This window comes from Pseudomonas sp. BNK-30 (assembly GCF_047456185.1).
In the GTDB taxonomy this organism is placed as follows: Bacteria; Pseudomonadota; Gammaproteobacteria; order Pseudomonadales; family Pseudomonadaceae; genus Aquipseudomonas; species Aquipseudomonas putida_E.
Genome location: NZ_CP179904.1, coordinates 4255471 through 4313141, shown reverse-complemented (window position 1 = coordinate 4313141; position 57671 = coordinate 4255471). Strand labels below are relative to the sequence as shown.

The 57671-nt window shown below is 62.4% G+C and carries 47 protein-coding genes, 2 pseudogenes and 1 riboswitch (2 of these 50 only partly in view); of the genes and pseudogenes, 27 read left to right on the top strand and 22 right to left on the bottom strand.

Annotated features, from left to right (window positions below; translation table 11 throughout):
* The 5 genes from ACMGGN_RS20000 to ahcY form a co-directional block, all read right to left on the bottom strand.
* Positions 1-600 carry the beginning of a DEAD/DEAH box helicase gene (locus ACMGGN_RS20000; protein ID WP_204919451.1) on the bottom strand. Its footprint begins 1311 nt before the window's first position, so only the first 600 of its 1911 coding nucleotides appear in the window; it begins with the start codon at positions 598-600; its stop codon lies off the left edge, out of view.
* Positions 601-816: 216 nt separating this feature from the next.
* Positions 817-1605: a substrate-binding periplasmic protein gene (locus tag ACMGGN_RS19995; protein ID WP_414156242.1), complete on the bottom strand. Its 789-nt coding sequence runs from the start codon at positions 1603-1605 to the stop codon at positions 817-819.
* 76 nt (positions 1606-1681) lie between these two features.
* Positions 1682-2758, bottom strand: a complete 1077-nt coding sequence (locus ACMGGN_RS19990; RefSeq protein ID WP_414156241.1) for a hypothetical protein — start codon at positions 2756-2758, stop codon at positions 1682-1684.
* A gap of 94 nt (positions 2759-2852) precedes the next feature.
* Positions 2853-3698: a methylenetetrahydrofolate reductase [NAD(P)H] gene (gene metF, locus ACMGGN_RS19985; protein ID WP_115273425.1), complete on the bottom strand. Its 846-nt coding sequence runs from the start codon at positions 3696-3698 to the stop codon at positions 2853-2855.
* A 165-nt stretch (positions 3699-3863) separates the two neighbouring features.
* A complete protein-coding gene (gene ahcY, locus ACMGGN_RS19980; protein ID WP_046785039.1) occupies positions 3864-5273 on the bottom strand; it encodes an adenosylhomocysteinase in 1410 nt (469 codons plus the stop codon).
* Between the two features lie 20 nt (positions 5274-5293).
* A riboswitch (S-adenosyl-L-homocysteine riboswitch) is annotated at positions 5294-5390 on the bottom strand.
* 179 nt (positions 5391-5569) lie between these two features.
* Here ahcY and ACMGGN_RS19975 point away from each other — a divergent pair.
* Complete coding sequence (locus ACMGGN_RS19975; RefSeq protein ID WP_012312432.1) at positions 5570-5971, top strand: acyl-CoA thioesterase; 402 nt, start codon at positions 5570-5572, stop codon at positions 5969-5971.
* Between the two features lie 51 nt (positions 5972-6022).
* On the opposite strand, the gene ACMGGN_RS19970 is transcribed toward ACMGGN_RS19975, so the two are convergent.
* The gene (locus tag ACMGGN_RS19970; RefSeq protein ID WP_119688162.1) at positions 6023-7258 is read right to left on the bottom strand and encodes a cation:proton antiporter; all 1236 of its coding nucleotides are present in this window, start codon (positions 7256-7258) and stop codon (positions 6023-6025) included.
* 202 nt (positions 7259-7460) lie between these two features.
* Between ACMGGN_RS19970 and ACMGGN_RS19965 the strand changes: the two genes are divergently transcribed.
* On the top strand, positions 7461-8294 hold the full coding sequence (locus tag ACMGGN_RS19965) for an EamA family transporter (RefSeq protein ID WP_414156240.1): 834 nt from the start codon (positions 7461-7463) through the stop codon (positions 8292-8294).
* Between the two features lie 25 nt (positions 8295-8319).
* Entirely contained in the window at positions 8320-8706 is a 387-nt protein-coding gene (locus tag ACMGGN_RS19960) for an MAPEG family protein (protein ID WP_012312435.1), read from the top strand.
* Positions 8707-8755: 49 nt separating this feature from the next.
* Here ACMGGN_RS19960 and ACMGGN_RS19955 read toward each other — a convergent pair whose 3' ends face one another.
* Positions 8756-9907: a murein transglycosylase A gene (locus tag ACMGGN_RS19955; protein WP_414156239.1), complete on the bottom strand. Its 1152-nt coding sequence runs from the start codon at positions 9905-9907 to the stop codon at positions 8756-8758.
* 115 nt (positions 9908-10022) lie between these two features.
* Between ACMGGN_RS19955 and ACMGGN_RS19950 the strand changes: the two genes are divergently transcribed.
* Positions 10023-10469: a c-type cytochrome gene (locus ACMGGN_RS19950; RefSeq protein WP_115273428.1), complete on the top strand. Its 447-nt coding sequence runs from the start codon at positions 10023-10025 to the stop codon at positions 10467-10469.
* A gap of 56 nt (positions 10470-10525) precedes the next feature.
* Here ACMGGN_RS19950 and ACMGGN_RS19945 read toward each other — a convergent pair whose 3' ends face one another.
* The 5 genes from ACMGGN_RS19945 to ACMGGN_RS19925 all read right to left on the bottom strand — a co-directional run bounded on the left by ACMGGN_RS19945 (position 10526) and on the right by ACMGGN_RS19925 (position 15649).
* A complete protein-coding gene (locus ACMGGN_RS19945; RefSeq protein ID WP_039601823.1) occupies positions 10526-10921 on the bottom strand; it encodes a DUF1090 domain-containing protein in 396 nt (131 codons plus the stop codon).
* A gap of 126 nt (positions 10922-11047) precedes the next feature.
* On the bottom strand, positions 11048-11443 hold the full coding sequence (locus ACMGGN_RS19940) for a DUF1090 domain-containing protein (RefSeq protein ID WP_115273429.1): 396 nt from the start codon (positions 11441-11443) through the stop codon (positions 11048-11050).
* Between the two features lie 132 nt (positions 11444-11575).
* Entirely contained in the window at positions 11576-13279 is a 1704-nt protein-coding gene (gene ligB / locus ACMGGN_RS19935) for an NAD-dependent DNA ligase LigB (RefSeq protein WP_414156238.1), read from the bottom strand.
* Between the two features lie 167 nt (positions 13280-13446).
* Positions 13447-14637, bottom strand: a complete 1191-nt coding sequence (gene metK / locus ACMGGN_RS19930) for a methionine adenosyltransferase (protein WP_046785045.1) — start codon at positions 14635-14637, stop codon at positions 13447-13449.
* A gap of 19 nt (positions 14638-14656) precedes the next feature.
* Complete coding sequence (locus tag ACMGGN_RS19925) at positions 14657-15649, bottom strand: ArsR/SmtB family transcription factor (protein WP_125923472.1); 993 nt, start codon at positions 15647-15649, stop codon at positions 14657-14659.
* A gap of 226 nt (positions 15650-15875) precedes the next feature.
* On the opposite strand from ACMGGN_RS19925, the gene tkt reads away from it, so the two are divergent.
* From tkt to ACMGGN_RS19875, 10 genes are all read left to right on the top strand, one after another.
* Entirely contained in the window at positions 15876-17873 is a 1998-nt protein-coding gene (tkt, locus tag ACMGGN_RS19920; protein ID WP_115273431.1) for a transketolase, read from the top strand.
* Positions 17874-18030: 157 nt separating this feature from the next.
* Positions 18031-19092: an erythrose-4-phosphate dehydrogenase gene (gene epd / locus ACMGGN_RS19915; protein ID WP_046785048.1), complete on the top strand. Its 1062-nt coding sequence runs from the start codon at positions 18031-18033 to the stop codon at positions 19090-19092.
* Positions 19093-19104: 12 nt separating this feature from the next.
* Positions 19105-20268 (top strand): phosphoglycerate kinase, encoded by a 1164-nt coding sequence (locus ACMGGN_RS19910; protein ID WP_046785049.1) that lies wholly within the window; start codon positions 19105-19107, stop codon positions 20266-20268.
* Between the two features lie 32 nt (positions 20269-20300).
* Positions 20301-20519, top strand: a complete 219-nt coding sequence (locus ACMGGN_RS19905) for a hypothetical protein (RefSeq protein WP_012312446.1) — start codon at positions 20301-20303, stop codon at positions 20517-20519.
* Positions 20520-20583: 64 nt separating this feature from the next.
* A complete protein-coding gene (locus ACMGGN_RS19900; protein WP_046785050.1) occupies positions 20584-20913 on the top strand; it encodes an MliC family protein in 330 nt (109 codons plus the stop codon).
* A 101-nt stretch (positions 20914-21014) separates the two neighbouring features.
* The gene (fba, locus tag ACMGGN_RS19895) at positions 21015-22079 is read left to right on the top strand and encodes a class II fructose-bisphosphate aldolase (RefSeq protein ID WP_008093958.1); all 1065 of its coding nucleotides are present in this window, start codon (positions 21015-21017) and stop codon (positions 22077-22079) included.
* Positions 22080-22276: 197 nt separating this feature from the next.
* Entirely contained in the window at positions 22277-24397 is a 2121-nt protein-coding gene (locus ACMGGN_RS19890) for a putative bifunctional diguanylate cyclase/phosphodiesterase (protein ID WP_046785051.1), read from the top strand.
* A gap of 39 nt (positions 24398-24436) precedes the next feature.
* Complete coding sequence (locus ACMGGN_RS19885) at positions 24437-24937, top strand: M48 family metallopeptidase (protein WP_125923473.1); 501 nt, start codon at positions 24437-24439, stop codon at positions 24935-24937.
* Between the two features lie 12 nt (positions 24938-24949).
* Positions 24950-25246, top strand: coding sequence for a winged helix-turn-helix domain-containing protein (locus ACMGGN_RS19880; protein WP_012312450.1), 297 nt, complete (start codon positions 24950-24952; stop codon positions 25244-25246).
* Between the two features lie 149 nt (positions 25247-25395).
* On the top strand, positions 25396-26133 hold the full coding sequence (locus ACMGGN_RS19875; protein WP_046785053.1) for a substrate-binding periplasmic protein: 738 nt from the start codon (positions 25396-25398) through the stop codon (positions 26131-26133).
* Positions 26134-26156: 23 nt separating this feature from the next.
* Here ACMGGN_RS19875 and yccS read toward each other — a convergent pair whose 3' ends face one another.
* The 7 genes from yccS to ACMGGN_RS19840 all read right to left on the bottom strand — a co-directional run bounded on the left by yccS (position 26157) and on the right by ACMGGN_RS19840 (position 37294).
* Positions 26157-28340: a YccS family putative transporter gene (yccS, locus tag ACMGGN_RS19870; RefSeq protein WP_046785174.1), complete on the bottom strand. Its 2184-nt coding sequence runs from the start codon at positions 28338-28340 to the stop codon at positions 26157-26159.
* An 83-nt stretch (positions 28341-28423) separates the two neighbouring features.
* Positions 28424-29605: an NAD(P)/FAD-dependent oxidoreductase gene (locus ACMGGN_RS19865; RefSeq protein ID WP_115273436.1), complete on the bottom strand. Its 1182-nt coding sequence runs from the start codon at positions 29603-29605 to the stop codon at positions 28424-28426.
* Between the two features lie 130 nt (positions 29606-29735).
* Entirely contained in the window at positions 29736-31073 is a 1338-nt protein-coding gene (gene dbpA, locus ACMGGN_RS19860; protein WP_237859352.1) for an ATP-dependent RNA helicase DbpA, read from the bottom strand.
* Between the two features lie 112 nt (positions 31074-31185).
* Entirely contained in the window at positions 31186-32613 is a 1428-nt protein-coding gene (mdtD, locus tag ACMGGN_RS19855) for a multidrug transporter subunit MdtD (RefSeq protein ID WP_039604767.1), read from the bottom strand.
* Positions 32614-32687: 74 nt separating this feature from the next.
* Positions 32688-34019, bottom strand: a complete 1332-nt coding sequence (locus tag ACMGGN_RS19850) for a TldD/PmbA family protein (RefSeq protein WP_414156237.1) — start codon at positions 34017-34019, stop codon at positions 32688-32690.
* Positions 34019-35461, bottom strand: a complete 1443-nt coding sequence (locus ACMGGN_RS19845; RefSeq protein WP_414156236.1) for a TldD/PmbA family protein — start codon at positions 35459-35461, stop codon at positions 34019-34021. Before ACMGGN_RS19845 ends, ACMGGN_RS19850 begins: the two co-directional genes overlap by 1 nt.
* A 30-nt stretch (positions 35462-35491) precedes the next feature.
* Entirely contained in the window at positions 35492-37294 is a 1803-nt protein-coding gene (locus ACMGGN_RS19840; RefSeq protein ID WP_414156235.1) for an acyl-CoA dehydrogenase, read from the bottom strand.
* A gap of 344 nt (positions 37295-37638) precedes the next feature.
* Here ACMGGN_RS19840 and ACMGGN_RS19835 point away from each other — a divergent pair, with 344 nt between their 5' ends.
* Positions 37639-38367 carry a hypothetical protein gene (locus ACMGGN_RS19835; protein ID WP_144415439.1) on the top strand — a complete coding sequence of 243 codons (729 nt, stop codon included), beginning with the start codon at positions 37639-37641 and terminating at the stop codon, positions 38365-38367.
* 61 nt (positions 38368-38428) lie between these two features.
* Here the strand turns inward: ACMGGN_RS19835 and ACMGGN_RS19830 are convergent, their stop codons facing one another.
* Positions 38429-38836, bottom strand: a complete 408-nt coding sequence (locus ACMGGN_RS19830; protein ID WP_158621129.1) for a hypothetical protein — start codon at positions 38834-38836, stop codon at positions 38429-38431.
* Between the two features lie 539 nt (positions 38837-39375).
* Here ACMGGN_RS19830 and ACMGGN_RS19825 point away from each other — a divergent pair.
* Positions 39376-39634: pseudogene (locus tag ACMGGN_RS19825) on the top strand (hypothetical protein).
* A gap of 75 nt (positions 39635-39709) precedes the next feature.
* A pseudogene (locus ACMGGN_RS19820) lies at positions 39710-39901 on the top strand (DUF3077 domain-containing protein).
* 170 nt (positions 39902-40071) lie between these two features.
* Here the strand turns inward: ACMGGN_RS19820 and putA are convergent.
* Positions 40072-44025, bottom strand: a complete 3954-nt coding sequence (gene putA, locus ACMGGN_RS19815) for a trifunctional transcriptional regulator/proline dehydrogenase/L-glutamate gamma-semialdehyde dehydrogenase (protein WP_414156234.1) — start codon at positions 44023-44025, stop codon at positions 40072-40074.
* Positions 44026-44381: 356 nt separating this feature from the next.
* Here putA and putP point away from each other — a divergent pair, with 356 nt between their 5' ends.
* The 8 genes from putP to ACMGGN_RS19775 all read left to right on the top strand — a co-directional run bounded on the left by putP (position 44382) and on the right by ACMGGN_RS19775 (position 54024).
* Positions 44382-45860 (top strand): sodium/proline symporter PutP, encoded by a 1479-nt coding sequence (gene putP, locus ACMGGN_RS19810; protein ID WP_119688171.1) that lies wholly within the window; start codon positions 44382-44384, stop codon positions 45858-45860.
* Positions 45861-45989: 129 nt separating this feature from the next.
* On the top strand, positions 45990-46826 hold the full coding sequence (locus ACMGGN_RS19805) for a 23S rRNA (adenine(2030)-N(6))-methyltransferase RlmJ (protein WP_346640252.1): 837 nt from the start codon (positions 45990-45992) through the stop codon (positions 46824-46826).
* A 184-nt stretch (positions 46827-47010) separates the two neighbouring features.
* Entirely contained in the window at positions 47011-48768 is a 1758-nt protein-coding gene (locus ACMGGN_RS19800; protein WP_414156233.1) for a carbamoyltransferase, read from the top strand.
* The gene (locus ACMGGN_RS19795) at positions 48752-49882 is read left to right on the top strand and encodes a glycosyltransferase (protein WP_125923478.1); all 1131 of its coding nucleotides are present in this window, start codon (positions 48752-48754) and stop codon (positions 49880-49882) included. Before ACMGGN_RS19800 ends, ACMGGN_RS19795 begins: the two co-directional genes overlap by 17 nt.
* A complete protein-coding gene (locus ACMGGN_RS19790; protein ID WP_115273448.1) occupies positions 49882-50778 on the top strand; it encodes an antimicrobial resistance protein Mig-14 in 897 nt (298 codons plus the stop codon). The genes ACMGGN_RS19795 and ACMGGN_RS19790 overlap by 1 nt, the downstream gene beginning before the upstream one ends.
* Positions 50775-52178, top strand: coding sequence for a PIG-L family deacetylase (locus tag ACMGGN_RS19785; RefSeq protein WP_115273449.1), 1404 nt, complete (start codon positions 50775-50777; stop codon positions 52176-52178). Before ACMGGN_RS19790 ends, ACMGGN_RS19785 begins: the two co-directional genes overlap by 4 nt.
* 48 nt (positions 52179-52226) lie before the next feature.
* Positions 52227-53183: a glycosyltransferase gene (locus ACMGGN_RS19780; RefSeq protein WP_115273450.1), complete on the top strand. Its 957-nt coding sequence runs from the start codon at positions 52227-52229 to the stop codon at positions 53181-53183.
* 67 nt (positions 53184-53250) lie between these two features.
* A complete protein-coding gene (locus ACMGGN_RS19775) occupies positions 53251-54024 on the top strand; it encodes a glycosyltransferase family 2 protein (protein ID WP_046785067.1) in 774 nt (257 codons plus the stop codon).
* A gap of 54 nt (positions 54025-54078) precedes the next feature.
* On the opposite strand, the gene ACMGGN_RS19770 is transcribed toward ACMGGN_RS19775, so the two are convergent.
* Positions 54079-54684: a hypothetical protein gene (locus ACMGGN_RS19770; RefSeq protein ID WP_039603331.1), complete on the bottom strand. Its 606-nt coding sequence runs from the start codon at positions 54682-54684 to the stop codon at positions 54079-54081.
* 229 nt (positions 54685-54913) lie between these two features.
* On the opposite strand from ACMGGN_RS19770, the gene msbA reads away from it, so the two are divergent.
* On the top strand, positions 54914-56722 hold the full coding sequence (gene msbA, locus ACMGGN_RS19765; RefSeq protein WP_046785175.1) for a lipid A export permease/ATP-binding protein MsbA: 1809 nt from the start codon (positions 54914-54916) through the stop codon (positions 56720-56722).
* Between the two features lie 130 nt (positions 56723-56852).
* Positions 56853-57671 carry the 5' portion of a bifunctional D-glycero-beta-D-manno-heptose-7-phosphate kinase/D-glycero-beta-D-manno-heptose 1-phosphate adenylyltransferase HldE gene (gene hldE, locus ACMGGN_RS19760; RefSeq protein ID WP_039602848.1) on the top strand. It continues 603 nt past the right edge of the window, so 819 of the gene's 1422 nt are visible here — the first part of the coding sequence; it begins with the start codon at positions 56853-56855; its stop codon lies beyond the right edge, outside the window.

The following is a 57671-nucleotide window of genomic DNA, read 5'->3' as shown; positions in this document are numbered from 1 at the left end:
GTCGGTGATGTCTTTGGAGAACGTCGCCGAGAACAGCAGGTTCTGCCGTTTGGCCGGCAGGCGGGCGAGGACCTTCTTGACGTCGTGGATGAAGCCCATGTCGAGCATGCGGTCGGCTTCGTCCAGGACCAGGATTTCCACGTGGGCCAGGTCGACGCGGCCTTGCCCTGCCAGGTCGAGCAGACGGCCCGGGCAGGCCACCAGGACGTCGACACCCTTGGCAATGGCCTGGATTTGCGGGTTCATGCCAACGCCGCCGAAAATGCAGGCACTGACCAGCGGCAGGTCGCGAGCGTAAACCTTGAAGCTGTCGTGTACCTGAGCCGCCAGTTCGCGGGTCGGGGTCAGGACCAGCACGCGCGGTTGGCGCGGGCCGTGGCGCTGGGATTTGTCCGGGTGGCCTGCCGGGAACAGGCGCTCAAGGATCGGTAGGGCGAAACCGCCGGTTTTACCAGTACCTGTCTGTGCGGCGACCATCAGGTCGCGGCCTTGCAACACGGCGGGAATCGCCCGCTGTTGCACCGGAGTCGGCTGGGTATAGCCCGCAGCCTCGATAGCGCGGACAAGTGCCTCGGAGAGACCGAGGGAAGCAAAGGACATGGGCAATCCTGTTCTGTGGGGGCTGGGCCCGTAGGGATATTCTGCCTGGCGCGACGGGCATCGGTGAGATGCGATCGCGTCCGGTCCAGCTGGGCTTTCACTGCACATCCGGAAAACGGAGTTAGGACGCAAGGTGCGTCGGTGCCGATCGGGATGCCTGTTGCGAGGCCGAGCGTCCGGGCGTGAGCCGGGCGGGAAGGCCCGAGTATAACAGAGCTATCGCTGTGTGCTGCTTTCATGCTGCTCAACGGTGTGAGGAAGGTGGTCAGTGCTGCCGATATAGCGTTCGATTATCGCTAGGTAAGCGGGCTCCTGCTTGAAGCGCCGCAGCCCTTCGGTAAACGCCAGCGCCAAGGCATCGCGGCCAGGTTTGCGTGCCAGCCCCAGGTATTGCGCTTGACGGCTGATGACCAGTGGCAGTTCCTCTACCTGTTGCTCCAGGCCGAGTTGGCGGCGCAGGTAGCGCCCGACCAGGCGGTCGGTAACCAGCAAATCGATGCGCCCGAGCACCAGCTTGCCAAAATTGGCTTCGTGGCTTGGCGCCGCTTCACGCCGAAAGCCTGATGCATCGTTGAACTGTGCTCCATAGGCATAGCCCGGTGAGGTGCCGACAGTCAGGTCGGTGAGGTCGCTCAGTCGGGTTATGGCATGGCGACGGCGGCTGGATTGATACAGCACGAATTCGACATCCGACATGGGCTCCAGCGGGTAGACCATGTATGCCTGGCGCGAGTCCACTTTGAAGATGTCCATGACCCCGTCGGCCTGGCCCTGTTCGATCATTGCCAGGCATCGCTTCCAAGGCATGAACTCCCACTCCAGCTCGACACCCAGGCGCCTGAACACCTCAGTGGTGACTTCGTAATCTATGCCCTTGGGCTGGCCGTTGTGCTGGTACACATAAGGCGCCCAGTCATCGGTAACCAGGCGCAGGCGTTCGGCCTGCGCCATGGGGCTCAGGCAGGCGAGCAGCAGGATGCAGAAGAAGCGGACGATGAACGGCATGAGGCGAGATTACGCGCTCGGCTTGGGTAAGGCCAGTTGCAGGCGCTGAGGCAGCACCTTCGCGGGAGTAGTACGCTCAACGCTGTGCGGGCTGCAGCAGATGCGCTTCGATTTCCTTGCGTTGGGCGCCGAGCGAGAGGCGCAGGCATGGGTGGCGCAGGCACTGGCGTAATTGCTCCGGCTCCATCGGGCCATAACGCTCATTGAGATTCTGCAGTGCCTTGTCCCACCAGGCGGGTGCGCAGGCACGGTCAAATTCGTTGGGGTAGGGGTAGCTGCCATACAACAGTTCGCGGGCAAACTGGCGCTCGCGGCTGGGCAGGGTCAGGCTCATGGCCTTGTAACCCAGGCGTTGCAAGGTCGGCGGGCGCGGCAACTGGTCATTCACCAACAGCACGTCGGCCAAGGCGGCGGCGCTAAGTGGCTGGTCTGCCTGCTTGCGCAGCCAGGCCTGTATCTTGGCCCGGAACTGAGCCTTGCGGCTCCAGTAGTGATGGATGACATCGGTGCATTCAGCCAGCGCCAGCTTGCGGTAGGCGGCGACCGCCAGGCAGAACTCTTCCAGCGTATAGGCCGTGCGAACCAGTGGATGGAATTCGTCCATCATCGCGATCGAGTGGTCCAGTATCCCCGCATCTTCGGCGGTCAGGCCAATCACCCCGGAGTTGACCATAGGCATCTGGCCGTCTGCCAAGCCCCGCGCCTGGAGAATGTTCTGCAGGTTCTGGTAGAGCAGGCACTGCTGATTTGCGCCGTAGCGCCCGCCGATAGCGTTGCACAGCAGGCTGCCGGCTTTGACCCGCTGGAACAGGTTCAGCGGCGACTTGCGGAAGAATGTGTCGGTGTCGATCAGCACGGCCTGCGAATGCTGCTGGAGGACTTGGCGCAACACGACATGCTTGCTGCGGAAATGGTAGCCGTGAGGTTCGTTCCAGGCCTTGCGCGTTGCCTCATCGAGCAGATGAACGGTAACCGGCAGCTTGCCGTAGGGCTCGGGGTTGTCGGTGTAGACCTGTATATCCATGGCCTCGCCCGCAGCCGTGCCCAGGTGGGCCAGGGCGCTGACGATGCTGAAGCAGGCTTCCTGATGATAGGTGGCAGGGCCGAAGGCCAGGTAAACCAGTTGAGGGCGCTGGGGTGTGAAATGTTGCATGGCTGGCAAGACCCGTCTGAACCGGAAATGAAATAAGGCCTTAGTCTATGACTAAAGCCTTAAGCATTTCTGAATAGGATTTTACCAAATGATTTCAGCGAGGCAGCTTCAGGTTGTTCCAGATCGCCAGGCTCGCCTCTGCCTGGTTCAAGGTGTAGAAATGCAGGCCCGGTGCGCCGCCTTGCAGCAGTTGTTCGCACATGCGGGTGATGACTTCTTCACCGAAGGCCTGGATGCTGGCGGTATCGTCGGCATAAGCTTCCAGCTGCTTGCGGATCCAGCGCGGGATTTCGGCGCCGCAAGCGTCGGAGAAGCGCGCCAGCTTGCTGTAGTTGGTGATCGGCATGATGCCGGGCACTACAGGAATGTCCACGCCCAGCTTCTGTGCGCGCTCGACAAAGTAGAAATAGCTGTCGGCGTTGAAGAAGTACTGGGTGATGGCGCTGTCGGCACCGGCCTTGACCTTGTGCACGAAGTTGGCCAAGTCGGTTTCGAAGTTGCGTGCCTGCGGGTGCATTTCCGGATAGGCGGCCACTTCCAGGTGGAAGTGATCAGCGGTTTCCTGGCGGATGAACTCGACCAGGTCGCTGGCATAACGCAGTTCACCACTTGCCATGCCCATGCCCGACGGCAGGTCGCCGCGCAGGGCGACGATGCGCTTGATGCCGGCAGCCTTGTATTGGGCGAGCAGCGCGCGCAACTCGTCCTTGGTGTCGCCGACGCACGACAGGTGCGGGGCGGCAGGCACCTTCACTTCGCTTTCCAGCTGCAGCACGGTGTTCAGCGTGCGGTCGCGGGTGGAGCCACCGGCACCGTAGGTGCAGGAAAAGAAGTCCGGGTTGCAGCCAGCCAGCTGGCGGGCAACACCCATCAGCTTTTCATGACCGGCGTCGGTCTTGGTCGGGAAGAATTCGAAACTGTAGCGGCGTTCTTGTGACATCACTCGTTCCTCAAGCAGCAAGCTTCAAGCGGCAAGCTGCAAGTAAAAGCCAGATCGGTGATGGCCGATCTGGCTTGGCATCGTTCAAGATCGTGGGTGCTGAAGCTGCAAGCGGCAAGGGCACGGTCTGCCTTTTCTTGCCGCTTGCAGCTTCAAGCTTGCCGCTTAGTAGCGGTAGGCGTGCGGCTTGAACGGGCCTTCGACAGTCACGCCGATGTAGTCGGCCTGTTGCTGGGTCAGCTTGGTGACCACGCCGCCGAAGCCGCGGACCATTTCCAGGGCCACTTCTTCGTCGAGCTTCTTGGGCAGTACTTCAACGGTCAGGCGTTCGGCTTTCTTCTCGGCCGAAAGGTCAGCGAACTTCTGCTCGAACAGGAAGATCTGTGCCAGTACCTGGTTGGCGAACGAACCGTCCATGATGCGGCTTGGGTGGCCGGTGGCGTTGCCCAGGTTCACCAGGCGGCCTTCGGCCAGCAGGATCAGGTAGTCGTCGTTCTGCGGGTCGAAGTCGCCAGCGCCGGTACGGTGGATCTTGTGGACCTGCGGCTTGACCTCTTCCCATGCCCAGTGCTTGCGCATGAAGGCGGTGTCGATCTCGTTGTCGAAGTGGCCGATGTTGCAGACCACGGCGCGCTTCTTCAGGGCCTTGAGCATGTTGGCGTCGCAGACGTTGACGTTACCGGTGGTGGTGACGATCAGGTCGATCTTGCCCAGCAGAGCCTTGTCGATGCTGGCTTCGGTGCCGTCGTTGATACCGTCGATGAACGGCGAGACCAGCTCGAAGCCGTCCATGCACGCCTGCATGGCGCAGATCGGGTCAACTTCGGTGACCTTGACGATCATGCCTTCCTGGCGCAGCGACTGCGCAGAACCCTTGCCCACGTCACCGTAGCCGATCACCAGGGCCTGCTTGCCCGACAGCAGGTGGTCGGTACCACGCTTGATGGCGTCGTTCAGGCTGTGACGGCAGCCGTATTTGTTGTCGTTCTTGCTCTTGGTGACCGAGTCGTTGACGTTGATCGCCGGGACCTTCAGCTCGCCTTTGGCCAGCATGTCCAGCAGGCGGTGCACGCCGGTGGTGGTTTCTTCGGTGACACCGTGGACGCGGTCCAGCACGGCCGGGTACTTCTTGTGCAGCAGCTCGGTCAGGTCACCGCCGTCGTCGAGGATCATGTTGGCGTCCCATGGCTGGCCATCCTTGAGGATGGTCTGCTCCAGGCACCACTCGTACTCTTCCTCGGTTTCACCTTTCCAGGCGAACACCGGGATACCGGCGGCAGCGATGGAGGCTGCGGCCTGGTCCTGAGTGGAGAAGATGTTGCAGGACGACCAGCGCACTTCGGCACCCAGGGCAACCAGGGTTTCGATCAGCACGGCAGTCTGGATGGTCATGTGGATGCAGCCCAGAATCTTCGCACCCTTGAGCGGCTGCTCGGCGAGGTACTTGCGACGCAGGCCCATCAGGGCAGGCATTTCCGATTCGGCGATGATGGTTTCGCGACGACCCCAGGCGGCCAGGGAGATGTCTGCGACTTTGAAATCGGTAAAACCTGCAGGCGTGTTTACAGCGCTCATGAGAGCCTCCATTCGTAGTGTGCGAATGGGCGCCGTTGTGCGTTGAGCGTCCGCGGGAGCGGACAACGCCCCATCCGAGCCTGACAGGATGACCCTGCTGCAGCGCCCCTCGGACAGGTGGCGGGCATGGCACCGCGGCGGGTGGCCATGTGAATCGGCGCAGATTATAGCCTTGGCGGGAGTCATCGCCCAAGGTTTTCTGTCGATTAATAGCGACGATAGTCGATGATCAATGGAGCGGCGCCGGCCGCTCTGCCATCATTACCGCACGTTAGCCAAGCAGGTCAGGAGTACAGATGAACTTTCACACCCGCAAATGGGTAAAACCCGAAGACCTCAACCCCAACGGCACACTGTTCGGCGGCAGCCTGTTGCGCTGGATCGACGAAGAGGCGGCGATCTACGCCATCGTCCAGCTGGGCAACCAGCGTGTGGTGACCAAGTACATGTCGGAGATCAACTTCGTCAGTGCCTCGCGCCAGGGCGACATCATCGAGCTGGGCATCACCGCAACCGAGTTCGGCCGCACCTCGATCACCCTCAAGTGTGAAGTGCGCAACAAGATCACCCGCAAGAGCATCCTGACTGTCGACAAGATGGTCTTCGTCAACCTGGGCGAGGATGGCCAGCCGGCGGCCCACGGGCGCACCGAGATCAAATATGTTCAGGACCAGTTTCCGGACAGCGCGGTGGAATAACGTGATGGGGCTGCTTCGCAGCCCTTTCGCCGGCAAGACGGCCCTGGGTTTTCAGGGTTGTGCGCTGACCTTGCGCACCACCCGCCCGATGCTCAAGCCCTGCACCAGGATCGACGACAGCACCACGATGTAGGTGATCGACAGCAGCAGGTCACGCTCCTCGCCCAATGGCAGCGACAGTGCCAGGGCTACCGAAACGCCACCGCGCAGGCCGCCCCAGGTCAGTACCCGCACGGTGCCTTTGGGCACGCTGCGCCAGCGGCGCAAAAGCACGATCGCCGGGGCCACGGTCAGCAGCCGCGACAGCAGCACCGCCAGCGCCAGCACGCTGCCAGCCGCCAGGTGCAGCCAGTTGAACGGCAGCAGCAACAGCTCCAGGCCGATCAGGGCGAAGAGCAGGGCGTTGAGCATGTCGTCGATCAACTCCCAGAAACCGTCCAGGTAGCGACGGGTCATGTCGTTCATCGCCAGGTTGCGCCCCAGGTTGCCGATGATCAGCCCGGCCACGACCATCGCGATCGGTGCCGAGACGTGCAGCTCGTAGCACATCGCCGAACCACCGATGACCAGCGCCAGGGTCAGCATGACCTCGACCTGATACTGCTCGACGCTTTTGATCATGCGGTAGGTGGCGTAACCGAGCAGCCCGCCAAACACCGCCCCGCCAATGGCTTCGCGGGCGAACAGGATCGCTGTGTCAGTGATGCTTGGCGTTTCACCCAGTTGAATGATGCCCAGCAGGACGGTAAACACCACCACGGCGGTGCCGTCGTTGAACAGTGACTCGCCGACGATGGTGGTCTTCAGCGGCTTGGAGGCGTTGGCGGTCCGCAGGGCCCCCAGCACAGCGATCGGGTCGGTGGGCGAGATCAGTGCACCGAACAGCAGGCAGTAGATCAGCGGCACCTGCCAGCCGAACATCGCAAAGACCCAGTGCGACAGAAAGCCGATCACCACGGTGGCGATCAGCACGCCGAGCGTTGCCAGCAGCCCGATCGGCCAGCGGTAGCTGCGCAGATCGGTGAGGTTGACGTGCAGTGCGCCGGCGAACAGCAGAAACGCCAGCATCCAGTGCATCAACAGGTCATTGAAGTCGATCTGGTTCATCAGCCCTTCGACGCGTTCTTCAAGGCCCGGGAAGCCGATCAGGCTAAGCCCCTGCAGCATCAGCGAGAACAGCAGTGCCGTGACCATCACGCCGATGGCAGGTGGCAGGCCGATAAAGCGGTAATTGACGTAGGTGAGGAGTGTTGTGAGGCAGATAAACGCAGCAACTAATTCAAGCATCCCAAATCCTGTAACAATGGCTTCCAAGTCGTAACCCGAATGGCTCGGGCAGTTCTTTGATGATCTGGCGAGGGTCTCGCGACACAGTTTTTGACCTGGTTGGCTGGTTTCGTTCCGCATTTGATGCAGAACCGCCTCGCGCCCATTGTCACTACCAAGGCTATATATTCAGTGGCTGATAACGTCACAAGGACCTGAAGGCGTGCTGGCAACTTCCCTGGTATTGGTCGCGGCATTGCTGCACGCGACCTGGAACACCCTGATCAAATTCAGTGGCGAGCGCTTGCTGGTGATCGCCAGCATGGACTCGGTAGCCCTGGCCTTTGCCGTGCTCGCAGTGGCCTTCGTGGACCTGCCGCCTGCCGAGATCTGGCCTTGGCTGATCGCCTCGGCATTGGCCGAGCAGTTGTACCGATTCCTGCTGATCCAGGCATATCGGGTAGGCGATCTGGGGCTGGTCTATCCTCTGATGCGTGGCCTGTCACCGCTGGTGGTGCTGGGGCTGACCCTGGCGTTCGCCGGCGAGTCGCTCAGCCAGCAGCAAATCATCGGCATATTGCTGATCCCGTGTGGCATGGCGTGCCTGCTGTGGCAGGGAGGTGGGGGTGAGCGCCTGCCCTGGTCGATGCTGCCAGTGGTGGCGCTGATCGGCCTGTGCATCGGTTGCTACACCTGGTTCGACGGGCAGGCCGTGCGGTTGTGGGGTAAGCCCTGGGACTACCTGGTATGGCTGACCCTGCTCAGCGCCTGGCCGTTTCCGCTGCTGGCCTGTGTGGCACGGCGGGGGCCGTTCGTGCTGTTCTGGCGCACCCAGTGGCGCTTGGGGTTGGCAGTGGGCTTTTGCGTGTTGTTCAGCTACGCGCTGGTATTGTGGGCCATGCATCTGGGTTCGGTGGCCGAGGCGGCGGCCTTGCGCGAGCTGAGCGTCATCCTGGTGGTACTGCTGGGCATGCGCTACCTCAAAGAACCTTTTGGCGGCCCGAGACTCCTAGCTTGCGGGCTGGTACTGGCAGGCATGCTGGTGATGAAGCTCTAACCTAACGACTGAAGGAGTCCTGTCCATGACCGTTGCCCTGTGGTGCATCCTGATCGCATTGTTCCTGCCGCCGCTGTGCGCCTTGATCGCCAAGGTGAGCAGTGGCCGTTTCGGCTTGAAGGACAATCACGACCCACGCGCCTTCCTCGACACATTATCGGGCCTGCCACGGCGTGCCCATGCCGCCCAGCAGAACAGCTATGAAGCGTTTCCGGCATTTGCCGCGGCGGTGCTGGTGGCCGATATCGTGGGCAATGCCGAGCAGGTGACGCAGGACGTGCTGGGGGTCTTGTACATCACCAGTCGGCTGCTTTACATCATCTGCTATCTGGCGGACTGGGCGGCTTTGCGCTCGCTGGTGTGGTTCGCCGGGGTGGCCCTGATCGTGTCGTTCTTCGTCGTTTCGGCCTGAAGCCTGGCTGCCCTCCTCGCGTGTGAGCCGCGAGGAGGGCAGCAGCCAGTCAAAGGACTTTGGGTACTTCAGGCAGTGGCTTGCCCTTTGGCCATAGCATCCAGATCTGCCCCTGCTGCTTCATGTTCCCCGCCAGTTCGCCGGCCTCAGGCCCGGTGCCCCAGAACAGGTCCGCACGCACTTCGCCGGTAATCGCGCCACCGGTATCCTGAGCGCCCACCGGCCGAACCACCGGTGTGCCGTCCGGGCGTGTGGTGGACAGCCAAAGCAGGCTGCCCAATGGAATGACCTTGCGATCGATGGCCACGCTGTAGCCCGCGGTAAGCGGCACATTCAGCGAGCCGCGCGGGCCTTCGTTGCTGTCAGGGCGGGTGCTGAAGAATACATAGCTGGGGTTGCTCGCCAGCAATTCCGGCACACGCTGCGGATTGGCCTGAGCCCAGGCATGAATGGCGCCCATGCTCACGTCTTCCTTCTTCAACTGGCCCTGCTCGATCAGCCAGCGACCTATCGGCCGGTACGGGTGGCCGTTCTGGTCGGCGTAGCCCAAGCGCAATTGACGGCCATCTTCCAGCTTTACCCGGCCAGAGCCCTGGATCTGCAGAAACTGCAGGTCCATCGGGTCGGTCAACCACGCCAGTACCGGGGCCTTCACGCCGTCCCGGTAGATCACCTCGGCGGTGTCATAGGGCTTGAGCACGCGGCCGTCGAGGCGGCCTCGCAGGCGCTTGCCCTTCAGTTCCGGGTAAACGCTGGCCAGGTCGACCACGATCATGTCATCGGGGATGCCATACACCGGTACATTGGCCGCTTCGGAGCGTGTCAGGCTGCCGGGGTAGACCGGTTCGTAGTAGCCGGTGATCAGGCCATTGGCGTTGTTCTCGGCCGAGCGCAGGCCATAGACCTGCAATTGCGCTTGCAGGAACGTGCGCACCTGGGGCGCCTCCAGGGCAATCGGCTGTGCTGCTTCGCACGTGGCGGCCCACACCGGATCACGCTTGAGCTTTTCACAGCCAGTGCGCCAGGCGTTGAAACCCGCGACCAGGTCGCTGTCGCTGACGCTGGGCAGGTCGGCCCAAGCCGCAGGGGTGTAAGTAGCGACGGCGTGGGGTTCGGGCTTGGCGTTTTCGCCGCCGTTGCAGCCGGCCAGCAAGGCCAGGGCCGGCAGCGCCCAGGCGAGATGGCGCAGAGCAGATTTCATGGTTGAATCCTTGGAGGGCAGCAGCGGATGGCTGCCCATAGTGTTCGTAAGGGTATTGGTCTTTGCATGGCAGGCGAGGATACTGGTGGCCCTTTCCTCTGCCAATGTGACTGTGATGTTCAAATGTTTCACCGCCATACTGCTGATCAGCCTGTCCCTGGTAGCCTGCGACCGTGTCGATCCTAACTCACCCTTGGGGCAGCGCAAGGCGATCTTCAAGCAGATGCTCAAGACCAGCGAGGACATGGGTGGCATGCTGCGCGGGCGGTTGCCGTTCGATGGGGCTAAGTTTTCCGAGGGTGCGGTGAAACTCGATAGCCTGGCCCATGCGCCCTGGCAGCATTTTCCGCAGGTAAAGGATGATGGCGACAGCAGTGCGCGGCCCGAGGTCTGGGAGCGTCAGGCGCGCTTTCATGACTTGGCGCAAGCGTTGGAAGGGGTGACAGGCGAGTTGCTGGCGGTGACACGCAAGCAGCCGCTGGATGCGGCGATGCTCAAGGCACCTATGGACAAGGTCGAGGCAGCCTGCAAGGCCTGCCATACAGAGTTTCGTAATCATTGATGCGCCAGCCAATAGTTTGCGGACTGCTGGCTGGCGCGCGTGACTGAAGGCTCAGATTACTTGGTCAATTCGGCTTTGGCGTCTTCGAGTTCTGCTTTGGATTCGGCCAGTTTCTTTTCGCGCTTGGCAATTTTGCTCGCTTCGCCTTTTGCCTGCGCCTGCTTCAGGTCTGCTTCCCGCTCTTGGACTTCTGCTTCGGCTTCGCGCACTTTTTGTTCACGCTCTTCTTTCAAGCCGGCATCGGTGCAGTGCTCGGTGTTCTCCTGCAGGGCCTTCTCCAGGCCGCGGATCTCACCCGAATTATTGTGCGCCCTGGCATATTGCAGCTGGTTTTCGATGGCGCTGCGTTTGGCTGCGCAACCGGTCAAGCCAGGCGTGGGCTGAGCTGCTTGGGCGGCGGATGCGCTCAAACCGAGAACAGCCAGCATGACTACGGAAGAAACAACTTTCATGGAAGCCTCCTTGTAGGGGCATATGGCAGTAGCGCTGCGATGGTGCCCCTTCCCTAAGACCAAGTGAACCCTTCAGTGGGTAACTTCAGAAAAGTCCTACAAGCCAAGAGGAGTAGGAACTTGCTGTCAACGCTCCAGGTCTTCGACAGCTTCCTGCAACTCCTTTTTCGCCTCGGCAAGTTTGTCTTTGCGCTTGTTGATGCGCTCCGGGTCGCCCTTCTTCATGGCCTTGTCCAGGTCCTTGGTGCGCTGGTTGACCTCGTGGCGCGCCTCGAGCACCTTCTGTTCGCGCTCTTTGCGCAAGCCGGCATCGGTGCAGTTCGCGTCAACTTCGCTCAGCGCTTTTTCCAGCCCGGCCTGTTGGTTGCTGTTGTTGTGGGCCTTGGCCTGTTCGATCTGTTCAGCAATCGCTTGGCGCTTGGCTGCGCAACCGGTGAGCGCGGGTTGTTCTTTGGCGGGCTGGGCGGCGTTAGCTGAAAAAGCCAGCGTTGCCAGCACGAAAAGGGTGGAAATACGTTTCATGAAAAGCCTCTTGGACGGGGCGGGGCAGCAGAAAGTGGGGAAATCCTGCCTTGGTTTTACCGATTTATAAACCCTTGGCAGGTTTTTCCAGGCTCAGATTCGGAAATCCCCTTACAGGTCGTTGCGCATTCGCTAGTGGGATTTGGCCTCTTCAGCCATGTGAAAACCGTCGACGCCATTGTTCCCCAGATGTGTTGCAATGCGCTGTACTTCTCCCTGGGCGAAGAAGTCTGCGAGCTGCCTGGCGCGTGTTTCGCCTATGCCGGGCAAGGCTTGCCATTCGCTGGGGGAACGGCTGGCAAGCGCCGGCCAGTACTCATGCTCAGGCACGTTGCCGTGGGCAGGCACGCCAAGGCCCCTCAGCCAATGGGCGAAAGGCCTGGAGCGGGCAATGTCGAAACCGCGTTGCAGCCGCATGGCTTTGACTTCACTGATGCCCGGCACTTGTTGCAGTTGCTGGGCATCGAGCGCCAACCAGTCCGTCAGCGATGTGACCAGGCCCGCGTGCACCAGCAGCCGCCAGGTGCCCGGGCCGGCGCCTGGCATGGCCAGCCCTTGCTTGCCCCCGAGCCAGGCCAGGCGGGCGATGAACTGCTCTTCACACCCCTCGCCGGCTTGCCAGCAACTGTGAGGACCGTATCTTCCAGGTACAGGTACCGTCAGCGGTTGTCGCTCGACAGCGCGGTGGACCACCTTTTCGAAACGTGGAATGGTCAGCCCGGCTAGGCTGATCGCCACCCGGTCGCCTGGGCGAATGTCCAAGGTTTGCCAGCGGGCCATGGAGCCGAGGCTGACTTGGCTGATCCGGCGGTCGTCCAGGGTGACCGGCTGCAGCTTGAGCACTGGCGTCACCCTGCCGGTGCGGCCGATTAGAAAGTGTACGTCGCGCACCTCTGCCAGCGCCTGGGCGAAGGGGTATTTCCACGCGGCGATCCAATAGGGGGCGTTGGGCCGCCAGCGGGCGGCTGGCGGGCGGCTGTCCTGGCGCAGAATCACGCCGTCGGTGGCAAAGGGCAGCGGTGAGCGATACCAGTGCAGGCGCCAGTGGGTAGCTTGCGCGGGGGTGTCGATAGCTGTGCTGAAACGCTGACTGTCGGGGAACCCCCAGGCTGCAAGTTGTGTGAGGCGCTCGCCCTGGTTGTCAGGCCCATGCGGCCAGTCCCAGACGAACAGGCCGATGCTCGCGCCCAGTTTCGGGCCAAGCTGCTTGCGCGCCAGCATCCCGGCCACGCTACCGCGCGCATTGCTGCTGCCTGCCTCAGCTTGCACGTGCGCTTGCAGGCGTAGGTACAACTCGCCTTGCAATACGACGTCCAGCGGCTGAGGCAATTGCCGGGTGATGCTGTCGAGGTCCTTGATGTGGCGGCTCCAGTCATGCCCTTGGCGGCCATCACCGCGGCTGAGCAGCTGTACCAGCCGGCCTTGGCGATAGACCAGCGAGACCGCCACTCCGTCGACTTTCGGTTGCACCCACACGCCCTTCTTGCCGGTCATCCAGCGTGCAACGCCAGCTGCGTCAGGGAGTTTCTCGACGCCAGTGTGGGCAACGGGGTGGGCAATTGGGCCGCGTGCGCTGGCCAGTGGGCTTGGGCCTGTGGGTTCCAGGCCAAAGCACTGTTGCAGGTGTAGCAGGTGGTGTCGGGCCTGGTCGTAGAGCTCATCGGCTACGAGCGCTATACCCTGGCGGTGGTATTGGTCGTCCCAGTTGGCCAGGGTGGTGCGCAGTTGTGCAACTTCGGTTCTGGCTTGCTTGGCATCCCAGTCTGGACAGTGGCCGGCTTGGGCGATGGATGTGTGGAGCAGCAACAGGGCGGCGAGGCGCAGGAAAGGTGACATGGCCAGCATCCTTGCGTGGCGGAGTGGAGTGTTCAGGCTAGGCAAGCGTGGGGGAGGTTGGCGGGTTCAGTTGTCAGGTGATGTGTCGAGGGGCGATACCATGGAAACTACAAAAAAGCCCCTGCCGATCACTCGGCAAGGGCTTCGATGCACCGCTGCAGGAGAAATTACAGGCCGGCAGCATCACGCAGCGACTGGGCGCGGTCGGTGCGCTCCCAGGTGAAGGTGGTGAAGGTGTCGTCGCCGACAGTCTTCTGCTGCGGGGTACGGCCGAAGTGGCCGTAGGCAGCGGTTTCCTGGTACATCGGGTGCAGCAGGTCGAGCATCTTGGTGATGGCGTACGGACGCAGGTCGAAGCACTCACGCACCAGCTGGATGATCTTGTCGTCCGAGACCTTGCCGGTACCGAAGGTGTTGATCGAGATGGAGGTCGGCTGGGCTACGCCGATGGCGTAGGACACCTGAATCTCGCAACGTTCGGCCAGGCCGGCGGCGACGATGTTCTTGGCTACGTAACGGCCGGCGTAGGCGGCGGAGCGGTCGACCTTGGACGGGTCCTTGCCGGAGAACGCGCCACCACCGTGACGGGCCATGCCGCCGTAGGAGTCGACGATGATCTTGCGGCCGGTCAGGCCACAGTCACCCACCGGGCCACCGATGATGAAGTTGCCGGTCGGGTTGATGTGGTAATGGGTGTCCTTGTGCAGCAGTTCGGCAGGCAGGGTGTGCTTGACGATCAGCTCCATCACGGCTTCCTGCAGGTCTTTTTGCGAGACTTCAGGGTTGTGCTGGGTCGACAGGACCACCGCGTCGATGCCGACTACCTTGCCGTTTTCATAGCGGCAGGTGACCTGGGACTTGGCGTCCGGGCGCAGCCAAGGCAGCAGCCCGGATTTGCGCGCTTCGGCCTGACGCTCGACCAGGCGGTGCGAGAAGCAGATCGGCGCCGGCATCAGCACGTCGGTTTCGTTGCTGGCGTAGCCGAACATCAGGCCCTGGTCACCCGCGCCCTGGTCTTCCGGCTTGGAGCGGTCGACGCCTTGGGCGATGTCCACCGACTGTTTGCCGATGATGTTCATCACGGCGCAGGTGGCGCCGTCGAAGCCGACGTCGGAGCTGTTGTAGCCGATGTCGATGATGACTTTGCGCACCAGCTCTTCCAGGTCGACCCAGGCCGACGTGGTGACTTCGCCGGCGATGATGGCGACACCGGTCTTGACCAGGGTTTCACACGCCACGCGGGCGTATTTGTCCTGGGTGATGATGGCATCCAGGACCGCATCCGAAATCTGGTCGGCGATCTTGTCCGGATGCCCTTCGGACACGGACTCGGAGGTGAAAAGGGAGTATTCGCTCATCTCGACGGGTTCCTAAAATTTACCGATGGTGTGTGTCGCCAGCCGTCCGCTGAAAATGGCGGACCTGTATCTGGAAACCGTTACGCAAGCCCACATAGAGGCTGTCCCCCGGGGCCAGCCCGGCAGCGTTGGCCCAACGGGCCAGGTCGTCCTGTTCAAAACCAAGCCAGAGATCGCCGCAGGCTTCCCGCGCCCAATCCTGATCGTGGCTGCACAGTTCGGTGACCAGCAGGCTGCCGCCTGCCTTCACCCGTTTGGCCAAAAGGCGCAGGGCCAGGGCCGGGTCGCTGAAATGGTGCAGGACCATGTTCAGCACAACGCAGTCGGCTTCCACATCCGTTGCACCCAGTGCATCGGCCAACTGCAGGTTTACATTATCCAGGCGTTCGCGTTCGCAGACCTGGCGCGCCAGCTCGAGCATGGTCGGGCTGTTGTCCAGGGCTGTGACACAGGCGAAGCGCCGGGCCAGGTCGGGCAAAAAGCCGCCGTCGCCGGGGCCGACTTCCAGCGCGCTGGCGGTCGGCTCGAAATTCAGTGTGTCGAGCAGCGCCAGCAGGCTTTCGCGGTACTGCGGCAGGCCGGCGATCAGGTCCTGCTGGGCGCGGAACTTTTCTTCCACGCGCAGGAAAAAGTCCTGGCTGGTGGCGGCGCGGCGTTGTTGCACCTGAGCGATGCGCGCCTGCACGTCCAGCGGTAGTGTCAGGTCGTCGACCTCTTCGAGCAGCGCGGTGTGCAGGCGGCCGCCCAGGCGGTGGCTGTCGGGCAGGGCCCTGCGGTAGAAAACCGCATTGCCTTCGCGGCGCGTAGCCACCAGCTCGGCCTGGGCCAAAACCTTGAGGTGATGGCTCATGCCCGACTGCCCGATGTCGAAAATCTGTGCCAGCTCCAGGACGCCGAACGAGTCGCTGGCCAGGGCGCGCAGGACATTCAGGCGCAGTTCGTCGCCACTGGCTTTGCACAGGGCTGCCAGTGTGTCGCTTCGCTGAGGGATCGGTTGCGCACGGAGGTTCATGACGCGGCAGTCTAGACAGGCATCGTTGCCCTAGCAAGACCAATATCAAAAAGTTTTGATATTGGCGATGAGCTGCAAGAAATAGAGCCTTGCGCGCACGCTTCGGCTTTCTCTTGCTGCTTAAAGCTTGCCGCTTGCCGCTTAAATGTTTGCCCCCAGCCCCCCAGTGGGGGAAAATGGCCGCCTTTTTCGTTACACCACCTATTCAAGCCCCAGGAGATAAGCGATGCCCAGCCGTCGTGAACGTGCCAACGCCATTCGTGCCCTCAGCATGGATGCCGTGCAAAAGGCCAACAGCGGCCACCCAGGTGCCCCCATGGGCATGGCGGATATCGCCGAAGTGCTTTGGCGCGACTATCTGAAGCACAACCCGAGCAACCCGAGCTTCGCCGACCGTGACCGCTTCGTGCTGTCCAACGGCCACGGCTCGATGCTGATCTACTCGTTGCTGCACCTGACCGGCTACGACGTCACCCTCGACGACCTCAAGTCGTTCCGCCAGCTGCATAGCCGTACCCCGGGCCACCCCGAGTTCGGCTACACCCCGGGTGTGGAAACCACCACCGGCCCGCTGGGCCAAGGTTTGGCCAATGCCGTGGGCTTTGCCTTGGCGGAGAAAGTGCTGGGTGCCCAGTTCAACCGCGAAGGCCACAACATCGTCGACCACAACACCTACGTGTTCCTCGGCGACGGCTGCATGATGGAAGGCATCTCCCACGAAGTCGCCTCGCTGGCCGGCACCCTGGGCCTGAACAAGCTGGTGGCCTTCTATGACGACAACGGCATTTCCATCGACGGTGAAGTGGAAGGCTGGTTCACCGACGACACCCCCAAGCGCTTCGAGGCCTACAACTGGCTGGTGATCCGCAACGTCAACGGCCACGACGCCGACGAGATCCGCACGGCTATCGAGACTGCGCGCAAGAGCGACCGTCCGACCCTGATCTGCTGCAAGACCATCATTGGTTTCGGCTCGCCCAACAAGCAGGGCAAGGAAGACTGCCACGGTGCTCCGCTGGGCAACGACGAAATCGCCCTGGCCCGCAAGGAACTGAACTGGAACCACGCTCCGTTCGAAGTTCCTGCCGACATCTACGCCGAATGGGACGCCAAAGAAGCAGGCGCCAAGGCTGAAGCCGAGTGGAACACGCGGTTCGATGCCTATGCCGCCGCCTTCCCGGAACTGGCCAGCGAACTCAAGCGCCGTCTGAGCGGTGATCTGCCAGCCGACTTCTCCGAAAAGGCCGCTGCCTACATCGCTGAAGTCGCTGCCAAGGGCGAGACCATCGCCAGCCGCAAGGCCAGCCAGAACACCCTGAATGCCTTCGGCCCACTGCTGCCGGAATTCCTTGGCGGCTCGGCCGACCTGGCCGGCTCCAACCTGACCCTGTGGAAGGGCTGCAAGGGTGTGGACGCCAACGACGCCAGCGGCAACTACGTGTTCTACGGCGTGCGCGAGTTCGGCATGACCGCGATCATGAACGGGGTTGCCCTGCACGGCGGCCTGGTGCCTTACGGCGCGACGTTCCTGATGTTCATGGAATACGCCCGTAACGCCGTGCGCATGTCCGCCCTTATGAAGCAGCGCGTCATCCATGTGTACACCCACGACTCCATCGGCCTGGGCGAAGACGGCCCGACCCACCAGCCGATCGAGCAACTGACCAGCCTGCGCAGCACGCCGAACCTGGACACCTGGCGCCCGGCCGACGCAGTCGAGTCGGCTGTGTCCTGGAAGCACGCCCTGGAGCGCAAGGACGGCCCATCGGCGCTGATCTTCTCGCGCCAGAACCTGCAGCATCAGGACCGCGACGCCCAGCAGATCGCCGATATCGCCCGCGGCGGTTACGTGCTCAAGGACTGCGCCGGCGAGCCCGAGCTGATCCTGATCGCCACCGGTTCGGAAGTGGGCCTGGCCGTTCAGGCGTTCGACAAGCTGACCGAGCAGGGCCGCAAGGTGCGTGTCGTGTCGATGCCGAGCACCAGCGTGTTCGACGCACAGGATGCGGCCTACAAGCAGTCCGTACTGCCGCTGCAAGTGGGTGCCCGCATCGCCATCGAAGCGGCTCATGCCGACTTCTGGTACAAGTACGTGGGCCTCGAAGGCCGTGTCATCGGCATGACCACTTACGGTGAATCGGCTCCGGCCAGCGCACTGTTCGAGGAGTTCGGCTTCACCCTGGAGAACATCCTGGGTATTGCCGAAGAGCTGCTGGAAGACTGAGGCAACCCTGGAGGGCTTGGCCCTCCATCGCGACGCAAGGCCGCTCCTGCAGTTACCGCGCAGCCTCGATGTTGGCGCGGTGCCTGTAGGAGCGGCCTTGTGTCGCGATGGGCCGCAACGCGGCCCCAACAGCCACCATGCGTTAGCGAGCCCACCAATGCCCCACCCGCGTCCCTACAAAGTTGCACTCAACGGTTACGGCCGCATCGGCCGCTGTGTCCTGCGCGCACTGTTTGAGCGTGGGGCAAAGGCTGGCTTCGAAATCGTTGCATTGAACGACCTGGCCGACCAGGCCAGTGTGGAATACCTGACACGCTTCGACTCCACTCACGGCCGATTCCCCGGCGACGTGAAGGTCGACGGCGACTGTCTGCATATCAATGGTGACTGCGTGAAGGTCATGCGCAGCGCCACCCCCGAGGGCGTCGACTGGGCCGCCCTGGACATCGACCTGGTGCTGGAGTGTTCCGGCGCCTATCACACCCGTGCCGATGGCCAGCGCTTTCTTGATGCCGGTGCGCCGCGGGTGCTGTTCTCGCAGCCCATGGCCAGCGAGGCCGATGTGGATGCGACGGTGGTCTACGGCATCAACCAGGCTTGCCTGACCGGCACCGAGCGCCTGGTGTCCAACGCCTCCTGTACCACCAACTGTGGCGTACCGCTGCTGCGGGTACTGGACCAGGCGTTCGGCATCGAGTACGTACAGATCACCACCATTCACTCGGCAATGAACGACCAGCCGGTGATCGATGCCTACCATCATGAGGATTTGCGCCGTACGCGCTCGGCTTTCCAGTCGGTGATCCCGGTGTCCACTGGCCTGGCGCGTGGTATCGAGCGCCTGCTGCCGGAACTTGCCGGGCGAATACAGGCCAAAGCGGTACGCGTGCCTACCGTCAACGTGTCGTGCCTGGACATCACCCTGCAGACCGCCCGTGACACCAGTGCGGTCGAAGTCAATCGGGTGCTGCGCGAGGCGGCGCTGGATGGCCCGCTCAAAGGCTTGCTGGCTTACACCGAATTACCCCACGCCAGCTGTGATTTCAACCATGACCCGCATTCGGCGATCGTCGATGCCAGCCAGACACGCGTCTCGGGCCCCCGCCTGGTGAACCTGCTGGCCTGGTTCGACAACGAATGGGGTTTTGCCAACCGTATGCTCGACGTTGCCGAACATTATCTGCACGTCGTCCACCCAACCCGCACCAAACAGCCCTGAAGGACTGCATTCATGACCGTGTTGAAGATGACCGACCTCGACCTGCAAGGTAAACGCGTACTGATCCGCGAAGACCTCAACGTGCCTGTGAAGGACGGTGTGGTAACCAGCGACGCGCGTATCCTGGCTGCGCTGCCGACCATCAAGCTGGCCCTGGAGAAGGGCGCGGCGGTAATGGTCTGCTCGCACCTGGGCCGCCCGACCGAAGGTGAGTTCTCGGCCGAGAACAGCCTCAAGCCGGTTGCCGACTACCTGAGCAAGGCCCTGGGCCGCGACGTTGCACTGGTCGCCGACTACCTCGATGGCATCGAGGTCAAGGCCGGTGACCTGGTGCTGTTCGAGAACGTTCGCTTCAACAAGGGCGAGAAGAAGAACGCCGACGAGCTGGCGCACAAGTACGCGGCCCTGTGCGACGTCTTCGTCATGGACGCCTTCGGCACCGCTCACCGTGCCGAAGGCTCCACCCACGGCGTCGCCAAGTTCGCCAAGGTCGCTGCGGCAGGCCCGCTGCTGGCCGCCGAGCTGGACGCCCTGGGCAAAGCCCTGAAGGCACCGGCCAAACCAATGGCGGCCATCGTTGCCGGCTCCAAGGTTTCCACCAAGCTGGACGTGCTGAACAGCCTGAGCTCGGTTTGCGACCAGTTGATCGTTGGTGGCGGCATCGCCAACACCTTCCTGGCCGCCGCCGGCCACCCGGTGGGCAAGTCGCTGTACGAGCCTGACCTGGTGGAAACCGCCAAGGCCATCGCCGCCAAGGTCAGCGTACCGCTGCCAGTCGACGTGGTGGTTGCCAAGGAGTTTGCCGAGAGCGCCGAGGCCACCGTCAAGGCCATCGCCGACGTGGCCGCCGACGACATGATCCTGGACATCGGGCCACAGACTGCGGCCAACTTCGCCGAACTGCTGAAGTCGTCGAAAACCATCCTGTGGAACGGCCCGGTCGGTGTGTTCGAGTTCGACCAGTTCGGCAACGGCACCAAGGTACTGGCCAAGGCTATCGCCGAGAGCGCTGCATTCTCCATCGCCGGCGGTGGCGATACCCTGGCAGCCATCGACAAATATGGCGTCAGCGCCGAGATCTCCTACATTTCTACCGGTGGTGGTGCATTCCTCGAGTTCGTCGAAGGCAAGGTACTGCCGGCCGTGGCGATCCTTGAAGAGCGGGCAAAAGCCTGACAATGGCGGCGCCTGGCAAAGGGAGCGACCTGATGGTCAAGCAATTGCCTGTGATCTTGCTGGCTGGTTTGCTGAGCGCATGCTCCAGCAGCCCGTCCTCGGACAACGATCCGGCGCAGCCGCCCAAGGGCGGCTGCTACCAGTCTGAGTGGCAGGCCGAGACCGTGCCGGTAATCAGCAAGCGCGTGGGCCCGGAAGGCCTGGAAAAGTATGACGAAGACCACCAGCGCAAGGCGCCTGGCTGCCCATGAACCGATGCGCTTCGTCGGAGCAGGCAACCAAGCGACCATTGTGTGGTCATCTAGAGGATATGCAATGAAAGCGCTGATGGCCTTGATGGCCCTGGCGACACTGGCAGGATGCTCGCTGCTGCAGCCGGCGCAACCCGCCCCGGCAGCCGCCTGGACCCGTTGGGTCTGTGACAGCCAGACCGAAGTGCTCTGGCGCTTCGCCGATGCACAACAGGATTCGGTCGACGTGCGCCTCGGCGGCGGCGACCAGGTCTACCGGCTCAAGTCCGAGCCGAGTGCGTCGGGCGCGATGTACAGCGATGGCGTGCTGGCCTTCCACACCAAGGGCGAGGAAGGCCTGGTGTACTGGGTGGCAACCAACGATCTGATTGGGCGGGGCTGCAAGGCACCGTGACTGGCCGGGCCGCACCGGTGGCCCACACTACTTGAACAGCAACCGCCCCTGCGGCAGGCTTGCACGAAACAAAACGACGCTTGTCGGGAGAGAGATACACAATGGCACTCATTAGCATGCGCCAGATGCTGGACCACGCCGCCGAGTTCGGTTACGGCGTTCCAGCTTTCAACGTCAACAACCTCGAGCAGATGCGCGCCATCATGGAAGCGGCCGACAAGACCGACTCCCCAGTGATCGTCCAGGCTTCGGCCGGTGCCCGCAAATACGCTGGCGCGCCGTTCCTGCGTCACCTGATCCTGGCCGCCATCGAAGAATTCCCGCACATCCCGGTGTGCATGCACCAGGACCACGGCACCAGCCCTGACGTGTGCCAGCGTTCGATCCAGCTGGGCTTCAGCTCGGTGATGATGGACGGCTCGCTGGGCGAAGACGGCAAGACCCCGACCGACTACGAGTACAACGTCCGCGTCACTCAGCAGACTGTCGCCATGGCGCACGCCTGTGGTGTTTCGGTCGAAGGCGAGCTGGGCTGCCTGGGTTCGCTGGAAACCGGCATGGCCGGTGAAGAAGACGGCATCGGCGCCGAAGGCGTGCTGGACCACAGCCAGATGCTCACCGACCCGGAAGAAGCCGCCGACTTCGTCAAGAAGACCCAGGTGGATGCCCTGGCCATCGCCATCGGCACCAGCCACGGTGCCTACAAGTTCACCAAGCCGCCAACCGGTGACGTGCTGGCGATCGACCGCATCAAGGAAATCCACAAGCGCATCCCCAACACCCACCTGGTGATGCACGGTTCTTCCTCGGTACCGCAGGAGTGGCTGGCGATCATCAACCAGTACGGCGGCGACATCAAAGAGACCTACGGCGTACCGGTCGAAGAAATCGTTGAAGGCATCAAGCACGGCGTGCGCAAGGTCAACATCGATACCGACCTGCGCCTGGCCTCCACCGGTGCCATGCGCCGCCTGATGGCGCAGAACCCGAGCGAGTTCGACCCGCGCAAGTTCTTCGGTGAAACCGTGAAAGCCATGCGCGATGTGTGCATCGCACGTTACGAAGCCTTCGGCACCGCCGGTAATGCCTCGAAGATCAAGCCGATCTCCCTGGAAGGCATGTTCCAGCGTTACCTGAAAGGTGAGCTGGCCGCCAAGGTCAACTGATCACAGGCCGCCTTAAAAAGACCCACAGAAATGTGGGTTTTTTTATGGCTGAATGCCCGGCAAACGACCGTTAGTCGACTACCCTTACCTTTAGTCACTGATAGCGTTCTGATTGCATTGCGTGTTACACACTCGAGTCTAGAGTGTTAAACCGGATCCAGATGCAAGTCGAAGTCGGTCATACAAGAGAAAGCAGCATGGATGGCGCTTACCCTCAACCACCGGATGGCAACTCGGTTCTCCTGGTGGTGGACGATTACCCTGAGAACCTCATTAGCATGCGAGCCTTACTGGCCCGCACAGATTGGCAGGTGCTGACAGCAGGTTCAGGGACGGAAGCCTTGAGCGCCTTGCTGGAGCACGAAGTCGACCTTGTGTTGCTCGACGTGCAGATGCCCGAAATGGACGGCTTCGAGGTTGCCCGGCTGATGCGTGGCAGCCACCGTACCCGGCTGACCCCGATCATCTTTCTCACCGCCAACGAGCAGTCCGATGCCGCCGTGCTCAAGGGCTATGCCAGTGGTGCGGTGGATTACCTGTTCAAGCCGTTCGACCCGCAGATCCTCAAGCCCAAGGTGCAGGCGCAACTGGACCAGCAGCGCAACCGGCGCATGCTGCAACGCTTGACGCGCGAACTGGAGGCGGCCAGGGCGTTCAATGCGTCCATCCTGGAGAATGCCGCCGAAGGTATTCTGGTGGTCGACGCCCACGGCAACATCAGCTTTGCCAACCCGGCGATCTCGCGCTTGCTCGATGCCCCGGTCGAGCAATTGCAGGGCGTGCAGTTACTTGAGTTGCTGCAACTGCCCAATGCCACCCTCTGGAGCGAATCGGATTTCCATCAGGCCTACCAGTCACGGCAGATCTTCCGTGTACACGACGCCCACCTGCGCACGGCAGGCGGTCATCTGGTCCCGGTGGCATTGTCCTGCGCACCGCTGCCGGCCGATCAGCAGGCGATGGTGGTGACGGTGCTGGACATGTCGGCGGTGCGCAATTTGCACCAGCAGCTCGAATACCAGGCGGTGACCGACCCGCTTACCGGCCTGCTCAACCGCCGTGGGTTCTATCAGGCCGCTGAAAGCGTGCTGCTGCGCAACGAACGCTCAGACAAGGCCCAGGCCTTGATGTACATGGATTTGGATGGTTTCAAGCGGATCAATGACTCGCTCGGCCACGAGGCCGGGGACCGGGTACTGGGTTGGGTTGCCGAGCAGCTCAAAGACTGCCTTGGTAGTGAGGCGCTGCTGGCACGCATGGGCGGCGACGAGTTCACGGCGCTGTTCGATGGCCTGCCGTATCCGGAACAAGCCGGCCGCTTTGCCGAGCAACTGCTAGAGCGTATGTCCGTCCAGCGCCAGGTGGCCGGCCTGGATGTCTGCCTGGGTGTCAGCATCGGCATTGCCACCTTCCCGGACTGCGGTGCCACTGTCGAAGGCCTGTTGCGTGCCGCCGATGCGGCGATGTATGCGGCCAAGCAGGCTGGGCGCGGGCAGTACCGCTTCTATGACCAGGAGCTCAATGGCCGGGCGCGGTCACGGCTGATGCTTGAGGACAGCGTGCGGCACGCCGTCGAGTCGCAAGGCTTCAACATGGTGTACCAGCCCCAGGTCGCTTTCGCCGATGGTCACCTGCGCGGTTTCGAAGCCCTGCTGCGCTGGCAGCACCCCAGCGTCGGCGATGTACCGCCGGGGCTGTTCATCCCTTTGCTTGAGGAGGCGCGACTGATAACGCGCCTGGCCAGCTGGATCTACCGCCAGGGGGCGGCGCAGCGTCAGGCCTGGTGTGAGCGTTTTGCCCCCGATCTGGTGCTGGGTATCAGCCTGAGCCGCGCTCAGTTCGCCATGCCTGGACTTGTCGATGAGCTGCAGCGGGTGATACAGGATTACCGGCTCAACCCGGCGCAACTGGAAGTGGAAGTTGCCGAGACCTCACTGATGTACAACATCGACGCGGCGATCAAGCAGATCCACCGCCTGCGCGAGCTGGGAGTGCGCGTGGCGCTGGACGACTTTGGTGCTGGCGACTGCTCGCTGCGCATGCTGCGCGACTTGCCTGTCGACACCTTGAAGCTGGACCGCCATTTGGTGGCGCGCCTGCCCGATTCGGCGCCGGACGCCGCGTTGGTGCGCAGTGTCATCGGCCTGTGCGCCGAGTACAACGTCACGGTCATCGCCGAAGGCGTGGAAACTGCGGCCCAGGCTGCTTGGCTCAAGGCAAACGGTTGCGCCTACGTGCAGGGCTTCCTTGTCGCCCGGCCGATGACCGCCGCCGATGCCAGCGGCTTTCCGGCAATTTTTCCCTGGCCGCAGTCCTGATTGGCTAGAATCGGTATTCGTTACGCCGAATGTCATGCCATGACCGTATTACGCTATTTGCAAGCTTACCCGCCGCACCTGCAAGAGCAGGTGCAGCAGATGATCGACAGCGACCGCCTGGGCGACTACCTGCAACGCCGCTATCCCGATCGCCATGAAGTGCAGAGCGACAAGGCGCTGTACGGCTACGCCCAGGATATGCGCCAGCAATACCTGCGCAGTGCGCCAAGCCTGGACAAGGTACTGTTCGACAACCGCCTGGACCTCACCCACCGTGCGCTGGGGCTCAATACTGCGGTGTCGCGGGTACAGGGTGGCAAGCTCAAGGCGAAGAAGGAAATCCGCATCGCCTCGCTGTTCAAGGAGGCGGCGCCGCAGTTCCTGCGCATGATCGTGGTACATGAACTGGCGCACCTGCGCGAGCGTGACCACAGCAAAGCCTTCTACCAGCTTTGTCAGCACATGGAGCCGGACTACCACCAACTGGAATTCGACCTGCGCGTCTACCTGACCTATCGGGAGCTGCCGGGTAACCTGTAAGGATCACGCAGCATGGATGTGAGCAAGACCAAGAGCAGTTTCTATCGCCGCCTGTACGTGGCCTGGCTGATCGACAGCCAGACCGCTACCAGCGTGCCAGCCTTGATGGAAGCCACCGGGATGCCGCGCCGCACCGCGCAGGACACCATCGCTGCGTTGGCTGACCTGGACATTGTCTGCGAGTTCGAGCAGCAGGAAGGGGCGCGCAACCATGCCGGGCATTATCGCATCCATGACTGGGGTGCGATCGACAAGCAGTGGATCATCCGCCATCTGCGCCAGATCAGGGAAGTGCTCGGCTACCCGTAAATGCGGGGGGCTGCCTGCTTCGGCCAAAATAGAGGCTAATTGACACTATTGGCCGCTGCCCTGTGCGGCGGCTTTGTGTAGTCTCATGACTTGCGTTATCGAAGACCGCCATCAACAGCCTGTGCCTACCACTGCAAAAGGACTTGAGCATGCGGCCACTGCTTTGCGTTCTGGGATTGTTGGGTGTGATGCTGGCTGGGCCAGCCTTGGGCCAGGGCAAACTACGGCTGGTGGCCGATACCTGGCCGCCGTTCACTGATGCCGGCATGCCCGGTGGTGGCCTTGCCACCAGCATCGTCACCACGGCGCTGGCGCGTGCAGGTTACCCCAGCGAGTACGAGGAAGTACCGTGGGCGCGGGCGCTGCTCGGGGTTAGCGAAGGCCGTTACGACGTACTGATCAATGCCTGGTACAACGATACGCGTACCCGCATCGGCCAGTTTTCCAAGGCCTACCTGACCAACCGCATTCGTTTGCTCAAGCGCAAGGGCGACAGCTTCCGTTACAGGCGCCAGGCTGATCTGTATCCCTACAGCATTGCCGTGGTGCGTGATTATGCCTACTCACCCGAATTCGATAGCGACACCCGCTTGCACAAGGTGCCGGTACGCAACTTTTCCTCCGCCGTGCGCATGCTGGCGGCAGGGCGGGTGGATCTGGCAGTGGAAGATGAGTTCGTGGCGCGCTACAACCTGCAGCGCGAACCCGAGCAGGTGCGTGATGGGGTAGTGCTGGTCGAACCCGCGCTGGGCGAGAACACCCTGCATATTCTGGTGAGCCTCAAGCACCCTGAGCATCGGCAGATCGTCGAGCGGTTCGAACGCAGCATTGCAGCGATGAAGGCAGACGGCAGCTATGCAAGGCTTCTGCGCCAGCATGGCTTTTGATGTGCAGCGCAGGCAACGAACAATCAGGCCGGTGAGCCCTCTTTGATCAGGTGCGCGGCCAAGGTCCGCAAGGGCCCCAACTGCCGGCAGATCAGCGCCAACTGGGTCTGCACCAATCGTTGATGTTCATCCAGTTCCTCAGGCATCTGCTCCAGCGTATTGGCCAAGGCTTCTTCGGCATCGCTGTGAATCGCCACGGGTAACCGCGCGGCCAGGCCGTTGGCGATTTCGTCGAGGCTGGCGGCCAATGCCTGCCCCGCCCCCTCGATCAACTGTTCATGGACCTCTGCCGGCAGCGCCGTATCACGGTGTGCCCCCAGCCCTGAGAGGTAGCTGAGCAAGGTATGCGACAGCACCAGGAAGCGGAAGCCCACGTCGGCCTCCTTACGGAAGTGCCCCGGCTCCATGAGCATGTTGGCCAGCGTGGTGGACAGCGCCGCGTCAGCGTTGTGTGCGTTGCGCCGGGCCAGGCGGTAAGCCAGGTCATCGCGCTTGCCGTGGGCATACTGCTGCATGATCTGACGCAGGTACACACTTGCGCAGGCTAAGGTATTGGCCAGCGCCTTGTTAAGGCGGCGGCCCTGCCAGTCGGGGAGGAACAGGAACACGGCGAGAATGGCGATCAGGCTACCGACCAAGGTATCGAACAGCCGTGGCAGGAACAGGCCGTAGCCATCGCCGATCTGGTTGAAGCAGAACAGGATCATCAGCGTGATCGCCGCCGTGGCCAAGGTGTAGCGGGTGGTCCGGTTGACGAAGAACACCACCCCGGCCACCACTGCGAACGCCGACTGGATGAGCGGATTCGGGAACAGGTCGAACAGGGCCCAGCCCACGGTCAGGCCGATGGCTGTGCCGAAGATCCTCTGCACCAGTTTGCGCCGGGTGGCGCCATAGTTGGGCTGGCAGACGAACAGGGTGGTGAGGATGATCCAGTAGCCTTGGGTCGGGTGAATCAAGTGCACCATGCCGTAGCCCACCGACAGCGCCAGCGACAGGCGCAGGGCATGGCGGAACAGCAGCGAGGTAGGTGTGAGCTGGGTGCGCAACCGCTTCCATACATCCTTGAGATTGCGTGGCGAACGGTCGAGCAGGCTGCTGTCGCTGGCGTCGGCCAGGCTGTCGGGGTTGCTGGCGGCGCCAAGCAGGCGGTCCAGCGTGGCCAGGTTTGCGGCCAGGGCGCGTAGTGAGCGCAACAGGCCACGCCAGGCCGGGTTGTTCTGGTTACGCAGGTGTTCCAGCGAAGCGTTGAGGTCCTCGAGGGCCTCGGCGAAGCCGGTGGCCAGAACGAACGGCTGGCGCAGCCGGATCGAGCGTGCCAGTTCCTGGCAGGATGCCCCTTGTTTGCGCAGCAGGCGCTGGCAGCGGAACATCACGTCGCTGTGGAAGAACGCCTCGGTGAGGGCGTTGTAAGGGTAGTGCGAGGCGCTCACTCTTTCGTGGATGTCCTGGGCCAGGAAGTACAGCTTCAGGTAGCGGCTGACCTTGGAGTTGGGCTGGCTGTTGCCCACCCGGTGCAGAATGATTTCCTTGGCGGCATTCAGCGCGGCCACCACCTTGCCGTTTTGCTGGGCCAGTGCCAGGCGCTGGGCTTCGACATCGAGTGTGCGAATCGGCTCGAACAGGCTGGCCTTGAGCTTGAGGTAAGTGCCCAGTTCGAAGAACAGTTTGGCCAGGCTCTGCTGTACCGGTTGGTTGGAGAACAGCGCCTGCCACAGCACCGAGAGCAGGCCATACCAGGCGGCACCGGCCACCAGCAGCAACGGTTCATGCCAGAAGTCGCTGACTTCGCCGCCGCGCTGGTCCACGCCGATCATGGTGTACACCGACAGAATCAGCGTTGCCGATGCGATCGCGCCGTAGCGTTCACCCAATGCGCCAAGCATGGTCAGGGAGAAGGCGGCCAAGGCCATGGAGACGGCGAAGATCCAGGGGTAGGGGAACAGCAGTTCCACCGAAAGCGCGGCAATGGCGAAACACAGCAGGGTGACGAGCAACGCGCTGAGGCGGCCTTGCCAGCTATCGTCGGTCTCGGCCAGGGCGCTGGCGATGATGCCGAGGAACAGCGGGATGAGCAGGCTCATCTCGTTCTGGTACCAGCACCAGGCCATGCTGCCGGTGAGCGCGATGGTCACGCGGATGGCGTAGCTGAACTTGTCTTGACCCCACAGGCGACGCAATGACTGACGGAACGAGCTCGATGACATGATGGCCTGCTGGCAGTGATCGATTGAATGCATTGCGGCACGGACCAGCAAGAAGCGTTCCGTGCTGCTGAATGGATTCTACTCTACACGAACTGTGCTGCAGCGTTGGCCGATGCCCAGGCCCATTGGAAATTGAAACCGCCCAGGTGGCCGGTGACATCCAGCACTTCACCGATGAAATAGAGGTTGGGGCTCTTCAGCGATTCCATGGTTTTCGACGACACCTCACGGGTATCGACGCCACCCAGGGTGACTTCGGCGGTGCGATAGCCTTCGGTACCTGCCGGTACCAGCTGCCAGGCCGCCAGCTTGTCGGCGATCTGCGCCAGCTCCGCCGGGGTGTACTGCTTCATCGGCTTTGACTCGAACCACTGCTCGGCCAGCAGGTTGGCCAGTTTGCGGGTGAACACCTCGCCCAATACGGTCTTGAGTTCCGCATTGGCGCGCTCGGTCTGCTGCTGTTGCAGCCAGGTCAGGGCATCACGGTCGGGCAGCAGGTTGATTTCGACCGTGTCGCCGGCCTCCCAGAACGACGAAATCTGCAGGATCGCCGGGCCGCTGAGGCCGCGGTGGGTGAACAGCAGGTTTTCGCGGAAGCTGGTGCCGTTGCAGCTGGCTGTGCAATCGAGCGAGGTGCCCGACAGCTCGGTGCACAGTGCCTTGAGTTGAGGCTCGGTAATGGTGAACGGCACCAGACCTGCGCGGGTCGGCAGCAAGGTATGGCCGAACTGGCGCGCTACCTGATAGCCGAAGCCGGTTGCGCCCAGCGTTGGAATCGACAGGCCTCCGGTGGCGATCACCAGCGACTGGCAGGCAAACTGGCCGGCGCTGGTTTGCAGCAGATAGCCGCTTTCGGTCTTCTCGATATGCTCGATGCTGGTTTGCATGCGCAGTTCGGCACCGGCTTCGTCGCATTCGGCCAACAGCATGTTGAGGATGTCGCTGGCCTTGTTGTCACAGAACAGCTGGCCGAGCTTCTTTTCGTGGTAGGGCACGCCATGCTTGGCCACCAGCTCGATGAAGTCCCACTGTGTATAGCGGGCAAGGGCCGACTTGCAGAAGTGTGCGTTCTGGGAGAGGAAGTTGGCCGGCTCGGTGTACAGGTTGGTGAAGTTGCAGCGCCCGCCACCAGACATGAGGATCTTCTTGCCTGGCTTGTTGGCGTGGTCGAGCAGCAGCACCCGGCGGCCACGGCGGGCGCTGAGCTGGGCGCACATCAGGCCGGCGGCGCCGGCGCCGAGGATGATCACGTCGGTGGTGTGCACGGGGTACCTCATTAAGAGTGCTGGGGCTGCTGCGCGGCCTTTTCGCGACACAAGGCCGCTCCTACAGGCGTACGCAATCCATTGGAGCGGCCTTGTGTCGCGAAGGGCCGCAAAGCGGCCCCAAAAGATTTCAGAGAATGCGAACTTTCAGGGCGCGGCCCTTGATCTTGCCGCTGTTCAGGCGCTGCATCGCCTGCTTGGCCAGGGCCCGCTCCACCGCCACGAAGGCCTGGAAGTCGAAGATGGCGATCTTGCCCACCTGCTTGCCCGGGATGCCGGCATCACCGGTCAGCGCACCGAGGATGTCACCCGGGCGCAGCTTGTCCTTGCGGCCAGCGGCGATGCACAGCGTGGTCATGACCGGCAGCAGCGGTTCGCCACCTTTGTTCTTCAGGCTGTCCAGCTGGTCCCAGCGCAGCGGGCTCTTCTGCAGCGCCTCGATGGCCTGGGCCCGATGGCCTTCGGCCGGAGCGACCAGGCTCACGGCAAGGCCTTTCTCGCCCGCGCGACCGGTACGGCCGACGCGGTGCACGTGGATCTCGGCATCGCGCGCCAGCTCCACGTTGATGACCATGTCCAGGCCATCGATATCCAGGCCGCGTGCGGCTACATCAGTGGCCACCAGCACCGAACTGCTGCGGTTGGCGAACATGGTCAGCACCTGGTCGCGGTCGCGCTGCTCGAGGTCGCCGTGCAGGGCCTGGGCCACGATGCCCTTGGCGGTGAGGTGGGCGACCACGTCCTCGCACTGCTGCTTGGTGAAGCAGAACGCCACGCAGGACTGCGGGCGGTAGTGGCCGAGCACGCGGGTGACAGCCTCCAGGCGCTGTTGCGGGTCGATTTCGATGAAGCGCTGTTCGATCTGGTTGTCGGTGTGCAGGCTCTCGACCTTGACCTGCTGCGGCTTGCGCATGAAGTCGGCGGCCAATTGCTCGATACCGGCGGGGTAAGTGGCCGAGAACAGCAGGGTCTGGCGGCGCGACGGGGTCTTGCCGATGATGCTGGCGATAGCGTCGAAAAAGCCCATGTCGAGCATACGGTCGGCTTCGTCCAGCACCAGGGTATTGAGCCCGTCGAGCACCAGGGTGCCTTTGTCCAGGTGCTGCTGGATGCGCCCTGGGGTGCCGACGATGATGTGCGCGCCATGCTCCAGCGAAGCGATCTGCGGGCCCAGCGAGACGCCACCGCACAGGGTGAGGATCTTGATGTTGTCTTCAGCGCGGGCCAGGCGGCGCAGCTCTTTGGCAACCTGGTCGGCAAGCTCGCGGGTGGGGCACAGTACCAGTGCCTGGCAACCGAAGTAGCGCGGGTTGATCGGGTTGAGCAGGCCGATGCCGAAGGCGGCGGTCTTGCCGCTGCCGGTCTTGGCCTGGGCAATCAGGTCTTGGCCCCTGAGGATGACGGGCAGGCTCTGGGCCTGGATCGGCGTCATCGAGGCATAGCCGAGGGCGTCCAGGTTGGCCAGCATGGCGGCGGACAGCGGCAAGGTGGCAAAAGCGGTGGATTCGGTGGTCACGAGGCGGGCCTGCGTTGCGAAGCGAAAAATGCCGCATAGTCTACCAGCCTCGTGGCCATTCGCCCTAAGACTCCATGTGCGGTTCCGGACGACGGGCACGCCTTCCGTCCGTCGGCGACAGCTGCAGGAAGATCGCCGCCGCCAGCATGGCCATGATACCGATGGTCACGAAGGTCAGCTGGAAGGCGCCCAGGGTGGTTTCCACACCATCGGCATTGCCGGCTGCAGTGAAACCGCCCAGCAGTGCGCCTGCGCAGGCCACGCCCAGGCTCAGTGACAGCTGCGCGACCACCGACAGCAGGCTGTTGCCGCTGCTGGCGCTGGCATCGTCGAGGTCGATCAGGGTTACCGTGTTCATGGCGGTGAACTGCATGGAGTTCACCGCGCCCAGCAGGGCCAGTTGCACCAGCAGTACGGCATACGGGGTCTGCCCGTCGACCAGCCCCAGGCTGGCCAGCAGCAGGCCGAGCAGCACGGTGTTGCCGGTGAGGACGATGCGGTAACCGAGGCGTTCGATCAGCGGCCGGGCAACGGACTTGGCGACCATTGCCGCCGCCGCCAGCGGGATCATGCTCATGCCGGCCTGCGCCGGCGAATAGCCCAGTGCCACCTGCAGCAGCAACGGCACCAGGAAGGGCAGGGCGCCGCTGCCCAGGCGTGCGAACAGGTTGCCCAGAATGCCGATGGCGAAGGTGCGCACCCGGAACAGGCTGGGCGAGAACAGTGGCTCGGGATCGCGCCCGGCGCGCAGCCAGTAGGCCGCCAGGCAGGCCATGCCGGCGAACAACAGGAGCATCACCCGCAGGTGCGGCAGGTGCAGCTCGCCCAGGCCTTCCATGGCGATGGTGATCAGCACCATCGCCGCGCCAAACAGGATGAAGCCTGGGCCATCGAAGGTGGTGCGTTCGGCACCGCGCAGGTCGGGGATGAACTTCCACACGGCGTAACAGCCCAGCGCGCCCACGGGCAGGTTGAGCAGGAAGATCCAGTGCCAGGTGAGAATCTCAACCAACCAGCCGCCCAACGTCGGGCCTAGCAGTGGGCCCAGCAGGCCGGGGATGGTGATGAAGCTCATGATCCGCACCAGTTCGCTACGTGGATAGGCGCGCAGCACCACCAGCCGCCCGACCGGCAGCATCAGTGCGCCGCCCAGGCCCTGCACCACACGGGCGAAAATCAGAAAGCCCAGGCTGTTGGCCATGGCACACAGCAGTGAACCGAAACTGAACAGCACGATGGCGCTGAAGAAGATACGCTTGGTGCCGAAACGGTCGGCGATCCAGCCCGAGGCGGGGATCAGCAGGGCCACGGTGAGCATGTAGGCGATGATCACACCCTGCATGCGCAGCGGGTTCTCTTCGAGCGAGCGGGCCATGGCCGGCAGTGCGGTGTTGAGGATGGTGCCGTCCAGGGATTGCATGAAGAAGGCGATCGCCACTACCCAGGGGATCCAGCGGGCGGTGACAGGGTCCAGCGGAGTGCGTTCGGGCATATGAACCTCAATGTTCAGTGTTGCCTGTCCTGGCCTCATCGCAGGCTTGCCGGCGATGAGGCCGGGATAGCCGATCACAATGTCAGGGTCAGCCCTTTGACCAGCGCCCCCGGCAAATGACTCGAACCGGTACTGCGCTGTCCATAGGTGCTGGTCGACAGGATCATCTCTCGCTCACAGGTCAGGTCTTCCAGCTGGCTGCCCAGCAGACTGTACAGGCTGTCATCGAAACTCATGGTGCTTACCGGCCCCTGAATCTGGCCGTTTTCCACCCAGAAGGTGGCGAAGCGGGTGAGCCCGGTCATGCGCGCAGCCGGCAGGTCCGAGTAATTCAGGTACCACAGGTTGCTGATGTACAAGCCAGTACCCAACCGCGCCAGGATGTCTGCGTTGGCAAGATTTCCCGCTGCAAGGCTGAGTGCGCAGGGCGATTCGTAGCTGTCCGCGCCATTGGCAAGCAGCTCGAACTCGGCGGCACTGCGGGCACTGACCAGCCTGCCCAGCGCTTGCCCTTCTCTTATCAGTGGTACGTCCTGACGCGGCGAACCCTCATCGGAAAACGCCGGGCTCAACGACCCACTGACCTGCTCGTGGAAACACACCAGCGGGCTCAGCCGGGCATCGCCGCTGTACAGGCGCTGCAACGCACTGTTGCCAGTGGCCAGAGACTGCGCAGAGAAACCGCCCCAGCACAGCATGCCGGCGATTTCGTCCATCGCGGCAGGCGCCAGATAGGCGCGGTAGCTACCAGGCTTCAGGGTAATTGCCGGGCGGCCGAGGAAGCCCAGCTGTTCGCGGGCCTGGCGCAGGCGGGCGGTGAATTCGTCTGCATTCCACGCCTGGCCGGCATAATTCGCCTTCACGGCCTGGCCGTTACTGTGGAACAGGCTCCAGTCGAAGTTGAAACTGTTGGCCTGGTGCCAGCCGAAGGCCCCGTAAGAGCTGGCAAAGCCCCTGCAGATCGGGCCAGCGGCATAGATCCCAACCAGGTCCAGGTCGCCTGCTTCGCCGTCGAGCAGCGCCAGTACTTCGCCCAGCTCAGGCAGCGCCTGATCCTGCAGGCTGTGGCTGTGCCAAGCGCTCTGGTCCAGGCGCAGGTAGGGGTCCGCAGGCAGAAGGGGCAGCGTCTGGCGCAGCTGTTCAAGGGCTTCGCCCAGGCGCTGACGGTCCACTTGCGCATCGCCGCTCAGGGTCACTTGCTGTTCAGCCTGGCGCCCGTCGCGGATCAGCCTCAGGTGCGCACTGGCCTGGCTGACCTCGCCGGCCTGGCGCACCTTGGCATGGTTGAAACGCACGAATTGCGATTGTTCAGCGCTGTAGCCCAGGGTGAACTGTTCTTCTGCATGTTTCACTTCACGCAAGGCACTGACCAGTTGTTCGAAAGCATGCTGTGGTGTTGCGCTCATCAGGCGTCCCCCCCGAATACGTCGATCTGGCGGAACACGCAGGCCGGAGCGGCATGGCCCACCCGCACCACCTGGTTGGGTTCGCCCTTGCCGCAGTTGGGCGTGCCCAGTACCTGGAAGGTGCTACGGTCACCAACCGCCGCGAGGTTGCGCCAGAACTGCGCGGAGATGCCGCGGTAGTTGGGGTTTTTGACGATGCCTTTGAGCTCGCCGTTTTCAATCAACTGGCCCCATTCACAGCCAAACTGGAACTTGTTGCGCGCATCGTCGATGGACCAGGAACGGTTGGTGCGCATCAGGATGCCGTGCTCGATTCCCTGAATCAGTTGTTCAAGGGTTCGATCACCCGGCTCGACATTGAGGTTGGCCATACGGTCGATCGGTGCGCGGTTCCAGCCGCAGGCGCGGCTGTTGGCCACGCCATCGAGCCCGGAACGGAACTGCGACAGCGCGCCGCCCAGCGGGCGCAGCAACAGACCGTCACGGATCAGGAACTGCTTGCTGGCCTGGCTGCCGTCGTCGTCATGGCTGTAGCTGGCGAGTTCCTCCCCGATGGTCGGGTCGAAGGTCACGTTGAGCAGTGGCGAGCCGTATTGCAGGTGGCCGAAATCACTGGCTTTGACGAAGCTGGTGCCCGCGTAGTTGCGCTCGTCGCCGAGGATGCGGTCCATTTCCAGTGGGTGGCCGATCGACTCATGGATCTGCAGCATCATCTGGTCTGGCATCAGCAGCAGGTCACGCTGGCCGCTGGGTGTGTTGGCCGCCAGCAGCAGCTGCAGCGCCTCGTCGGCCACATGCTGAGCAGCACCGACCAGGCCGCAGCGTTCGATGATTTCGAAGCCACCCTGCTGGCCGAAGTTGTCCCGGCCCAGGCTACGGCTCTGGCTGTCCTGGCCGTCGCTGGCGGTGACACTCAGCCCCGGGAACAGGAACCGCTGAGCATGGCGCAGTTCGGCACCGGCGGAGTTCAGGTAGGTCTGCTCGACCAGGCTTTGGCTCAGGCTGGCCTGCCAGTCCACCAGGCGGCTGTCCTTGGGTACGCTGGCCGATTCGGTGGCGAGCAGGCCCAGGCAGTCGGCGAGGCTGGGCAGTGGGCGGTCGAAATTTGGCGAAACATGGTCGTGGCGCGAGCTGGGCACCGGCTGGTCGCGTAGGTCAAGCAGGCTGTGCCTGGCGATCTGCCGGGTCATGGCTTCGGCATGTTCCAATGCTCGTTGTAGCCCTTGCTGGGACAGATCGGCGGTGGCCGCGTAGGCCTCTACGCCGTTGACCCGCACCGTGAGCATGGCGCCCTCGTCCTGGCTGAAGAATGGCGGTTCGGCCACGTTACGGCGTACCGAAAGCGCCTGGTGGGACTGTTTCACATGGCGCAGGGAAAACAACTCGGCCGTGCTGCGCAGCGTGGCAAAGCGCTGGCGCAGCAGGGCGCTGGAATCGAACATGGAAAACCTCCGTGTGCACGGTGGCTCCCCCTAGAACCACCCATCTTGCATGGCCAGGCAGGTATCGTCGCGTGCCTCGAGCAATGCCAGCTCATTATGGCAGCCTGGTACCTCCCAGGTCAGGAAATAACGGGCTGCCTGCAGTTTGCCCAGGTAGAAGTCGCGGTCTGCGGCATTGCCCTTGAGCAGGCCTAGCTCGGCATGTATCGCTTGTTCCAGCCAGCGCCAGCCGATCACGCAATGGCCAAAGGCCTTGAGGTACAGGGCCGAGTTGGCAAGGGCGCCGGCAGTCTGGCCTTGGGCGAGATCACCCAGCAGGCCGAGGGTCACGGCTTGCAGGCGAGTGACCAGTTGCTCGAGCGGTTGGCGCAAGGCATCAAGATTCGGGTGGTGGCTGGCGCGCTCACCGGTACTTGCGATCAGGCGAATCAGTTGTTTGAGGCCGGCTCCGTTGTGCTGTGCCAGCTTACGGCCCAGCAGGTCGAGTGACTGGATGCCTTCGGTGCCCTCGTGGATCGGGTTCAAACGGTTGTCGCGGTAGTATTGTTCTACCGGGTATTCGCGGGTGTAACCGTGGCCACCCAGGATCTGGATGGCCAGTTCGTTGGCCTTCAGGCAGAAGGTCGAAGGCCAGGATTTGACAATTGGCGTCAGCAGGTCGAGCAACGCTTGTGCCCTCTGGCGTGCGCTTTCTTCATCAGCCGTCTGGGTGTCGTCGAACAGGCGCGCTGCGTACAGGCCCAGATCGAAGGCGCCTTCCACGTAAGTCTTCTGTGCCAGCAGCATGCGTTTCACATCGGTGTGCTCGATGATCGGCACCGCCGGGCTTAGAGGGTCCTTGCTGTCCGGCAGCCGGCCTTGCGGCCGCTGGCGGGCATACTCCAGCGAATACAGGTAGCCAGCGTAGCCCAGCATCACTGCGCCCATGCCAACACCGATGCGTGCCTCGTTCATCATCTGGAACATGCAGGCAAGGCCCTGGTGTGGCTGGCCGACCAGGTAGCCGACGCACTGGCCATTGTCGCCAAAGTTCAGTGCCGTGGAGGTGGTGCCGCGCCAACCCATCTTGTGGAACAGCCCGGCCAGCAGTACGTCGTTGCGCTCGCCACGGCGGCCATCCTGATTGACCAGATACTTGGGCACGATGAACAGCGAGATGCCTTTCACACCGGGTGGCGCGTCCGGCAGCTTGGCCAGGACCATGTGCACGATGTTTTCCGACAGTTCGTGGTCCCCGCCGGAGATGAAGATCTTGTTGCCCTTGATCCGGTAGCTGCCGTCTGCGCAGGGTTCGGCGCGTGTGCGGATGTCGGCCAGGGACGAACCTGCGTGCGGCTCGGTCAGCGCCATGGTGCCGAAGAACCGGCCTTCGATCATTGGCTGCAGGAACAGGCGTTTTTGCTCGTCGCTGCCGAAGCTTTCGATCAGGTTGGCCGCGCCCATGGTCAGGAAGGGGTAGGCCGTGGTACCAGCGTTGGCGGCCTGGAAGTGGGCGAAGCAGGCCTGCGAGACCAGGCTGGGTAGCTGCATGCCGCCGACCTCGAAGTCGCGATTGGCGTTGAGGAAGCCGGCCTTGAGGAAGGCATCGACGGCAGGCTTGACCTCGGGGATCAGTTCAGCGCGGCCGTCCACGTAGCGCGGCTCGTTTTCGTCGGCCTTGCGGTTGTGCGGGGCGAAGTACTTTTCGGCGATGGTGCGCGCGGTGGTCAGCGCCGCGTCGAAGGTTTCGCGGCTGTGCTCGGCAAAGCGCGGGCGCTGGGTGAGGGCTTGGGCGTCGAGCACTTCGTAGAGTTCGAAGGCCAGGTTGCGGGGGCTGAGCAGGGTCTCGGGCATGGGGGCGGTCCTTGAGCGGGCTTGAGGCGAGTCTAGGATTGGCCGAATAAGACTGGCTACCATGATTGATTGAGATGATGTTCAGTCAAAAATCCTCGCATTTGGAGCCTCTGATGTTGGTTGACGGGGGAAGGGGCTGGGTTGAGTGAGCGTCAAGGCCACCCGTTCGCAGCAAATCTTGAAGCACGTGTGAGATCAAAAGGCATTCATCTGTCAGCCTTGGCACCTTTTAAGCTCTGCTATTCCACTGACTGCATGAAAAATTTGAGGCGTCAGAGGCGTGCTTGTAGAAGGCGACAGGAATATTCCTACGCGCTGCGCCGAAATCTCCTACGACCGCAGTGATGGAAAATGAGGTAGATATTGATTCTTCACTGTGGAGGAATTCTATGGACAGGATTTGTGAGTGGCGCGACGTTTGGAAAGAAGATTTAGAGAGGGTTGAAGACCCTTTTTTTGCTTGTTCGGTAGTTCAGAGGGCTTTGCTGGAAAATACGACCCTGCGTGGATTGTGTGACTTCCAGAAAGCATGTGATTTGCCTCTGGGGCGTCCTTTGCTGCAGGATGATATCTGGCGAGCTTTGAAGCTGGTGGAAGACGGCAGGTGGTTCCTTATTCGGGAGCAGCCAATTTCTCCAATTGATGTGTCGCGTTACCCTCGTTTGAGATGGGCGGAATCAAAGCTGGATTTACTGCTGTCTGAGAGTAAATACCCAGAAGCTGATGGCCCTGGCAAGTGGAAAACATTTAGTATTGATACAGATTTATTGTGGTCTGGGGTGGCGTTGGCCGCAAACTTTTTAACATCCCGAGGTGACGAGGGACGTCTTTTTTCGAGCGAGGGGAAGGACTATGCTAATACCCGTAGATTGGTAAGTCAGAGGTGGGTGCCATTAGGCGAAAAGGAGCGGAGCTTCGCCAGACTATCGGCTACACATCGATATGGGGATGTACGACGGATAACGCAAAACTATGTACAGGCAGATGATGCCTGGGCGATCACGGGGGAGTCCTGGCACTGGCGTCCTGTGGTACCTGACGAGGAGTATGAATATAGAATAGGGGCCTATTGATGGTGTCAACTACCAATAAGCAGCGAGCTCTATATTTGCTTTGGGCAAGTATGGATGCGTTTTATATTATTTTGTACATCTTGCGTAATATCGCCCGAGGCGCAATACCTTTTTTGTCGGATTTGAATAGTGGTCTTGACGTAGTGCGGAGTTGGGGTGGTTCAGGCATTGTGATCTGGGCCGGGCTGTTTTTACAGTTTTCAGTTATTGTTACATGCGTGGGTTTTTTCAGGTGTAAAAAAATCGTGGTGTTTTTGGCGCTGGTGCAGATGCCATTCAGATTTTTTTTCATCGTTCCGTCAGTTTCGGTGGTTTTGCTCTTGCCTATGGTCGTTGCTGGCATCAATAACTGGATATGGGTTGGGTTGTTGCTTGCTTCAGAAGCGTTTAAGGGGTGGAGTATCTGGTGGCTTTGGCGTAACTCTGGGGCGCGCATGGTGGAAAGATAGCGTGGCAACTGCTCGGCCATGGTTGCCCGCTTTGTGGTTTGACGGTATTTCCCTGTTGGCGCGGCTGCCGCCCCGCATTCCTTCGCTCATGCGACAAGGCTGACAACCATGGCCTCACAGGCATGGCCACGTTGCAACAAATGTGAGCAGCCTTGTGCTGCGCAGCGCCGCGCGGGCGGCGCTCGGCCTCACAGGCGCTGAAAAGGGTGAGGCGCGAACACCTGCCAGTCTCACCGCATTCCGGCCAGTTTCGGCAGATCATTTTAGGTTTTCACCTATTCCATGTAGTCCATTTCCCAAACATACTCCCAACCCCCTCCAAGCCATTGCGGTGCTCTGGGTAGGGCCCTAGTCTCGGGTGGTCGCTGCCGAATCAGTGACCGGCTTTGACAGGCCGCTTAGGTCAAACCGAATCGCTTTGCCTTTATGGCAGCTGTGCATGGGGCACTTCGTGTGCGCCGGGTTTTGGTTTGCCTACCGGTCTGTCAACCCATGTACAGCTGCCACCCTCTTGTTTGACAGCAGGTGTGTAGTGGCCTTTATCACTAGGTGAACCATGATGCTGAAGATAGTCCCCGATCCACCCTAACGCCCATTCCCTTGAAGACACCCTGATCCAGGCCACGGATCACGCGCTGTGTGCCGCAACCGTGGTGCACCACGCCATGCAGCTGCAGCCCAGGTCGCCGGCTTCGATCCTGATGATGACCACGATGCATGAACTGGAGGCGCTGCGGGCTTTGCTTGAGTCTGCATTGGTTCAGGTGCAGATGCCCGCTGAGGCCAGGCCAGGCAGTCGAGAATTATCAGGGGATTGAACAATGACAACAGAAGACACCTAGTTCACCGTCGGCAAGACCACCTTCTACCAGGGCGAGAATGGCACACATCCACTGTTTCGCATCGAGCCGGGTATCCCGTGCCGGGATGCCTGAGAGCAGTCTTCGGAGTTGATGGGCTATGTGCGCGAACTGACCATTACCGGGTTGATGGATGAGAAAACGATGATGCTCTGGGCTGCGCATTATTTGAGTGCGATGGCCAAGGCACTGATGGATGATGCTGAGTTGGGGATGAAGCAGTGAGGGCCTGGCTTCAGGCTGCATGAAGGCCCCAATGTATTCGCCGCAGCAGTTTCAGCGCCTGTGAGATCGAGCGCCGCGCGGGCGGCGCTCGATCTCACAGGCGCCAAACATCTCAAGATATGCGCCCATAAAAAAGGAGAGCCGAAGCTCCCCTTTTTTATCAACAGCAATCAGCCAATGGTCATCAAGCTGGCATTCCCCCCCGCCGCCGCGGTGTTCACACTCACCGCCCGCTCAATCACCAGCCGCTCCAGCGCAATCTGGTGATCCCCGCTGGACAGCCCGTGCACACCGACGATCGCACCAGCACGCTTGGCCACCTGCTGGCACACGCTGCGCAGCTGGTCCGAATCGCCATGGTGAATCACGGCGTCGAACGCCACTTCATCCTTGTTCCAGTCCGCCACCAGCTTGACCTTGGCCTGCAGCTCACGCGGCAGGCGGGCACGCAGGGCTTTGCCAGGCTCGCTGTCTGCCCACACCGCCGAGCTGCCGACGGCCAGTACTGCGGCCAACTGCGCCAGCAGGTCAGCCTCGTTGTCGGCCAGGCACAGCACGTGCTCGCGTGGCAGGATGGTGTAGCTGTTGCGCTCGCCGGTCGGGCCTGGCAGCAGGCGGGCGATGCCGCTCTGCGACTGGCTGGCGAACTGGTCGCACAGCGCAGCCAAGTCGGCCAGCTGGTTGCTCTGGGCCCAGGCCTTCAGGCCGTGCAGCGGCTTGATCAGCTGATCGTGCAGGGTGCGGTCCGGTTTGCCTTCGCCATCCTGCTGCTGGAAGTGACGGCCAATGGCGTCTGCCGGGCGGGTCGACAGCAGGCGGTACAGGTACAGCGGGCCACCCGCTTTCGGGCCGGTACCGGACAGGCCTTCACCACCGAACGGCTGCACGCCCACCACCGCACCAACGATGTTGCGGTTGACGTACATGTTGCCGGCGTTGGCGTTCTCCACCACCTTGGCGATGGTCTCGTCGATGCGGGTGTGCACGCCGAGGGTCAGGCCGTAGCCGGAGTTGTTGATCTGCTCGATCAACTGATCGAGGTTGCGGCGGTTGTAACGCACCACGTGCAGTACCGGGCCGAAGATCTCGCGCTTGAGCTCATCGAAGCTCTCCAGCTCGATCAGCGTTGGCATCACGAAGGTGCCACGCTTGGTTTCAGCAGCATCGGCGATGGCGACCTGATAAACAGGGCGGCCTTTTTCGCGCATGCCCTGGATGTGCTTCTCGATACCGGCCTTGGCTTCGGCATCGATCACCGGGCCAATGTCCACGGCCAGGCGGTCCGGGTTGCCCAGGCGGCTTTCGGCCATGGCGCCTTTGAGCATCTCGATCACGCGGTCAGCCGAGTCTTCCTGCAGGCACAGTACGCGCAGGGCCGAGCAGCGCTGGCCGGCACTGTCGAAGGCCGAGGACACCACGTCGATCACCACCTGCTCGGTCAGCGCCGAGGAATCGACGATCATCGCGTTCTGGCCACCGGTTTCGGCGATCAGCGGGATCGGACGGCCCTGGTTGTCCAGGCGCCCGGCGACGTTGCACTGCAGCAGGCGCGCCACTTCGGTGGACCCGGTGAACATCACGCCCTTGACGCGTTCGTCGCCGACCAGGCCGGCACCAACGGTTTCGCCGCGCCCTGGCAGCAGTTGCAGCACGCCTTCCGGAATGCCGGCTTCGAGCAGCAGGCGCACAGCCTGGGCTGCGATCAGCGGGGTCTGTTCGGCCGGTTTGGCCAGCACTGGGTTACCGGCAGCCAAGGCTGCGGCTACCTGGCCGGTGAAGATGGCCAGCGGGAAGTTCCACGGGCTGATGCACACCACCGGGCCCAATGGGCGGTGGGCGTCATTGCTGAAATCGTTGCGCGCCTGCACGGCGTAGTAGCGCAGGAAGTCAACGGCCTCGCGCACTTCGGCAATGGCGTTGGCGAAGGTCTTGCCGGCCTCGCGGATGAGCAGGCCCATCAGCGGCTGGATCTCGGCTTCCATCAGGTCAGCGGTGCGCTCCAGAATCGCTGCGCGCTCGGCGGGTGGAGTGGCCTGCCAGATGGGGGCGGCATTGAGCGCGCACTGGATGGCGTTGTCGACGTCGGCAACGGTGGCTTCCTGCACGTGGCCGACCAGGTCGCGATGATCTGCCGGGTTCAGTACCGCTGTGGCAGCGCCTTCGCTGGCGGCGCAGGCGAGCAATGGGGTGGCTTTCCAGTCATTGTGGGCCGTGGCCAGCATGGCGCAGGACAGCGACGCCAGGCGGTGTTCGTTGGCCATGTCGATACCGGCCGAGTTGGCCCGCTCACTGCCATACAGGTCACGCGGCAACGGGATGCGCGGGTGCGGCAGGCCGATGCTGCCTTCCTGGGTGGCCATGCGCTCGATACTGGCGACCGGGTCGGCGACCAGTTCCTGGATGGAGATCGAGTGGTCGGCGATACGGTTGACGAACGAGGTGTTCGCGCCGTTTTCCAGCAGGCGGCGCACCAGGTAGGCCAGCAAGGTTTCGTGGGTGCCGACCGGCGCGTAGACGCGGCACGGGCGATTAAGCTTGCCTTCCGAGACCTTGCCTACAACCTGCTCGTACAGCGGTTCGCCCATGCCGTGCAGGCACTGGAACTCGTACTGCCCCGGGTAATAATTCTGACCGGCGATGTGGTAGATAGCCGACAGAGTGTGTGCGTTGTGAGTAGCAAATTGCGGATAGATGGCTTCCGGTACCGCCAGCAACTTGCGGGCGCAGGCGACGTAGGAAACGTCGGTGTACACCTTGCGGGTGTAGACCGGATAGCCTTCCAGGCCCTCGACCTGGGCGCGCTTGATTTCGCTGTCCCAGTAGGCGCCTTTCACCAGGCGGATCATCAGGCGGTGACGGCTGCGTTTGGCCAGGTCGATGACGTAGTCGATCACATACGGGCAGCGCTTCTGGTAGGCCTGGATGACGAAGCCGATCCCGTTCCAGCCGGCCAGCGAAGGCTCGAAGCACAGGCGCTCGAGCAGGTCGAGCGACAGCTCCAGGCGGTCGGCCTCTTCAGCGTCGATGTTCAGGCCGATGTCATACTGCTTGGCCAGCAGAGTCAGCGACAGCAGGCGCGGGTACAACTCTTCCATCACCCGCTCGTATTGAGCGCGGCTGTAGCGTGGGTGCAGTGCCGAGAGCTTGATCGAGATGCCCGGGCCTTCATAGATGCCGCGGCCGTGGGAGGCCTTGCCGATCGAGTGGATCGCCTGCTCATAGGACGCCAGGTATTTCTGCGCATCGTGCTCGGTCAGCGCGGCTTCGCCGAGCATGTCGTAGGAGTAGCGGAAGCCCTTGGACTCGAAGCGGCTGGCGTTGGCCAGCGCTTCGGCGATGGTCTCGCCGGTGACAAACTGTTCGCCCATCAGGCGCATGGCCATGTCGACGCCCTTGCGGATCATCGGCTCGCCGCTCTTGCCGATGATGCGGGTGAGCGAGGTGGTGAGGCCGGCTTCGTTGTGGGTGGAAACCAGCTTGCCGGTCAGCAGCAGGCCCCAGGTGGCCGCGTTGACGAACAGCGACGGGCTGTTGCCCAGGTGCGGGTGCCAGTTGCCGCTGCTGATCTTGTCGCGGATCAGCGCGTCACGGGTGCCTTTGTCGGGAATGCGCAGCAGGGCTTCGGCCAGGCACATCAGCGCCACGCCTTCCTGGGACGACAGCGAGAACTCCTGCAGCAGGCCCTGGACGATGCCGGCGCGGCCACCGGCGCTCTTCTGGTTGCGCAGCTTCTCGGCGATGCCGGCGGCCATCTTGTTGGTCGCCTCGGCCAGGGGCGCGCTCAGGCGCGCCTGTTCCAGCAGCATCGGCACCACTTCCTGCTCGGGGCGGCGATAGGCGGCTGTAATGGCCGAGCGCAGCACCGACTGGGGCAGGATGCTCTCAGCGAACTCCAGGAAGCACTGGTGCGCATGGTCGGGCTGTACTTCACCGGCATCGTCGGCCGGGCTGTTGGCCTGACCGTTGAGTTCGGTCAGGGTGGCGCCACCCTCGAGCTTCTCCAGGTAGTTGAAGATTGCTTGCTTGATCAACCAGTGCGGCGTGCGGTCGATGGACTGCGCAGCTGCCTTGAGTCGCTCACGGGTAGGGTCATCGAGTTTGACCCCAAGGGTGGTCGTCGCCATTTCTTATCCTCGTTATTGCCACGGTTGTGGCCTAAGCTAACGCCAAGAGTAGCCGTAGGACATTTCGGGTGCAACCAGGTGCAACCCGATTTTTTGACGGAAAAGGTGCAACTCGTCCGATGAATGATCCTACGCTTCAAATACGTTTTTTTCTGATGCGTTTTGTTCTGAAAAACGCGGGTTTTGCTCCATAAAGGAGCAAAAAAGCGGCATTACCTGAAAATGCACGAGAAGGTGCAACTGGCGGACGAAAAGTGGTTGCACCCTATTAACGTTGTTGCATAGGATTCGCCGCCTGGGTGCAACCGTCTCGATTCGGTTGTGCATGAAATAAAAACAAACGCCAGGGCACAAGCATGGGCAATCCACTAACGATCACTTTCGTGATCTATATCGCGGTAATGGTACTGATCGGCTTTGCCGCCTATCGCTCCACCAAGAACCTTTCCGACTACATTCTGGGCGGTCGCAGCCTGGGTAGCGTTGTCACCGCGCTTTCCGCTGGTGCTTCCGACATGAGCGGCTGGCTGCTGATGGGCCTGCCGGGCGCCATCTACTTTTCAGGTCTGTCCGAGGCCTGGATCGCCATCGGCCTGACCGTCGGTGCCTACCTCAACTGGTTGTTCGTCGCTGGCCGTCTGCGCGTGCAGACAGAGCACAACGGCGATGCGCTGACCCTGCCGGACTACTTCTCCAGCCGCTTCGAAGACAGCAGCGGCCTGCTGCGGATCATTTCGGCCATCGTCATCCTGGTGTTCTTCACCATCTATTGCGCCTCCGGTATCGTCGCCGGTGCCCGTCTGTTCGAAAGTACCTTCGGCATGTCGTACGAGACTGCGCTGTGGGCCGGTGCTGCGGCAACCATCGCCTACACCTTCATCGGTGGCTTCCTGGCGGTGAGCTGGACAGACACCGTGCAGGCTTCGCTGATGATCTTCGCGCTGATCCTGACCCCGATCATCGTGCTGATCTCCACGGGCGGCTTCGACACGACCTTCCTGGCCATCGAAGCGCAGAACCCGGCGCACTTCGACATGCTCAAGGGTGCTTCTTTCATCGGCATCATTTCGCTGATGGGTTGGGGCCTGGGCTACTTCGGTCAGCCGCACATCCTGGCGCGCTTCATGGCCGCCGATTCGGTCAAATCCATCGCCAAGGCGCGCCGCATTTCCATGACCTGGATGATCCTGTGTCTGGTCGGTACCTGCGCCGTGGGCTTCTTCGGTATCGCTTATTTCTCCGCGAACCCTGACCTGGCAGGCCCGGTCACCGAGAACCACGAGCGTGTGTTCATCGAGCTGGCGAAGATCCTGTTCAACCCTTGGGTGGCCGGTGTGCTGCTGTCGGCCATTCTGGCCGCGGTGATGAGTACCTTGAGCTGCCAGTTGCTGGTGTGCTCCAGTGCGCTGACCGAGGACTTCTACAAGGCCTTCCTGCGCAAGAATGCCTCGCAGCGTGAATTGGTCTGGGTCGGTCGCCTGATGGTGCTGGCCGTGGCCCTGATCGCCATCGCCATGGCTGCCAACCCGGAAAACCGCGTGCTGGGCCTGGTGGCCTACGCCTGGGCCGGCTTCGGTGCCGCCTTCGGCCCGGTCGTGCTGATCTCGGTGCTGTGGAAAGGCATGACCCGTAACGGCGCGCTGGCCGGTATCGTGGTCGGTGCGCTGACCGTGATCCTGTGGAAACAGTTCGACACCATCGGTTTGTACGAAATCATCCCGGGCTTCCTGTTCGCCAGCATCGCCATTGTCGTGGTGAGCAAGCTGAGCAGCCCGTCGAGCAGCATGGTTTCGCGCTTTGAAACCGCTGATGCCGCGTATCACGCTGAAAAGTAATACCTGACACCTGTCGGGTCGAGGTGCCCCGGCCGCCGCTAAACCGGCGGTCGGGGCGCTGTCGATCGGCAGCCAGGCCTGACTCCGCCGGCAAGGCAAGGTAAACTTGCCGCTCGCGCAGGAGTTGCCATGAACTATCGTCACGCCTTCCACGCCGGCAACCATGCCGACGTCCTCAAGCACATCGTGCTGACCCGCCTCATCGCCCTGATGTCGCGCAAAGAACAGCCGTTCGCCTATATCGACACCCACGCCGGTTTGGGCCTGTATGACCTGCAAGGCGACCAGGCCACCCGTACCGGTGAGTACCTGGAAGGGGTCGCGCGCCTGTGGAACCGCGATGATCTACCGGCCATGGCCGCCGATTACCTGCGCATCATCAAGCGCCTGAACAGCGATGGCGAGTTGCGCTACTACTCCGGCTCGCCGGAGCTGGCCCGCCGCCTGATGCGCCAGCAGGACCGCGCCCTGCTCAACGAGAAGCACCCCGAAGACGGGCCGCTGCTCAAAGAGAACATGAAGAAAGACCCGCGCGTGGTGGTGCACCTGGGTGAAGGCTGGCATGTGCCGCGGGCGTTGCTGCCGGTGCCGGAAAAGCGCGCGATCATGCTGATCGACCCGCCGTTCGAACAGGCCGATGAGCTCAAACGTTGCACCACCTCGATGAAAGAGGCGATCGGCCGCATGCGCCAGACCGTCGCGGCCATCTGGTACCCGATCAAGGACCAGCGCTCGCTCACCCGGTTCTACCAGGACCTGACCAGCACTGGTGCGCCCAAGCTGCTGCGGGTCGAGCTGTACGTTCACCACCAGGACAGCCCGCAGGGCCTCAATGGTTCGGGCCTGGCAATTGCCAACCCGCCATGGGGGCTGGAAGAAGAACTCAAGGAACTGCTGCCCTGGCTGGCCAGAGAACTGGCGCAGACGGCCGGCAGCTACCGGATGGACTGGCTGATCGCTGAATAAAGCGCTTGCCCAGGCCGGTCCTGTCGCCGGCGCGGCGCCGCTCTTTGCGCGGCGCCGCGCCTGTCGGTGCCGGCTTGCCGGCGATAGGGCCAGTTGGAAGTGTTTGCGTTATAATCCCGCCTTTTAGCCGCCACCCGCCCCTGAGGCCGCTGGCGCATCTCTACCGAATGAAGAGGCTAATCCCTTGGCATTGACGATTCTTGGCCTGTCCGGCGCCCTTAGCCATGACCCTTCCGCGGCCCTGTACATCGACGGCAAACTGATTGCCGCCGCCGAAGAAGAGCGCTTCGTGCGTGACAAGCATGCGAAGAACCGCATGCCTTACGAGTCGGCGAAGTTCTGTCTGGAACAGGCCGGCATCAAGCCGTCCGATGTCGACGTGGTCGCCATCCCGTTCGCCCCGATCAGCCTGTTCGGCAAGGCTCGCTGGCACTATGCCAAGCGCTACTGGTATGCCCCGGACCGTGCCCTCGACGCGATCCTGATGGGCAACCGCCGTTACAAGCGCTACCGCAAGAAGATCGTCTGGTGCCTGGAGCAACTGGGCTTCGACCCGAAAAAAGTCAAGATCGAGCCGGTCGAGCACCACCTGGCGCATGCCTCCAGTGCCTATCACTGCTCGGGCTTCAAGGAAAAGACCGCGATCCTGGGTATCGACGGCAAGGGTGAGTACGCCACCACTTTCTTCGGCTATGGCGAAAACGGCAAGATCCACAAGATCAAGGAATTCTTCGACCCGGATTCGCTGGGCGGCCTGTACGGCGCGATCACCGAATTCCTCGGCTTCGAAATGCTCGATGGCGAATTCAAGGTCATGGGCATGGCGCCCTATGGCGATGCCAGCAAATATGACTTCTCCCGCCTGGCCAGCTTCGAGAACGGCGAACTGGTGATCAACACCGAGTATGCCAACGTCATCGGCCTGCGCCGCTATAAAGAGAAGGGCAAGGGCTTCTACTTCTCGCCGAAACTGATCGAATGGCTGGGCCCAAAGCGCGAAGGCGACATTGCCGACGAGCCCTATATCCATTACGCAGCGAGCATGCAGGCGCTGTTCGAGAAGCTGGCCTTGCAGATGATCGACCACTACCTGGGCGACACCCTGCGTGAAACCGGCAAGCTGGCCTTCGCTGGCGGCTGCGCGCTGAACGTCAAGCTCAACCAGAAGATCATCGCCCGTCCGGACGTCAAAGAGCTGTTCGTCCAGCCGGCCTCCGGTGACGCCGGTACTGCAGTCGGTGCTGCGGCCTATGTGTCGCATGCCCGTGGCGTACCGGTCGAGAAGATGGAGCACGTCTACCTCGGCCCTTCGTACTCCAACGAAGACGTGATTGCCGCCTGTGCCCGTCACCCGAACCAGCCGAAATGGCGCAAGCTCGACGACATGCCCCAGCAGGTCGCCCGGATCATGGTCGACGGTAACCCGGTGGCCTGGTTCCAGGGCCGCATGGAATTCGGCCCGCGCGCGTTGGGTGGCCGTTCGATCATCGGCTGCCCGAGCGTCGAAGGTGTGGCTGACCGCATCAACCACCAGATCAAGTTCCGCGAACGCTGGAGACCTTTCTGCCCGTCGATGCTCGACACCGTCGCCCCGCAAATGATCAAGATCGATCACCCGGCGCCGTTCATGACCTTCACCTTCGAAGTGGCCGAAGAGTGGAAAACCCGTGTGCCGGAAGTGGTTCACGAGGATGGCACTTCGCGTGCCCAGGTGCTCAAGCGTGAGTACAACCCGCGTTACTACGACATGATGAAGGCACTGGAAGACCTGACCGGCAATGGCGTGTCGCTGAACACTTCGCTCAACCGCCGTGGCGAGCCGATGATCTGCTCGCCGACCGATGCGCTGAACATGTTCTTCGGTTCGGACCTGCAGTACCTGATCATGGAAGACATTCTTGTTGTGAAGGACGGCGCCGCCGCGTATGACCAGCCGCTCTGAACCGCGCATCCTGCAGTTCTGCCATGGCTACGACGGGCCGTTCCTCGACTGCGCCCGTCAGTACGCCAGCCTGTTCCAGGGCAGCGGCTACAAGGTCACCACGGTATTTCTCACCGGCGCCGCCGACCCGCAGGTTGCGGCTGGCTGCGCGTCGGACGAGGTGCTGTTCCTCCAATTCAGCTCCAAGGCCGTCCGCGGCCTGAAGCTCGGCGCCATACGCGCCCTGCGCCGCATCGCGGCCGAGCGCAATTTCAGCTTCTGCATCGCCCACCGTTTCAAGCCGATCTACGTGGCTTTGCTGGCGACGGGCCTGCCGGTGATCGGCGTGCACCATGCGTTCGGCGACTATGAGCGCAAGGGGCGGCGCCTGTTCGCCAACCTGTTCAGCAAACGGCTGAGCCTGCTTGGCGTGTCGGACGCCGTGCGTGACGACATGCGCCGTTGCCTGCCTCAGTGGCCGGCCGAACGTATCCAGACGCTGTACAACCGTATCGACATCGAGGCCCTGCAGGCCGCACTGGTACCGCGCGCTGAAGCGCGTCAGGCCCTTGGCCTGGATGCGCAGGCGTGGGTCGTCGGCAATGTCGGGCGCCTGCACCCGGACAAGGACCAGGCGACCTTGCTGCGCGGCTTTGCCCAGGCCCTGCCTGAGCTGCCGGCCGGCGCTCGTCTGGCGATCCTCGGCATGGGGCGCCTGGAAGACAAGCTCAAGGCGCTGGCTGGCGAGCTGGGCATTGCCGGGCAAGTCGACTTTCTGGGCCAGGTCCCGGATGCGCGCCGCTACTTCCAGGCATTCGACGTGTTTGCCCTGAGTTCCGACCATGAACCGTTCGGTATGGTCCTGCTCGAAGCCATGGTGGCCGGCGTACCTGTGCTGGCAACGGCCTGCGGCGGGGCTCGTGAAGTGGTCGAGGGTGTGGGTGTGTTGTTCCCGCTCGGCGATGCCTCGCAGCTGGCCCAAGGCTTGAAGCATATGGCGTTGCTGGACGAGCAGCAGCGCGATGCATGCGCCTCGCACATGCTGCAGCGCCTGCACGAGCGTTTCTCCGATCAGGCCGTGCGCGAAGCCTTCTGGCAGCTGCCGCAGGTAAGCGCGCTGGTGGTGGGCAAGTGATGCTCAATCATATTCAGGCTTGGCGAGAACGCGGATGGCAGGTGATCGACGCTGCCGCCTACGCCGAGGCGTGGGCACGCTTCGGTGGCAGCGTTGCCACGCACCCGCTGGTGATCGAGCAGTTGGCGGACCTGGCGCAGATACCCGTGCGTTACCTGGGCTGGCATCAGGCAGGCGAGCTGAAGGCTGGCGTTGCGACCTGGGGGCGTCATTTGGCGCTGTCCAAGGACGTGCTCAAGCGTGCCGGCAAGAAAGGCCTGTTTGACCTGGGCAATGCCGAGATCATTCTGCCAGGCGCTGGCGATGCCGCCGCACCCTTGCGCCATACCGCGCGCTACCTGTCCGAGCTGAACCAGGGGCGCTTCAGCGGCCTGAAGGCTCAGAAAGAGCAGTTGGCGATGGCCCGGGCGCATGAAGACCTGTCGAAGAAATTCCGCTACAACCAGCGCCGCGAGTTGCGCCTGCTGGAAGAGGCGGGTGGTGTGGTGCGCCCTATTACCGATTTCAATACCCAGCAGATCGCGGCCATGTATTGCGACCTGTTCCAGCGCCGCTGGGGGTTCCCGGCCACCGGTGCCGAGCGTATGGCCGATGTGCTCGAGCGCCTGCGTGAGCTGCTGATCGGCTCGGTGCTGTTGCTCGACGACAAGCCCATCGCCATCCAGCTGGTCTATCGGGTCGAAGCGCCGCAGTGGATCAGTGTCGAGTACGTCAACGGCGGCGTCGACCCTGAGACCAAGGCCTTCAGCCCTGGCAGCGTGCTGAGCTTCCTCAACACCCAAGCTGCCTGGGACGATGCCCGCGCACGCAACAAACCTCTGCGCTTCTCGTTTGGCCGTGCCGACCGCGAGTACAAGGACCGTTGGTGCAACCCCGTGCCGGTGTTCCAGGCGTGAGCCGCAAACAGCAGTTGCTCAAGCGCCACCGGCGCAACAAGCGCCTGGGGCTGCTGGCCGGCCTGGCGGTGCTGGTTGCCCTGGGCGTATTCGCCTGGTGGTGGCTGCCGTTGTTGCTGCTGCCGCTGCTCTGGGCTGCCCACGAAGCTTGGTTCGCTGATCATCTGTTCTATGCACCGGGCGAAGATTACGCCTATAACTTCGGCGAGCAGACCGGCGAAGCGCCTGTCACCTTGCGTGACGGCGTGCTCAAGGTCGATGCGGCGCTGCAGGGTAATGAAACGCTGATCCTCGAAGTGCGGGTAAAAAGCGGATGGCTGGGGCGTTTTCTCGACCCGTGTGTCGAGCTGCTGGCCGATGAGTGTGCTGACCGGCAGGCGTTCGAGCGCGGTGTCGACGGCGTTCGCTTCCTGAACCTGACCGGGCTGGCTGCACCGCTGCAGGCCGGTACGCTGCGCGTGCGCGGCCGTCACTGTCGTTTGCAGGGCCAGCCGCGTCTGTGGATAACCGCCGGCGTCGAAACGCAGCGCCGTCGCGTGATGGTGATCGCGCCGCATGCCGATGATGCCGAGCTGGCGGCCTATGGCCTTTACAGCCAGGCGGACGAAGCCTGGGTGGTGACCTTGACCGCTGGCGAAATCGAAACAGAGCACTACCAGCAGATGGGCATGGGCAAGGCCGAGGCGGCACGGCTGAAGGGCCGTCTGCGCGCCTGGGACAGCATTGCCGTGCCGCGCTGGGCCGGGGTGCCAGAGGCGCGTTGCGTGCAATTAGGCTACTTCTGCCTGCAACTGCCCGCCATGCAGGCAGCGCCCGATGTGCCGGCCGTTTCCCGAGAAGCCGACATGGCCGATATCCGCCCGTTCCGTCGCTTCAACCCGTTGCGGTTGCCGGCCGACAGCGATGGCGCGCCAACCTGGAACAACCTGCTGGCTGACTTGCGTGCGCTGCTGGAGATGGCCCGGCCTGAAGTGCTGGTCATGCCGCACCCGCAACTGGACCCGCACCCTGATCACATCTGCGCCCATGTTGCCGTCATGCAGGCGCTGCAGGGCTTGGCGTGGCAGCCGCAGACGCTGCTGTGCTATGCCAACCATCTGCACGACAACGACCGCTGGCCCATGGGCAACAGCGGCGATGGAGTGGCCTTGCCACCGCAATTGAGTGCCGACCAGCCGTGGGCACCCTGCAGCCTGGTGCTGGACCTGCCAACGCAGCGCGACAAGGCGATGGCCCTGGGCATGATGCACGACCTGCAACCTGGCGCACCGTTCAAGCGCCGAGTGCGTCGGCTGTTGCAGCGCTGGCTGGCCGGGCGCCGGCCATCGCCTTACGGTGAGAACGAGTTCTTCCGCAAGGCCGTGCGCCGGCATGAACTGTTCTGGCGCCGTGAGCTGTAGATGATGCCGATGGTTGACCGCGAAGGCGCAGAGCGCCCAAGGAAAGCAATGAAAGTCTTATTTCTGGTGCAGAAGGAACAGCGGGCGATCCTCGATCGCCTGTACGACGGCGTCGCGGCCAACTGTGAGTGCGACCTGCGCTGGTTGACCAGCGATGACCAGCGCAACCTGCGCCGTTATTTCAAACGTGAAGTGCAGGTCGAGCGCTATGACCGCATCGTCTTCTTCCTGCGCTTCAAGCAGGAGATACGCCAGGCGGCGTTCATCCGTACCGTGCCGAACCTGGTGATCCTCGAGCATGATGCCTACCAGAACTACATCCCCTGCAAGTACACCGGCAAGTTCAGTGCGCATTACCGCAAGCTGCCGTGGGCACGGGTGATCAGTTCCGGCTACATGGTCAGTGAGCGCCTGCGCCAGGAAGGTTTCGATGCGGTGTTCGTGCCCAAGGGTTATGACGAGCGCCTGCTCACGGACCAAGGGCTTGAGCGTGATATCGAGCTGGCGTTCGTCGGCAGTACCAACAGTGTTGCCTACAGCGGGCGCAAGGCGTTGCTGGATGAGCTGGGGCGGGTGGAAAACCTGGTGGTGACCCGCACCAAATCAGGCGAAGACTATTGCAACACCCTCAACCGGATCCGTTTCTTCGTCAGTGCCGATGTGGGCATGGGCGAGTACATGATCAAGAACTTCGAGGCCATGGCCTGCGGCTGCGTGTTGCTGGCGTTCGACCAAGGGGCAGAAGAAAATAGCGCCCTGGGCCTGCAGGATATGCACAACGTGGTGTTATACGACAGCATTCCGACGCTCCAGGCGAAGCTGAGCACCCTGCGCGCCGATCCGGGCCTGGCGCAGCAAATTGCGGAAAATGGGCGGGACCTGGCGGTTTCCCGCTTCAGTTTCGCTGAAGTTGGCCGTAGCATCGTCGACCATATGCGCCCGGCACTCAGGCCGCACCCGCCCTTGTCCGCCTGGCAGAGGCTGCGGTTGACGCTGGGCATTTAATCTAAAGAGCTTTCGTGGCCAGGGAGTGGCTACGCAAAGTCTGTTGTCGCAACGCGGAGGGAGTCCGGTGCGCTTTTCAAATGATAGTGATGTCACGCTTGTCGTGACCAGCTGCGGTCGGTTCGATCTGCTCAAGGAAACCCTTGAGAGCTTCGATCGCTACAACACAGCGCCCATTCGCGAGGTCTTCATTACCGAGGACTCCGGTGACGACGCTGTTCACGGTGCCGTACCCGAGCACTGGAAACCCCACTGCACGGTGTTCGTCAACCGCCCCAAGCTTGGGCAGCTGGCGTCGATCGACCTGGCGTACAGCCATGTGAAGACGGCTTACATCTTCCATTGCGAGGACGACTGGCGCTTCTATCGCCAGGCCTTCGTCGAAGACTCCAAGGCGATCCTCGAGGTCAGCCCCGATGTGCTGCAAGTCTGGTTGCGCAGCCACGCCCATGACTTGTCGATCCACAGCCCTTACATTCATCTGGGGGATCGCCAGGTGATCGCCGGCGTGCCGTGCTATCCATTGCACTCCGAGAAAGCCGAATGGCAGGCCTTTTCCCTCAACCCGGGCTTGCGTCGGCTGAGCGATTATCAGCGCTGTGCGCCATTTGCCGCCTATGCCGGCGAGAAGGCGTTGTCGCGCCGTTACGCGGAGTTGAAACTGACAGCGGTGACCCTGGAGGGTGACGCGGTACTGCACACAGGCTTTGGCAGCCACGTCACCGTGCCTGAAGAAGTGCACCGCAAGGCCAAGCGGCGTAATCGCGACCGGGTCAAGCTCGCATTGACGCTGGTGATCGGTGCCTTGGCAGGTATGGGTATATCCATCTTCGTGCACTGACACCGCGCCTGGCAGGTTTTTTCAACGGCCTGCCAGGCGCTGCCGGGCTGATGTTCAACGCGCCAGCAGGGCCGCTTGGAAATCGGCGAGGGGGAAGCGGTCGCCCAGTTTCTCGCGTGCGATGTAACTCACCATATGTTGCACGTTGCGTCGAACCATACGGGCAGACAGCGGCGGGCGCAGGAAGCGCATGTCCGCAACGTCGATCAGGCCCAGCTGCTGGTCGGGCGTGACCACCACATTGCCCAGGTGCAGCGAGCGGAAGTACACGCCGCTACGGTGCAACTGGCGGATCAGGGTGATCAGGCGGGGCAGGTAGATGTCCCAGCTGAAGCCTTCGTCCCGCGACATCTGCAGCAGCGTGCGCCCCGGCAATGGCCGGTACAGCACCGCTGTTCTGCCCGGCAGGTCGAGCTTGTGCTGGCTGATTACCTCGAGCGTAGGGATGCCCAGCTGCGCAAGGCGCGCAGCGTTGTCCACGAAGCGCTGGGAGTAGGGGCGCAGCAGCGCAGATGAAATCAGACGCTTGCGCCGAAAAACCTTGAGGAAGTTACCATCCTCAAGCAGGTAGACTTTGGCGCCATGGCTGTCCGCCTCCAGTATCTGGGCGCCAAGTGTCAGCTGATCGAAGTCGACCTGGGTGAGCCGAGAGCATTGCATGAGTTGAGCCTTGTCGTCTGGCGAGCAAAATGACCGGCAATAATGCCGAAAATAATCCTCCAGCACCACGTTGGTCTCTTTTGACTGACCAGGGGGGGCTCATACCGTACGAAAAAAACCGGGCGCCGGCCTTGTGGGCCGCCGGCCTGGCATGTTGTTGCCTCGCAGGCGTGCCGAAAATGACGCCTGTGGTAAAATTTCCGGTTCAACCTGAACAGCGAGCTCGATGATGGCCGAAACACCGCTACCGGCGGAGCACACCTCCAGCCTGAAGATCTACTTCCGGTTGCTGAGCTACGTGAAACCCTATATCGGCATTTTCCTGCTGAGTATTATCGGTTTCGTGATCTTTGCCTCGACCCAGCCAATGCTGGCCGGGATCCTCAAGTACTTTGTCGATGGCCTGAGCAACCCCGAAGCGGTGTTGTTCCCCAACGTGCCCTACTTGCGCGACCTGCAATTGCTGCAGGCGGTACCGCTGCTGATCATCCTGATCGCCGCATGGCAGGGCCTGGGTTCGTTCCTCGGCAACTATTTCCTGGCCAAGGTTTCCCTTTCCCTGGTGCATGACCTGCGCGTGGAGTTGTTCAACAAGCTGCTGGTACTGCCCAACCGCTATTTCGACAATCACAACTCCGGGCACCTGATTTCACGCATCACCTTCAACGTGACCATGGTAACGGGGGCCGCCACCGATGCAATCAAGGTGGTGATCCGTGAAGGCCTGACCGTGGTGTTCCTGTTTGCCTACCTGCTTTGGATGAACTGGCACCTGACCCTGGTAATGGTCGCCATCCTGCCGGTGATCGCGGTAATGGTCAGCGTCGCCAGCAAGAAATTCCGTAAACAGAGCAAGAAGATCCAGGTGGCGATGGGCGACGTGACCCACGTAGCTTCCGAAACCATCCAGGGCTACCGTGTGGTGCGCAGCTTCGGCGGCGAGGCTTACGAGCAGCAGCGCTTTGGCCGTGCCAGCCAGAGCAACACCGACAAACAGCTGCGCATGACCAAGACAGGCGCCCTGTACACGCCGATGCTGCAACTGGTGATCTACAGCGCCATGGCCGCGTTGATGTTCCTGGTGCTGTTCCTGCGGGGCGACTCGACCGCCGGTGATCTGGTGGCCTACATCACTGCTGCGGGCCTGCTGCCAAAGCCGATCCGCCAGCTTTCTGAGGTCAGCTCGACCATCCAGAAAGGCCTTGCCGGTGCTGAAAGCATCTTCGAGCAGCTCGACGAGCAGCCCGAGATCGACCGCGGTACGATCGAGAAGGAGCGGGTGGCCGGTCGCCTCGAAGTACGCAACCTGAGCTTCACCTACCCAGGTACCGATCGCGAAGTGCTGAGCGACATCAGCTTTACCGCCGAGCCTGGGCAGATGATCGCACTGGTCGGGCGCTCTGGTAGCGGCAAGTCGACCCTGGCGGCGCTGATCCCGCGCTTCTATCACCACGATCAGGGGCAGATTCTGCTCGATGGCGTGGAGATCGAAGACTACCGCCTGCGCAACCTGCGCCGGCACGTTTCGCAGGTGACCCAGCATGTGACCCTGTTCAACGACACAGTGGCCAACAACATTGCCTACGGCGACCTGGCCGGCGCGCCGCGCGCAGACATCGAAGCTGCGGCTGCCGATGCCTATGCCAAGGAGTTCGTCGACCAGCTGCCCAAGGGCTTTGACACCGACGTGGGTGAAAACGGCGTGCTGCTGTCCGGTGGCCAGCGCCAGCGCCTGGCGATTGCCCGGGCCCTGTTGAAGAACGCGCCGCTGCTGATCCTCGACGAAGCGACTTCGGCACTGGACACGGAGTCCGAGCGGCATATCCAGGCTGCCCTGGACCATGTCATGCAGGGCCGCACCACGCTGGTGATCGCGCACCGCCTGTCGACCATCGAAAAAGCCGACCAGATCCTGGTGATGGACCAGGGCCGCCTGGTGGAGCGCGGTACCCATGCCGAGCTGCTGGCAGCCAATGGCTATTATGCCCGCTTGCACGCCATGGGGCTGGACGAGCCGGCGAAGGCCGATATCACCTGAGTTGCCCTTGATCGGGGCCGTACGGCCCCGATTGTCACCGGAATTTTCCAGGGCCCGATCTGGCCGTAAAGCCGTCGCCTACCCTGTGCTAATATCCTGCCCCTGTTCATTATTTTCATATGGGTTGCCCATGAAGTTGTCCATGCCGCGTTTCGATCAAGCCCCGGTATTGGTGGTCGGCGATGTCATGCTGGACCGCTACTGGCATGGCGGTACTTCGCGTATCTCGCCTGAAGCGCCAGTGCCGGTGGTCAAGGTCGATCAGATCGAGGATCGCCCCGGCGGCGCGGCCAACGTTGCGTTGAACATCGCCGCCCTCGGTGCCCCGGCGGCACTGATCGGCGTTACCGGCCAGGATGAGGCCGCCGACAGCCTGGCCAACAGCCTGCAGGCTGCGGGGGTGCGTTCGGTGTTCCAGCGCATTGCGCACCAGCCGACCATCGTCAAGCTGCGGGTCATGAGCCGTCACCAGCAGCTGTTGCGCATCGATTTCGAAGAGCCGTTCGCCACTGACCCGCTGTCGCTGGGCGCCGAAGTCGAGAGCCTGCTCGAGGGTGTCAAGGTGCTGGTGTTGTCCGACTACGGCAAAGGCGCACTGAAAAATCATCAGAGCCTGATCGAGGCCGCACGTGCCAAGGGTATTCCGGTACTGGCCGACCCCAAGGGCAAGGACTTCTCCATCTACCGCGGTGCCAGCCTGATCACGCCGAACCTCAGCGAGTTCGAGACCATTGTCGGCCGCTGCGCCGATGAGGCCGAACTGGTCGCCAAGGGCCTGCAGCTGCTGCTGGACCTTGACCTGGGCGCGTTGCTGGTGACCCGTGGCGAGCACGGCATGACCCTGCTGCGCACCGGCCAGCCGGCGCTGCACCTGCCGGCCCGTGCCCGCGAAGTGTTCGATGTGACCGGCGCTGGCGATACCGTGATTTCCACCCTGGCTGCGGCCATC

Bases quoted from the DNA above. Each gene is read 5' to 3' on its own strand.
- ACMGGN_RS19910 (WP_046785049.1), top strand. From the start codon at position 19,105: ATGACCGTGTTGAAGATGACCGACCTCGACCTGCAAGGTAAACGCGTA.
- ACMGGN_RS19790 (WP_115273448.1), top strand. From the start codon at position 49,882: ATGCTCAATCATATTCAGGCTTGGCGAGAACGCGGATGGCAGGTGATC.
- epd (WP_046785048.1), top strand. From the start codon at position 18,031: ATGCCCCACCCGCGTCCCTACAAAGTTGCACTCAACGGTTACGGCCGC.
- ACMGGN_RS19770 (WP_039603331.1), bottom strand. From the start codon at position 54,684: ATGCAATGCTCTCGGCTCACCCAGGTCGACTTCGATCAGCTGACACTT.
- ACMGGN_RS19875 (WP_046785053.1), top strand. From the start codon at position 25,396: ATGCGGCCACTGCTTTGCGTTCTGGGATTGTTGGGTGTGATGCTGGCT.
- tkt (WP_115273431.1), top strand. From the start codon at position 15,876: ATGCCCAGCCGTCGTGAACGTGCCAACGCCATTCGTGCCCTCAGCATG.
- ahcY (WP_046785039.1), bottom strand. From the start codon at position 5,273: ATGAGCGCTGTAAACACGCCTGCAGGTTTTACCGATTTCAAAGTCGCA.
- yccS (WP_046785174.1), bottom strand. From the start codon at position 28,340: ATGTCATCGAGCTCGTTCCGTCAGTCATTGCGTCGCCTGTGGGGTCAA.
- ACMGGN_RS19945 (WP_039601823.1), bottom strand. From the start codon at position 10,921: ATGAAAGTTGTTTCTTCCGTAGTCATGCTGGCTGTTCTCGGTTTGAGC.
- ACMGGN_RS19885 (WP_125923473.1), top strand. From the start codon at position 24,437: ATGACCGTATTACGCTATTTGCAAGCTTACCCGCCGCACCTGCAAGAG.
- ACMGGN_RS19845 (WP_414156236.1), bottom strand. From the start codon at position 35,461: ATGTTCGATTCCAGCGCCCTGCTGCGCCAGCGCTTTGCCACGCTGCGC.
- ACMGGN_RS19950 (WP_115273428.1), top strand. From the start codon at position 10,023: ATGTTCAAATGTTTCACCGCCATACTGCTGATCAGCCTGTCCCTGGTA.
- ACMGGN_RS19955 (WP_414156239.1), bottom strand. From the start codon at position 9,907: ATGAAATCTGCTCTGCGCCATCTCGCCTGGGCGCTGCCGGCCCTGGCC.
- ACMGGN_RS19850 (WP_414156237.1), bottom strand. From the start codon at position 34,019: ATGAGCGCAACACCACAGCATGCTTTCGAACAACTGGTCAGTGCCTTG.
- ACMGGN_RS19960 (WP_012312435.1), top strand. From the start codon at position 8,320: ATGACCGTTGCCCTGTGGTGCATCCTGATCGCATTGTTCCTGCCGCCG.
- ACMGGN_RS19830 (WP_158621129.1), bottom strand. From the start codon at position 38,836: ATGGCCGAGCAGTTGCCACGCTATCTTTCCACCATGCGCGCCCCAGAG.
- dbpA (WP_237859352.1), bottom strand. From the start codon at position 31,073: ATGCTGGCCAACCTGGACGCCCTCGGCTATGCCTCGATGACGCCGATC.
- ACMGGN_RS19995 (WP_414156242.1), bottom strand. From the start codon at position 1,605: ATGCCGTTCATCGTCCGCTTCTTCTGCATCCTGCTGCTCGCCTGCCTG.
- ACMGGN_RS19835 (WP_144415439.1), top strand. From the start codon at position 37,639: ATGGAAAATGAGGTAGATATTGATTCTTCACTGTGGAGGAATTCTATG.
- ACMGGN_RS19900 (WP_046785050.1), top strand. From the start codon at position 20,584: ATGAAAGCGCTGATGGCCTTGATGGCCCTGGCGACACTGGCAGGATGC.
- ACMGGN_RS19970 (WP_119688162.1), bottom strand. From the start codon at position 7,258: ATGCTTGAATTAGTTGCTGCGTTTATCTGCCTCACAACACTCCTCACC.
- ACMGGN_RS19940 (WP_115273429.1), bottom strand. From the start codon at position 11,443: ATGAAACGTATTTCCACCCTTTTCGTGCTGGCAACGCTGGCTTTTTCA.
- ACMGGN_RS19780 (WP_115273450.1), top strand. From the start codon at position 52,227: ATGAAAGTCTTATTTCTGGTGCAGAAGGAACAGCGGGCGATCCTCGAT.
- msbA (WP_046785175.1), top strand. From the start codon at position 54,914: ATGGCCGAAACACCGCTACCGGCGGAGCACACCTCCAGCCTGAAGATC.
- ACMGGN_RS19905 (WP_012312446.1), top strand. From the start codon at position 20,301: ATGGTCAAGCAATTGCCTGTGATCTTGCTGGCTGGTTTGCTGAGCGCA.
- metK (WP_046785045.1), bottom strand. From the start codon at position 14,637: ATGAGCGAATACTCCCTTTTCACCTCCGAGTCCGTGTCCGAAGGGCAT.
- ACMGGN_RS19990 (WP_414156241.1), bottom strand. From the start codon at position 2,758: ATGCAACATTTCACACCCCAGCGCCCTCAACTGGTTTACCTGGCCTTC.
- ACMGGN_RS19890 (WP_046785051.1), top strand. From the start codon at position 22,277: ATGGATGGCGCTTACCCTCAACCACCGGATGGCAACTCGGTTCTCCTG.
- metF (WP_115273425.1), bottom strand. From the start codon at position 3,698: ATGTCACAAGAACGCCGCTACAGTTTCGAATTCTTCCCGACCAAGACC.
- ACMGGN_RS19925 (WP_125923472.1), bottom strand. From the start codon at position 15,649: ATGAACCTCCGTGCGCAACCGATCCCTCAGCGAAGCGACACACTGGCA.
- putA (WP_414156234.1), bottom strand. From the start codon at position 44,025: ATGGCGACGACCACCCTTGGGGTCAAACTCGATGACCCTACCCGTGAG.
- ACMGGN_RS19840 (WP_414156235.1), bottom strand. From the start codon at position 37,294: ATGCCCGAGACCCTGCTCAGCCCCCGCAACCTGGCCTTCGAACTCTAC.
- ACMGGN_RS19795 (WP_125923478.1), top strand. From the start codon at position 48,752: ATGACCAGCCGCTCTGAACCGCGCATCCTGCAGTTCTGCCATGGCTAC.
- ACMGGN_RS19975 (WP_012312432.1), top strand. From the start codon at position 5,570: ATGAACTTTCACACCCGCAAATGGGTAAAACCCGAAGACCTCAACCCC.
- mdtD (WP_039604767.1), bottom strand. From the start codon at position 32,613: ATGCCCGAACGCACTCCGCTGGACCCTGTCACCGCCCGCTGGATCCCC.
- fba (WP_008093958.1), top strand. From the start codon at position 21,015: ATGGCACTCATTAGCATGCGCCAGATGCTGGACCACGCCGCCGAGTTC.
- ACMGGN_RS19805 (WP_346640252.1), top strand. From the start codon at position 45,990: ATGAACTATCGTCACGCCTTCCACGCCGGCAACCATGCCGACGTCCTC.
- ACMGGN_RS19880 (WP_012312450.1), top strand. From the start codon at position 24,950: ATGGATGTGAGCAAGACCAAGAGCAGTTTCTATCGCCGCCTGTACGTG.
- putP (WP_119688171.1), top strand. From the start codon at position 44,382: ATGGGCAATCCACTAACGATCACTTTCGTGATCTATATCGCGGTAATG.
- ligB (WP_414156238.1), bottom strand. From the start codon at position 13,279: ATGTCACCTTTCCTGCGCCTCGCCGCCCTGTTGCTGCTCCACACATCC.